The organism is Flectobacillus longus (assembly GCF_030056705.1).
Lineage (GTDB): Bacteria > Bacteroidota > Bacteroidia > Cytophagales > Spirosomataceae > Flectobacillus > Flectobacillus longus.
The window spans coordinates 1-57671 of the sequence record NZ_JASHIC010000009.1 but is presented as its reverse complement, the minus strand read 5'-3'; the positions used below and the strand labels follow the sequence as shown (position 1 = coordinate 57671).

General features: G+C 36.7%; 42 protein-coding genes (1 of these 42 running past the window's edge). 23 read left to right on the top strand and 19 right to left on the bottom strand.

Features of this window, described 5'->3' with window-relative positions; genetic code table 11:
• The 3 genes from QM491_RS07515 to QM491_RS07505 form a co-directional block, all read right to left on the bottom strand.
• Positions 1-152, bottom strand: partial view of a PepSY domain-containing protein gene (locus tag QM491_RS07515; RefSeq protein ID WP_283326824.1) — the beginning only. It extends 1396 nt beyond the left edge of the window; the window shows 152 of its 1548 coding nt (coding positions 1-152); it begins with the start codon at positions 150-152; the stop codon falls past the left edge of the window.
• 64 nt (positions 153-216) lie between these two features.
• Positions 217-2565, bottom strand: a complete 2349-nt coding sequence (locus QM491_RS07510; RefSeq protein WP_310589555.1) for a TonB-dependent receptor — start codon at positions 2563-2565, stop codon at positions 217-219.
• Between the two features lie 275 nt (positions 2566-2840).
• Entirely contained in the window at positions 2841-3239 is a 399-nt protein-coding gene (locus QM491_RS07505; RefSeq protein ID WP_283326822.1) for a hypothetical protein, read from the bottom strand.
• 159 nt (positions 3240-3398) lie between these two features.
• Here QM491_RS07505 and QM491_RS07500 point away from each other — a divergent pair, with 159 nt between their 5' ends.
• Both QM491_RS07500 and QM491_RS07495 read left to right on the top strand, forming a co-directional pair.
• Complete coding sequence (locus tag QM491_RS07500; protein WP_283326820.1) at positions 3399-3893, top strand: hypothetical protein; 495 nt, start codon at positions 3399-3401, stop codon at positions 3891-3893.
• A 136-nt stretch (positions 3894-4029) separates the two neighbouring features.
• A complete protein-coding gene (locus QM491_RS07495) occupies positions 4030-5328 on the top strand; it encodes a Fic family protein (protein WP_283326818.1) in 1299 nt (432 codons plus the stop codon).
• A 135-nt stretch (positions 5329-5463) separates the two neighbouring features.
• On the opposite strand, the gene QM491_RS07490 is transcribed toward QM491_RS07495, so the two are convergent.
• On the bottom strand, positions 5464-8754 hold the full coding sequence (locus QM491_RS07490) for a glycoside hydrolase family 2 TIM barrel-domain containing protein (protein ID WP_283326817.1): 3291 nt from the start codon (positions 8752-8754) through the stop codon (positions 5464-5466).
• 480 nt (positions 8755-9234) lie between these two features.
• On the opposite strand from QM491_RS07490, the gene QM491_RS07485 reads away from it, so the two are divergent.
• From QM491_RS07485 to QM491_RS07470, 4 genes are all read left to right on the top strand, one after another.
• Positions 9235-12567 carry a PAS domain S-box protein gene (locus QM491_RS07485; protein ID WP_283326815.1) on the top strand — a complete coding sequence of 1111 codons (3333 nt, stop codon included), beginning with the start codon at positions 9235-9237 and terminating at the stop codon, positions 12565-12567.
• Between the two features lie 15 nt (positions 12568-12582).
• On the top strand, positions 12583-13020 hold the full coding sequence (locus QM491_RS07480) for a response regulator (protein WP_283326813.1): 438 nt from the start codon (positions 12583-12585) through the stop codon (positions 13018-13020).
• Entirely contained in the window at positions 13013-14032 is a 1020-nt protein-coding gene (locus QM491_RS07475) for a PAS domain S-box protein (RefSeq protein ID WP_283326812.1), read from the top strand. The genes QM491_RS07480 and QM491_RS07475 overlap by 8 nt, the downstream gene beginning before the upstream one ends.
• Positions 14033-14325: 293 nt before the next feature.
• A complete protein-coding gene (locus tag QM491_RS07470; protein WP_283326811.1) occupies positions 14326-14970 on the top strand; it encodes a hypothetical protein in 645 nt (214 codons plus the stop codon).
• 243 nt (positions 14971-15213) lie between these two features.
• Here QM491_RS07470 and QM491_RS07465 read toward each other — a convergent pair whose 3' ends face one another.
• Entirely contained in the window at positions 15214-18300 is a 3087-nt protein-coding gene (locus QM491_RS07465) for a cytochrome c biogenesis protein CcsA (RefSeq protein ID WP_283326810.1), read from the bottom strand.
• Between the two features lie 424 nt (positions 18301-18724).
• On the opposite strand from QM491_RS07465, the gene QM491_RS07460 reads away from it, so the two are divergent.
• The 7 genes from QM491_RS07460 to QM491_RS07430 all read left to right on the top strand — a co-directional run bounded on the left by QM491_RS07460 (position 18725) and on the right by QM491_RS07430 (position 28297).
• On the top strand, positions 18725-19423 hold the full coding sequence (locus QM491_RS07460; RefSeq protein WP_283326809.1) for a response regulator transcription factor: 699 nt from the start codon (positions 18725-18727) through the stop codon (positions 19421-19423).
• Entirely contained in the window at positions 19420-20808 is a 1389-nt protein-coding gene (locus QM491_RS07455; protein WP_283326807.1) for a HAMP domain-containing sensor histidine kinase, read from the top strand. The genes QM491_RS07460 and QM491_RS07455 overlap by 4 nt, the downstream gene beginning before the upstream one ends.
• Positions 20809-21012: 204 nt before the next feature.
• Positions 21013-21462, top strand: a complete 450-nt coding sequence (locus tag QM491_RS07450; protein ID WP_283326805.1) for a hypothetical protein — start codon at positions 21013-21015, stop codon at positions 21460-21462.
• A gap of 365 nt (positions 21463-21827) precedes the next feature.
• Positions 21828-22193 (top strand): hypothetical protein, encoded by a 366-nt coding sequence (locus QM491_RS07445; protein WP_283326803.1) that lies wholly within the window; start codon positions 21828-21830, stop codon positions 22191-22193.
• A 374-nt stretch (positions 22194-22567) separates the two neighbouring features.
• Complete coding sequence (locus QM491_RS07440; protein ID WP_283326801.1) at positions 22568-25735, top strand: SusC/RagA family TonB-linked outer membrane protein; 3168 nt, start codon at positions 22568-22570, stop codon at positions 25733-25735.
• Positions 25736-25749: 14 nt separating this feature from the next.
• Positions 25750-27210: a RagB/SusD family nutrient uptake outer membrane protein gene (locus tag QM491_RS07435; RefSeq protein WP_283326799.1), complete on the top strand. Its 1461-nt coding sequence runs from the start codon at positions 25750-25752 to the stop codon at positions 27208-27210.
• Positions 27211-27409: 199 nt separating this feature from the next.
• A complete protein-coding gene (locus QM491_RS07430) occupies positions 27410-28297 on the top strand; it encodes a DUF1684 domain-containing protein (protein WP_283326798.1) in 888 nt (295 codons plus the stop codon).
• Between the two features lie 87 nt (positions 28298-28384).
• On the opposite strand, the gene QM491_RS07425 is transcribed toward QM491_RS07430, so the two are convergent.
• Positions 28385-29560: a cysteine desulfurase family protein gene (locus QM491_RS07425; protein WP_283326796.1), complete on the bottom strand. Its 1176-nt coding sequence runs from the start codon at positions 29558-29560 to the stop codon at positions 28385-28387.
• 48 nt (positions 29561-29608) lie between these two features.
• Positions 29609-31099, bottom strand: a complete 1491-nt coding sequence (locus tag QM491_RS07420) for a tetratricopeptide repeat protein (protein WP_283326795.1) — start codon at positions 31097-31099, stop codon at positions 29609-29611.
• 616 nt (positions 31100-31715) lie between these two features.
• Between QM491_RS07420 and QM491_RS07415 the strand changes: the two genes are divergently transcribed.
• Positions 31716-31892, top strand: a complete 177-nt coding sequence (locus QM491_RS07415) for a hypothetical protein (protein WP_283326793.1) — start codon at positions 31716-31718, stop codon at positions 31890-31892.
• A gap of 58 nt (positions 31893-31950) precedes the next feature.
• Positions 31951-32568 (top strand): pyridoxamine 5'-phosphate oxidase family protein, encoded by a 618-nt coding sequence (locus QM491_RS07410; protein ID WP_283326791.1) that lies wholly within the window; start codon positions 31951-31953, stop codon positions 32566-32568.
• Positions 32569-32620: 52 nt separating this feature from the next.
• On the opposite strand, the gene QM491_RS07405 is transcribed toward QM491_RS07410, so the two are convergent.
• Positions 32621-33904: an ATP-binding protein gene (locus QM491_RS07405; RefSeq protein ID WP_283326789.1), complete on the bottom strand. Its 1284-nt coding sequence runs from the start codon at positions 33902-33904 to the stop codon at positions 32621-32623.
• 330 nt (positions 33905-34234) lie between these two features.
• Between QM491_RS07405 and QM491_RS07400 the strand changes: the two genes are divergently transcribed.
• From QM491_RS07400 to QM491_RS07385, 4 genes are all read left to right on the top strand, one after another.
• Positions 34235-35545: an AAA family ATPase gene (locus QM491_RS07400; RefSeq protein ID WP_283326787.1), complete on the top strand. Its 1311-nt coding sequence runs from the start codon at positions 34235-34237 to the stop codon at positions 35543-35545.
• Positions 35546-35550: 5 nt separating this feature from the next.
• A complete protein-coding gene (locus tag QM491_RS07395) occupies positions 35551-36600 on the top strand; it encodes an RloB family protein (RefSeq protein WP_283326786.1) in 1050 nt (349 codons plus the stop codon).
• Positions 36601-36742: 142 nt separating this feature from the next.
• Positions 36743-37372 (top strand): 3-keto-disaccharide hydrolase, encoded by a 630-nt coding sequence (locus QM491_RS07390; RefSeq protein WP_283326784.1) that lies wholly within the window; start codon positions 36743-36745, stop codon positions 37370-37372.
• Between the two features lie 160 nt (positions 37373-37532).
• Complete coding sequence (locus tag QM491_RS07385; protein WP_283326782.1) at positions 37533-38333, top strand: glycoside hydrolase family 16 protein; 801 nt, start codon at positions 37533-37535, stop codon at positions 38331-38333.
• Positions 38334-38475: 142 nt separating this feature from the next.
• Here QM491_RS07385 and QM491_RS07380 read toward each other — a convergent pair whose 3' ends face one another.
• The 10 genes from QM491_RS07380 to QM491_RS07335 all read right to left on the bottom strand — a co-directional run bounded on the left by QM491_RS07380 (position 38476) and on the right by QM491_RS07335 (position 49756).
• Positions 38476-39651: a DUF3179 domain-containing (seleno)protein gene (locus tag QM491_RS07380; RefSeq protein ID WP_283326781.1), complete on the bottom strand. Its 1176-nt coding sequence runs from the start codon at positions 39649-39651 to the stop codon at positions 38476-38478.
• Positions 39652-39984: 333 nt separating this feature from the next.
• Complete coding sequence (locus tag QM491_RS07375; protein WP_283326780.1) at positions 39985-40557, bottom strand: carboxymuconolactone decarboxylase family protein; 573 nt, start codon at positions 40555-40557, stop codon at positions 39985-39987.
• 79 nt (positions 40558-40636) lie between these two features.
• Positions 40637-41860, bottom strand: a complete 1224-nt coding sequence (locus QM491_RS07370; protein WP_283326779.1) for an MFS transporter — start codon at positions 41858-41860, stop codon at positions 40637-40639.
• Positions 41861-41887: 27 nt separating this feature from the next.
• A complete protein-coding gene (locus QM491_RS07365; RefSeq protein WP_283326777.1) occupies positions 41888-43855 on the bottom strand; it encodes a TonB-dependent receptor domain-containing protein in 1968 nt (655 codons plus the stop codon).
• Positions 43839-44654 (bottom strand): TonB-dependent receptor, encoded by an 816-nt coding sequence (locus tag QM491_RS07360; RefSeq protein WP_283326775.1) that lies wholly within the window; start codon positions 44652-44654, stop codon positions 43839-43841. Before QM491_RS07360 ends, QM491_RS07365 begins: the two co-directional genes overlap by 17 nt.
• Positions 44655-44666: 12 nt before the next feature.
• The gene (locus tag QM491_RS07355) at positions 44667-45233 is read right to left on the bottom strand and encodes a carboxymuconolactone decarboxylase family protein (RefSeq protein WP_283326773.1); all 567 of its coding nucleotides are present in this window, start codon (positions 45231-45233) and stop codon (positions 44667-44669) included.
• Positions 45234-45329: 96 nt separating this feature from the next.
• Positions 45330-45872 carry a carboxymuconolactone decarboxylase family protein gene (locus tag QM491_RS07350; RefSeq protein ID WP_283326771.1) on the bottom strand — a complete coding sequence of 181 codons (543 nt, stop codon included), beginning with the start codon at positions 45870-45872 and terminating at the stop codon, positions 45330-45332.
• An 82-nt stretch (positions 45873-45954) separates the two neighbouring features.
• Positions 45955-46506, bottom strand: a complete 552-nt coding sequence (locus tag QM491_RS07345; RefSeq protein WP_283326770.1) for a hypothetical protein — start codon at positions 46504-46506, stop codon at positions 45955-45957.
• Between the two features lie 225 nt (positions 46507-46731).
• A complete protein-coding gene (locus QM491_RS07340; protein ID WP_283326768.1) occupies positions 46732-49083 on the bottom strand; it encodes an FG-GAP-like repeat-containing protein in 2352 nt (783 codons plus the stop codon).
• 169 nt (positions 49084-49252) lie between these two features.
• On the bottom strand, positions 49253-49756 hold the full coding sequence (locus tag QM491_RS07335; protein WP_283326767.1) for a hypothetical protein: 504 nt from the start codon (positions 49754-49756) through the stop codon (positions 49253-49255).
• Between the two features lie 372 nt (positions 49757-50128).
• Here QM491_RS07335 and QM491_RS07330 point away from each other — a divergent pair, with 372 nt between their 5' ends.
• From QM491_RS07330 to QM491_RS07315, 4 genes are read left to right on the top strand one after another with little or no spacing between them, the layout of a single operon-like run.
• Positions 50129-51388, top strand: coding sequence for a YdcF family protein (locus QM491_RS07330; protein WP_283326765.1), 1260 nt, complete (start codon positions 50129-50131; stop codon positions 51386-51388).
• Positions 51389-51419: 31 nt separating this feature from the next.
• A complete protein-coding gene (locus QM491_RS07325; RefSeq protein ID WP_283326763.1) occupies positions 51420-52313 on the top strand; it encodes a hypothetical protein in 894 nt (297 codons plus the stop codon).
• Positions 52314-52343: 30 nt separating this feature from the next.
• On the top strand, positions 52344-55664 hold the full coding sequence (locus QM491_RS07320; RefSeq protein ID WP_283326762.1) for a SusC/RagA family TonB-linked outer membrane protein: 3321 nt from the start codon (positions 52344-52346) through the stop codon (positions 55662-55664).
• Positions 55665-55697: 33 nt separating this feature from the next.
• The gene (locus QM491_RS07315; RefSeq protein ID WP_283326760.1) at positions 55698-57224 is read left to right on the top strand and encodes a RagB/SusD family nutrient uptake outer membrane protein; all 1527 of its coding nucleotides are present in this window, start codon (positions 55698-55700) and stop codon (positions 57222-57224) included.
• 256 nt (positions 57225-57480) lie between these two features.
• Here QM491_RS07315 and QM491_RS07310 read toward each other — a convergent pair.
• Positions 57481-57671 (bottom strand): hypothetical protein (locus QM491_RS07310; RefSeq protein WP_283326758.1); only part of this gene is annotated, 191 nt, incomplete at its 5' end.

Genomic DNA, 57671 nt, shown 5'->3' with positions numbered 1-57671 from the left:
CCTGAAGCTGTCCAAAATATGGTTGGAACAAGCGCTATGATTCCAATAATACGATGCCAACGATACATATTGCGTTGAATCCATTTTTTGAATCCAGTCTTTTGACTTTTTGAGTTTTTATCCTCAAAATCTGTAGTTATTGATTGCGACATTTTTTCTTAGATTGAGAAAATGTTTGGTTACAAGTTTATCTGCTGTAACCAAACACTTTATGAATTATTTTCCGATAAAACTGTATTGAATTCCCATCACAAAAGTGCGTGGCGCAGCAGGAGTGAAGGTGGTACGGTCGGTAGAAGCATTACCTCTTGTAGCATTGGTGGCATAAAGTGCATCAGTGGCATTCATGATGTTGGTGAATACCTCAAAGCCTTTCCAACGGTAACCAACACGGAAGTTGACTAAATCATATCCACCGTAAGTCACGGTATTGATTTGGTTTTGATACCATTGTCCAACATGTTGCCATTCTAAAGCTGTTCTTAAGCCCTTAAGCCATGTAGGATAGTAGCTAACCTCGGTATTCCACATCCAACGGGGTGCCGAAGGCATATCCATTCCGTTTACATCTTTGATGACATCTGTAGCTTTTTGGCTCAACGTAAATTCGATAAAGCGGTGCACCGAGTAAGTCCCACCACCTCTAATCGACAATTCTTTGCTAGGGCGGTAGGTGATACCCAATTCTATGCCTTTATGCTCAGTTTTGCCTGCTGCCTGATAGTCAGTTGAATTATCAGGTTGACGAATACTCAACAATTCGTTACGACCATCCATTTGGTAAATCGATGCGTCGATATATACTTTGTTTTTGAACAACGAAGCCCAACCTCCGACTTCAGTGTTGGTGAATGTTGCAGGAATAAGGTTGTAGTAAAACAAATCGCCGTTTGCAGCAGGAGTTGGTCTTTTGCGGAAAATAGCAGTCAAGCCAGAAGGAGCAAAGCCTTGCGAGTAGTTGAAATAGACACCTTTGCTGTTGCCAAGATCGTAGGTCAATCCTAATTTAGGCGTCACATTGGTATAGGTTTTGCCACCTCCGATACCCAATCCAGTAGTTTTATCAACATCCAAATTGTTCACATAGTCAAAAGACATATTGTCATAACGCAAACCTGCCGATACATGCAATTTTTGAATTGGCTCAAAATCGTATTGTAGATAAGCTGCTGTATTATAGATTTTTGCGTTATAATCAGCAATTTTGATATCTGGACGTTCTTTAGTAATTGTATATTTTTCAACTGATTTTCCATCGGTTCTCAATTTGGCCGCCAAGTCGATTTGATATGACCAGTAATCATTAGGTGAATAGTCGATACTTGCGCCTGCGATTAGTTTTGAATTAAGAAAATCAAATTTCTGAGTATGTTGCGTAATCAAGCCTAAACTTCTAAAATTGCTAGAGTTGATTTCGCCTCTTGCGGTAGTAGCTCCTGAAGTCCAGCGAATACCATAGCTTGGATTTTGACCGTGTTCATTATCTCTCCCAAAAACGGTTATGTACGTTTGAGAACCTTTTGCCCAATCTTTTTCAAAAGTCAATCTAGTGCGTAGTGAGTACGCTTTACGATAAGTAAAATCTGTCGTACTAACATATTGCCGATTATAGAATGCTACACTGTCGACACTGCCACTGGTTTGTGAGTTATATTTGGCATACGAAAGGGTATAAATCAAGCGTGAAGTAGGATTGATTTGGTACTCTAAACGAGCGTATTGTGCATTTTTGGTATAATCAGAGCTCGTCATCCAAGAGTTAGTTTGGTCTGATACCAATCCTCCTATGTACACACCCAACTTGCCAATTGTTGCACCAGCACCGTATTGTACGCGTCGGAATCCCCATTGGTCAAACTGAACGCCAGCACGTGCAGTTGGTACTGCTGTAGGTTTTTGAGAAATAAAATTTACAGCTCCACCAACAGCCTCTGGGCCATAGATAGAAGATACTGGACCTTTTACGACCTCGATAGAACTTACCGTAAATTGGTTCATTTCCAATAATGAGTTATGATTAAAGACACCCATTGGACGAATCGGAACACCATCCTCCATATACAAATAATAGGCGTTGGTGGTCATAGGTTGGCGTATCGACATAGAGTGTTGTTCGTTGCCTAAGTTTACCATTAAAACCCCAGGAGTTTTGTTCACCACTTCATAAATCGCCGTAGGTTTTGCTTCCTCTATTTGCTTTGGTGTTAATTTGCTAATGGCAATAGGGGCTTCGGTTCGTAAACTTGCCTCACGGTTTGCAGTAACTATAACTTGTTGTAAATCATGGATTTCTTGTTCTAGCGAAACTGATATAGTCTTTTGATTAGCTGTGGAAATCGTTGTTTTTTTATAACCAACAAAAGATACAGTTACACTAGCTGGACTACTTTTTAAGCTAAACTGACCTTGTTGATTAGTAACTGTGCCAGCACCATTTGCTTCAATATTAGCACCGATTAAAGGTTCATGAGTAACGCTGTCAAAAACTTTCCCTGTGATTTGGGCATTAGTGATGAATGCGATTGTGCTGAATAGCATAACCGACAGGATACGTAAAAAATACATAATAATGTTTTAACTTTAAAATTGGAAAAAAGTACTAAAGGCATACTCGTACCTATTTGCTGGTTTTTCAGCAAATGCAACGAGATGTCTTAGTATGAAAATGGAAAGTTGAATCAGGTAGGATTTTATCTTACCTGATTCTTATTTGGAAAGATCAATAGCCGACTGATATGTTTTTTGAAAACAAAAACATATATTTTGAACTAACCCAAGAGGTTAATCACAACATAGACAATTGCCATGCAGTACTACCGAAAATCCAAGAAAATGAGGAATTAAGCCACGGTCGGTGGTTTGAGAAGAAAATTGAAATAGATAGAAGTGTAATTATTGCTGTAGATAGGAAAAGGGTGTTTCTTTTTTATCTCAATAATGTCATTTGTGAGTACTAAATTATGATTAATTGTAGGTACAATACATGGAATTTCAAGGAGAATTCTGGCAAAAGCCATTCCTTTTTCTGAAGTCTCTTTTTGGTCAGCAGCTGCCACACGTTTAGCCAAATAACATTTACCATCACAGTGCAAGTCGGGTCTAAAACGATTCTCACAAAGATTTTTGATAATGTAGTCTTTACGAAGATTGTAATCAACATACACCAATGGTACTGCCATCATCCTGATAAACAGGAGAATAGCAAGAAGCAAAGCCGCTATGTTGTATTGTTTCTTCAAAATTTTGGTCTAAATTTTCTGGACAAAGATAATCCAGCTTTTTTAATCTAGCAAATAGATATACTGATATATCTGGGAAGAAACCCTGATTCTTATTAGTTATGTTCAATATTTTTCTTCGAATTTTGTACTTTATTAATATTTATAAATGCTCACATTATGCTTTATTCCTTTCTTTTGGTTTTTCATTCGTTTTGGAGGTGGGTTGTGCTAGTAACTTTAATAACTAGTGTTTTTCGTACGTATATTGGAAAAAAAGACAAACTGGTTTTTTCAAGAAAAGATGATCAACTTCGGCTATTAACTGTAATCTCAGCACATATTCAACTAACAATCGGCATAGTTTTGTATGCTATAAGCCCGATTGTTAGTTATTTCTGGAATGATTTTGGAAAGGCAGTGCATGAGCGACAGATTCGCTTTTTTGGAATGGAACACATTACAGTCATGATTTCGGCTGTAATTATACTAACGATAGGTTCGTCGAAAGTCAAAAAGCAAGAAGACGATTACAAAAAATATAGTGTTATGTTCTTTTGGTTTGGCATCGCACTTTTACTAATTATGAGCTCGATACCTTGGTCATTTTCACCGCTGACGAGCCGACCAAATTTTCGAGTTTTTTCGTGGTATGAGATAGGATTGTTAAGGTAAAACTAGCATCAGTATTATTTGATACTAAAAATTGCGAGATTATCTGATAATCTCGCAATTTTTAGTATTTTTGTTTATAGAAAAAAAGAGAAGCTGCATAAGAATGCTACAATAGTATTTTTTCTATTAATGAAAAATGATTGAATCGCCTCCTACATATCGAACCAATCCTGAAACCATTGCTTTGATGGAAGCATATTGGCAGGATGGAACTTTACGAAAAATTCAAGACGATTATCTGTATTGGGATAAAATTAAATATCGTGACAGATATCATAGTCCTCAGGCATTATGGGTAGCGGTAAAATTGCATAGAAACCTCAGAAGTACGACAGTCCAATTTGGAAAGTATCGTTTTAAGTATGTGATTACAGATTACATGCAAAGAACGCTACATCAATTTGATATGCATTTGGGAGGCAATTTGGGGAGTAATATCGGTATTGCAGAGACCGACAAAACCAAATTTGTGATTAGTTCAATCATGGAGGAAGCTATATCGAGTAGCCAAATGGAAGGTGCAAGTACAACGCGCAAGCGTGCTAAAGAGATGATTCAACAAGAAAGGCGCCCTCAGAATAAATCAGAGCAAATGATTATGAACAATTTCATTACAATGAAACATATTGTTCAGGCAAAAAATGAGGAACTTACGCCAGCCAAAATGCTTGCTATTCATCAGCTTGTGGCAAATAAAACGCTCGAAGATAGACTAGAAGAGGGGCAATTTCGTGAAAATGACGAAATTCATGTGGTAAATCATTTTGCCAGTGAAGTTGTGCATACGCCCCCGCCTCACGCCGAATTAGAAGTACTAATACAAGCTTTGTGCGATTTTTTTAATAACGATGGTGAAGATTTTATTCATCCAATTATTAAAGGTTGTATTATTCATTTTATGGTGGGTTGGATACACCCTTTTAGCGATGGCAATGGTCGAACGGCTCGTGCTTTGTTTTATTGGTATATGCTTAAAAAGGGTTATTGGCTAACAGAATACCTCTCTATTTCTAGAATTATTAAAGATTCAAAAGCGCAGTATGAAAAAGCCTATTTATATACTGAAATAGACGAAAATGATTTGAGCTATTTTATCACCTATCATTTCAAAACAATGGAAAAAGCCTATGCTGCTTTGAAAGAATATATAAACAGAAAACAAAAAGAGGTTTTCCAAGCAGCTAAGTTTATGAAAATACCTTCGGTAAACGACCGTATGGCACAAATTCTAAAATTGGTTTATGATGATGCCGACCGAATTATGACAATCAAAGAGATTGAAAGTAGATTCAGTGTTTCTGATTTTACTGCTCGTACAGATTTAAAAGCTTTAGTCGATTTGGGCTTTTTGGAGGTCATACAAGTCAATAAAAAGAAACAGCATTTTGTTCGTGCCGAAAGTTTTAAACAAATGCTTGGTCGCTACAGGATTTAAGTTGTCAGGCATTAGGCAATTAGTTTTGAAATATTCTTTAATAATCAAAGATATGCTTCTGCCGAATGCCTATAGAAATAAAGGTGTTTTTATGAAATTAAAAAGACCTTTTGCCTAATGCCTACAACAATTACCCTAAAAAACTATCTTCTTTTTTACATTCGTAATACTTTCTTTACCCAAGCTCATGGGTTTTAGATAGAATGAATAGCTATAATTTTTGGCTGGAATTTGATGCTGTTCAAGTGGAGCAGCAACCTCGCTCCACGAATCGTTACCTCCTACACCCATTTGCACAAGGTCGATATTAAGCGTAAGATAGCCTGCATCTTGCAGTTTGTAAGTATGTTTGGCGTTCTGAATATTGGTTTCGGTATAAGGCCAAGCGCTCATGCTGAGTAAGCTATCGGCTACTACCAACATACCTGTTTGTTGCTTATTGCCCAAAAACATCCATCGCACATCGGTACGATTGCCATTTTCTTGTGGCACGACATAATTTTCCATGAACTCCTGAATAGGTTGAGAATAGATACCCACATCCATCCCTTGACGTTTATCGGTATAGTTTTCCATAGGGCCACGACCAAACCAAGTAATTTGCTCAAACTCACGACGAACCCCCATCTGCATTCCAACTTTTGGTAGATTTGGTAATTTGTAACGAGGAGTAAAGTGATATGTTACTTTTATAATACCTTGAGGGTTTATGAGATATTGGATATCAACACTCACACTATCGTCTACAAGACTGTAGTTTGTAGTGACCAAAACGCCTTTATCCGACTTTTCAGTTTTTAGGTCTTTTACCTTCAATTGGACGTTATACCATTCTTTCATTTTACGCTGAGGTTTCCAACCACGACGGTCATTGTCGGTCAATGGACGAGAGAAATGGGGGAGGAGTGGGGCGAAAATTTGCTCTTCCCCATTTAACAAATATGAACTCAAAGCGCCTGATTCTTTTGAGAAACTGATTTTATAGCTTTTATCTGAAACGATTATTTGTTGGGTATTCTCTTCTATTTTGAGATTGGCTTTTGAGTTGCTCGAAGCAATATTTTTTGTAGTAGTCTTGATTTCTAGTTGATTACTAGCGACTACATAACCCTTAGTAGCCCAAGGCAAGGTTTCTGGCAACAAAAACGAAATTTGAATATGATATTCTGCCTCAGGTTTTAAGGATGGCAAATACGAAGCAATATTCATTTGAGAAGAACTACCTGCTTCTAAATTTAGTTTGGGCATAGCCACCGTTTTTACTAAATGTCCATCTTCAAAAACTTGTAATTGCATATCATAATAAGAAGCATTACGACTAGCGTGACGATTGTGAATTAAAATTTGTTTTTCCTCAACATTACGCCAAGTTACTTCAATACCTTGAAAAACTCTTTTCGCCTCAAACATGGCAGATTTAGGGCTTCCATCGGCATTTACTACACCTTTTATCGTAAAATTATCGAAATATTTTTCTCCAAAATCTCCACCATAAGCATAGTAAGGTTTACCTAAAGAATCCGTTTTTACTAATCCTTGGTCTTTAAACTCCCAAATACAGCCTCCAATTACACGAGGTGTTGTGCGGAATACATCCCAAAACTCCTGTAAATTACCTGCGCTATTTCCCATCGCATGTGCATACTCACAAAAGAAAATTGGTCGTGTATCGCCATTAGGCTGATTTGCCAAAAGCGCTGGCGTATAAATACCAGGGTACATTCGACTGACCATGTCTACATAATATTGGTCGAGTGGGTTTTGGGTACGGTGCGAGTGGTCGTTTGGCTTGAGATAACGTGTATCTTTAGGATCCATATAGCCCTCTAGTTTTGGACTACCCATGGCAGGTTCATAATGAACTGGACGAGTAATATCAAAATCATGCAACCAAGCAGCCATAGCGGCATGATTTGGACCACGACCAGCTTCGTTTCCTAAGCTCCAAAAAATAATAGAAGGGTGGTTTTTATCTCGCATAGCCATACGATTACTTCGCTCTAGATATGCGGCTGTCCAGACGGGATCGTTGCTGAGTTTACCGCCCAAACCATGAGTCTCTAGATTGGCTTCGTCAATTACAAAAATGCCGTATTCGTCACAAAGTTCATACAGATATGGGTCGCTTGGATAGTGACTAGCACGAATACAGTTGAAATTAAATTTCTTAATAGTTTGAACATCAGCTAATAGGTCTTCTCTTGATAGAGCTTTTCCTTTTGTAGGATGATGGTCTGGACGGTTTACACCATATAGATATGTCTCACGACCATTGATTAATAATTTGCTATTTTTAGAAGAAAAATCAATTGAGCGAAAACCTACTTTACAGCTTTTTGCTTCCAAAGTCGAACCTGTACTATCCTCCAAAGACATCACTAAAGTATAGAGGTAGGGATCTTCGTCACTCCATAAATGAGGTTGGTTTACTTTACTTTCCAAAATCCCAAATTTGGCATTGTCCAAACGAGGATATACCTCATTGACAATACTTTCGACGGTACAAGAAAGGGGGGCAGCCCATACAGGAGTATTCTTTTTATCATAAAGTTGAGCCTTGATGAGCGTCTTTTTCGAAATAGGCTTTCCTGTAAAGTTATCAATTCGAGGACGTAAGCTAAAAAGCGCTTCTTGGTTGTCTTTTCCAAGTTTGGTTTGATAAAAGAAATCGGCAACACGAAGGCTTGGTTCGGCGTGTAAGAATACCTCACGGTGAATCCCACTCATACGCCATTGATCTTGGTCTTCTAAAAATGAACCGTCGCTCCAACGAATCACCCAAACTGAGATAATGTTCTCACCCTCATTAAGATATGGAGTAATATTAAATTCAGAAGAAAGAAAAGAGTCTTCAGCATAGCCTACAAATTTACCATTGAGCCAAACTTTATAAGCCGAACTCACGCCTCCAAAATGTAGATTGATAGTTTGTCCTTTCCAAGAAGCTGGAACCGTAAAACTTCGCTGATAACATCCAACACCATTATAGTCTTTGGGTACATAAGGAGGATTTACAGGACGAAAAGGATATACAGCACTCTTATAGATTGGTTTATCGTAGCCCTGCATTTCCCAAGAAGAAGGTACTGGTATTTTTTTCCAACCCTGTACTTTTTGTTGGTAAAAGTCTTGAGGTTCGTCCCCAGGTTTGAGAGCAAAGGCAAAATCCCAGTCGCCATTGAGCGACATATATCGTCCGCTCTGTTCACGAGGTTTTTGTATAGCGTCGTTGACTGTAGTGTAAGAGTAAGCAGTAGCCCGAGAGGGTTCTCGATTGATACCACTTACAAGAGGGTCTTCGTAAGGTTGGGTCTGGTAGACAGTAGGTACTACAGGTACAGGAGCGGGCGTTTTATCAACTAGTTGAGCTAAAGAAACAAATGGTACAAAAGCCAATATTAGCTGAGAAAAATTAAGATATTTCATGAAAATACGATTAGATTCAGGACTAAAAATCCTCTCGATGCCTATTTCGTAAACTAATTTGATACATAGACATAGTAGAAGAATCAAAATTAGTTCTAATACTCCTTTAAAAAATTCTATATTTTTACAAGAGATTGTATGATATTATCAGAGTTGCTAAATTTTATGAAGACTCAAAAACAAAAACATAAATAAAGCATATTGATAGCTAACCAATAACAGCTAATTATGCGAAGCCAATGTTATGCTTTCAAAAATCAAAAAAAGTACTAGTTTAGTCTATATATCCTGTGTCTTTACCATGTTATTACTTTTTATAATTAAACTTTAATAAATTTTCTGTCGAAAATCATTTTTATAATAGGTAATATATTCTATTTTGCTTTAAAAGAAATATTTGCCTGAGTGTATTCAAAGAAATTATACTTGCCTTATAGAATTAAGGTAGAAGAAAATTATTTGTTCTAAAATCGACATGGTATGTTGGATATTGTAAAGCATATTTCAAAACCCTATCTGCTTTTCAAAGTTGAGCAAAATAACTTTGTGGTTACTGAGCTCAACATAGCTTATTTGAACTACACAGGAGGATTAACCGAGAAGCAAATTTATCAGCAGTCTTTTGAGAATTTACACCTTCTTTTTGCTCAGAACGAAGTGTATTTTGATGAATCATTGAGTTCACTAAAAACGGTAGCATCTACTAAAGCTACAAATACGGTATATATCAGCTTAAATAATACAGAGGTCGAAATTCAAAATAGTTATTTCGAAGAAAACCATGCTGAATACATATTGCATATCATTACTATTGCCGATAAAAGCAGTATTTATCTTCCTGAGCTTTTTGAGACGGTGGTAGCGCATACCACTGATACTATTCTTATCATGGAAACCTTCAAGGAAGGTGGACCCGACCCTAAAATTCTATTTGTTAATAAGGCGTTTTGTGACCTTTCAGGATATACTTTGAGCGAAGTTTTGGGAAATACCCCTATGGTGTTTATCGGATTAGAGACAGATTTGGAAGAAATCAATCGTTTGCGTACTTCATTAAGGAACTGTCAGCCTGTACAGCTTTCACTTTTACATTATAAAAAATCTGGGGAAAAATTTTGGCTAAATATTTCAGTATCACCTATTTATGACAAATCAGGAAGGCTACTCCAATGGTTATCGCTTGGGCGTGATATTACCATTTATAAAAATGAAGAACTAAGAAAATCTTTTAAGGAGAAGGTTCGAACGTTATTCAGGCAACCTCAAACGCTAAACTTTATTCTTTCTGAACTCAGTCTTTTGATTACCCATGAATTAGGCGTGAAAAATGTTGAGATATGGCTCAATAGTTTTACTCATGATATGATACGTTTTGGGAGTCAACAGAACTATATATTCCCCGATGCCAAAGCGGGTGCAGATTTTGCGATGAAAGCATTTACTTCAAAGGAAGAAATTTGGGAAACCTTTGAGCTACCTGATAAAAAAGTCATAGGCATTGTGATGCAAACCCCCAAAGGACTTTGGGGAGTGCTAATCCTAGGAATGCCAAAAAACCTAGTTTCAGAAGTAGAGTTAGATTGGTTCAAAAAATTAGGAGAGCTACTGATTAATGAAATAGAGCGAAAGCAGGTAGAAGAAGAATTAAAACAAATATTTGACTTTGCCCCAGATATGATTTGTGTATTGGGCTTGGATGGGTTTTTCAAGAGAGTTAATCCTGCATTTTGCGAATTGTTAGGTTATACAGAGCAAGAGCTATTGAGCAAAAAATTCCATGAATTTATCTATCAGGAAGACCAAACGCCCACGCTCAAGGCTTTCAAATCAGAAAAGGATTTCTCGAAAGTGTATTCTTTTGAAAATCGCTACCTGACCAAATCAGGAGATATTTTGAATATTGCTTGGCGCTCGACCATGCGCATGGATGGAAAACATTTACTAGCGATTGGTCGTGATATTACCGAGGAACGAAAGCTTCAACAATTATTACGAAAGACTAGTTTGATGTCGAAAATAGTAAGTTGGGAGATTAATTTACAATCTCAAAATATATTTGTATCAGATACGATTCATGATGTGTTTGGCTATTCACAAGATGACTTTAAACTCACCACACTCAACAAACTCGTTGAAGTTTATCAAGAAGGAGAACATCGAGAACGCGCCTTTTTCTATATTGACAGAGCCATACAAACTGGACAGCCATGGGATGGAGAATTTATTATAATATTACCAAATGGCACCGAGCGTTGGGCTAGAATTATTGGCGAAACCAACTTTATCAACGGTAAATGCGAGCGTCTTTATGGAAGTATTCAAGATATAAATCATTCAAAAATCAATGAATTAGCTCTTCAGGAGGTGATTATTCAGAAAAATGAAATTCTCGAAACCACAGGAGATACCTTTATCATGCTCAACCAAGAATGGGTTGTGACTTATTGGAATGCACAGGCTACCAAACTCACGGGTATTTCGAAAGAGCAAATCGTAGGAAAAGTGATATGGGAGGTATTTGCTGAAAGTATTGAAACTGAGATTTTTAGTAATCTGGAATATTCTCGCAAAAATATGACACCTGTGACCTTTGAATCTTTCTACGCACCTATTAACAGATGGGTAGAAATTCGAAGCTTCCCTACCGAAGACATTATGAGCGTATATGCCCGTGATATTACTGAACAAAAAATAGCACATCAACGCATTAAGGAAGAAAGAAATTTGTTGCGCACTTTGATAGATAATTTGCCTGAGACTGTTTATTTTAAAGATACAAAAGCTCGTAAAGTGATTAGCAATAGAGTAGACTATTTGTTTTTGGGTGCTAAGAGTGAACAAGATGTTTTGGGGAAAACAGATTTGGAATTGTTTGGTAACGAACTAGGTAAAATCGGATACGACCATGATTTGCATATTCTTCAAACAGGCGAATCATTGTTTAATTATGGTCAACTGCACCAAACAGCAGGAAAACCAGATTTGTGGCTAGAGTCAACCAAAGTACCTGTCAAAAATGAGAAAGATGAAATCATTGGTGTTTTGGGGATTGGACGTGACATTACGATTCAAAAACTGCAAGAACTAGAATTAAAAAAATTAAATCTTGAGCTAGAAGAATACATCAAACAGTTAGAAGTATCCAATACCGAATTAGAACAATTTGCCTATGTGGCTTCGCACGATTTGCAAGAGCCACTTCGAATGATTACCAATTTCCTTTCTCAAATTGAATATAAATATGAGGCAATCCTCGACGAGCGTGGAAAGCAATATATCTGGTATGCCATAGATGGCGCAAAGCGTATGCGACAGATTATTTTAGATCTATTGGATTTTTCTAGGGTTGGTCGAATCGAAGAAAAGAAGCAGTTGGTCGATGTCAATGAAGTTCTCAATCATACTTTGAGTGTACTCCATCACGAGATTATACATAATGAAGCCAAAATTTTATATGGGCCAATGCCTGTTATTTTTTCGAGTAAGTTACGCATAGAACAAGTCTTTCAGAATTTGATTAGCAATGCGCTCAAATACCGTAGGCCAGATATAAATCCTGTAATAGAAATAGGAGTAAACGAAACGCTTACTCATTGGATTTTCTCGGTGAAGGACAATGGCATTGGTATTGAAGAAGAATATTTTCAAACCATTTTTGTTATATTCCAACGCCTACATACCCGTGAAGAATACCCAGGCACAGGTATCGGGTTAGCTATAGTTAAAAAAATCATTGAAATGTTAGGCGGAAAAGTATGGGTAGAATCCTTAGAGCATCAAGGAAGCACATTTTACTTTTCGATAAAAAAATAACCCACACACAACACTATGAAAAAAGGACATATCTTATTAGTCGAGGATAATGAAGGAGACATTCTTCTTACTAAAGAAGCCTTCGAACATTCATCACTCGTCGATAAATTGAGTATTGTTCGGAATGGAAAAGATGCTATGGATTTTTTAACAAAAAAAGGAAAATATGCACATGAAGTTCTACCAGATTTTGTACTATTAGATGTAAATATTCCCAAAAAAAATGGACATGAAGTACTACAATTCATTAAAAATACCGAAAATATCAAACATATTCCCGTAGTAATGTTTACGACTTCTTCGACGCCAAAAGACATTACTATGGCTTACGAAAACCATGCTAATTGCTACATTACTAAGCCCGTAGATGTAAAGTCATTTCAGATAATAGTAAATCAAATTGAGAGTTTTTGGTTATCCCTAGTTCAATTACCGCCAAATTACCATGCATAGAGATCCCCATCCATACAAAATACTAATAATAGAAGACAATATGGGAGATTTTATCCTTATCAAGGATTATCTCCACGACATGATGCGTGAACCACAAATCTCGCATTGTCAAACTTTTAAGCACGCCCAAACACTTTTGCAAAACCCTGAAACAAAATTTGATATGGTTTTGCTAGATATGTATCTGCCTGATAAAAGTGGACAAGCTTTGCTAGATGCCGTTTTAGGAATTAGTAAAGATTCTCCTGTTATTATATTATCTGGAAATTCTGACTTGGCATTTAGTATAAAATCAATCTCATTGGGCGTCGATGACTATTTGATTAAGGATGACTTGCGTCCAACTACTTTGTATAAAAGTATTATGTATTGTATTGAGCGCCGTAAAAAACGGCAAGAATTATTAGATTCAGAACAACGATACAATGAGCTATTCGATTTTAGTCCCCAACCTATGTGGGTATTTGATTTGGAAACGCTTGATTTTATGGATGTTAATTTAGCAGCTATTAAACATTATGGGTATAATCGGTCTGAATTTTTATCCATGAAAATTTCAGATATTCGCCCTGCTGAAGAAATCTCTATGCTGTTAGAGGAAGTTAAAGAGACACGTGCAGTAAATCCTTATTTTGCTATAGGAGTGTTTCGTCATCAAAAGAAAAATGGAGAAATTATTATTGTTGAGATTCGGGCCAACCCGATTGTATATAAAGGAAGAAAAGCTCGTGTTGTTTTGGCCAACGATATTACCGAAAAAATCAAGTATATCGAGTCTATCGAGTTACAGAATAGAAATTTAAGCGAAATAGCATGGATTCAGTCTCATTTGGTAAGAGCTCCATTGGCACGAATCATGGGGATTATTCAGATGTTTGAGCACAATAAAAAAATGCCAGAAATAGAAAAAAATATGTTTTTCGAGCATATCATTACCTCTGCTCACGAGCTTGATGAGCTAATTATGGAAATAAGCCAGAAGGCATATTTAGCAAAAACAAAGTTTGATTAAGAGTGAAATTCTCATAAATGTCTAAATAAAAAGCTACGAAAGTGTTTGATTTTCGTAGCTTTTTATTTGAAATAAATTTTATAAAACCTTAAAAATGAGGCAACTTTGTAGTGTTATTATCCAAATTACTATTATATAAACTGTATGAATATTAAGAGTAAACTTTCGCAAGGGTGTATTATGCCCTTACTATTTCTTCTGTTATCACATGTATCTTTTCCGCAAGTTCAAGACAGTACGCAAGTAAAACCTCAAAGTTTTTTTCTGGCAATATTGTAGTTACTAATAATGGCATGTCGTTGATTCCTTCGTTTACTTTGGGAAAACCTGCCTTGCTATTTGAGTTGTCGATTGGGAAAAACAAATTGAGTTTTGACCCGCTTATTCGTTTTGCATTAGACGGAAAGCCTTGGAGTTTTGTATTTTGGTGGCGATACAAAGTTTTGACAGAAGGTAAATTTAGACTTCATGTTGGGGCACACCCCGCTATCAATTTTCGCACAATTCCTGTGAGTATTAACAATGAAACAAGAGATATCCAGCAAGTTTGTCGCTATTTGGCGACAGAAGTAGCGCCTTCTATCATGATTAGTAAAAACTTTTCGCTGGGCATGTATTATTTGTACTCCCGAGGTTTGGAGGAAGATGCAACCAAAACTACCCATTTTGTCACGGTAAATGGCAGTATTTCTCAAATCAAAATCACGAAAGATGTTTTTCTGAAAGTAGCACCACCACAACTATTTTATCTGATGCTTGACAATGAAGATGGCTTTTTCTCCAATGCTACTCTTACTTTAACCAAGCAAAATTGTCCATTTTCTGTTTCGTCGGTTCTCAATAAAAGTATCACTGCCAATATTTCAAGCAGTAAAAGCTTTGTCTGGAATATTTCCTTATTGTATTCTTTTAATCAGAAATATTTGAGAAGGGGCTAATTGAAGAAAATTTCATATTACAAAAATGATTTATGTCTTATACGCCAAGCTCCAGAAGTATGTCAGCATGATTTACTTCTGGAGTTTGGGCGTATTCAAACTATTACTTCCTACGTAAGAAGACGTTATTAGTATATTCGTTATTAGAAGGCACTCTTAATCAAAAAGTTACCGCCAAATTGTACCTCAGTTATTCTGTTTTAGGCATTTAGCTGTGTATAAAATTAATCTTATTTTGCCCACCTATTTACGAAATAACTTTTGATATTTTAAGTAAGAAAAAATACTTAGTAAGGTCAGCACTATTACCGTGTAATAGACTGATGGAGGGATAGGGACAGGGTCGCCAGCTGCATAAGAATGCAAACCTGACAAATAGTAGTTAACACCTAAATACGTCATAATTACTGTCCCAAAGCCAAACAATGCCGCAAAATTGAAGGCATATAAACCTTGCAGTTTTGGAATAAAGCGCATGTGTAAAATAAATGAGTACACCAGAATGGTTACGAGTGCCCAAGTTTCTTTGGCATCCCAACCCCAATAGCGTCCCCACGATTCGTTGGCCCATACACCTCCCAAATAAGTTCCTATGCTAATCATGGCTAATCCACTCAGTAAGATGATTTCGCTGATAATGGTCAATTCTTTGATGGTTTTGAGAATATTTTCTTTGTTATCTGAGTTAGCAAAAATCATTAATACTAAGTTGAGCATGCCTATAACAGCACCCAATAACAAGAATCCATAACTTCCTGCTTCGAGCGACACGTGGATGGTCAACCAATAGGATTTGAGTACAGGTACCAATGGCGTAATTTCGGGGTCGAGCCAGCTCATGCTTGCTACTAGCAAGATAGTTGCAGCTAGAGTCGTTGTGGCAGCCAATCCTCCTAATGATTTTCTTGAAAATAAAATTCCCGCTAGTGTAGTAGTCCAGCCAATATAAATCATGGATTCGTAACCGTTACTCCATGGCGCTCGCCCTGAGATATACCAACGTAATCCAAGTCCCAATGTATGAAAAAATAACCCAGTGAATACAATCCAAAAAGAAGCAGTCGTGATTTTAGACTGTATTTTGACTTTTTTTACCGTAACAAATAAAAAAGTAACTGTTAATAATAAGCTTAGTATGCCATAAAAATTTCTAAGTCTATTAAACACATCTAACTTATTCAAAAATAATTCAGATTCGAGCTTGGTTTCAGAAGGTATCAAATCGCCGCCATTGACTTTTTGAAACTCCTTTATTTTTAATACAATTCCTGTAGCCTGTCCAAAGTCATTACGATTGATACCTTCATTGAGCGCTTGAAAATAGGCAGTCAATAGTCGTTGAGCTTCAGTAACTTTATTGGGTGAATTTTGTCCGATATGCATAATATCAGGGAGTGATAACCATGTATTAGTGCTATCGTGTTTTTGTGGAAAAATACGAATCAATGTGCCAGAAAAAATCATGTTCATGATATTTACTCGCTCATCAAGTTTGATGATTCCTTTCTCAAAAGTACCTTGGTCTTTTGGCCTCATTGCTTGTGCGCTTCGCACGGCTTCTTCCAAAAGGTATTTTCCATCACTCGAAAAACATGACACATAACTGATGGTACTAGCATCTGTTTTCAAAATTTTCTTGATTTCTGGATGGTCTGGTACTTGAATGAGCGCTTCTTTTTCCCATTGTGCAGGAAAAAGAAGCATCGATAACAGTACTTGATCAGAGCTCAAATCGCCGATAGTAGTTTTTTTAGCAACTTTTCTTAAGATTTCTCCACTATGTGTATTCATTGGTTTGATACGCCCGTTGAAATCTTGGACAAATAATTTTCCAAATTCTGCAGCATGATTTGCAGGAATTGGCGAAGTGACATCCGCATAAATCGCCCCGACTGAACCCAGAGAAATCAGTAAAAATATCGCTATCGATTTTTGGTACTCTTGAAGTTTTTTTATCAGCTGTGTAAAACGGCTATTCTTGGCAAAGAAGGTTATTATCATTCCAATTGTCAATAAAAAATATCCCAAATAAGAGAATATAGTACCCCAATAATCGTGATTGACGCTCAAATAGGTTCCAAGTTCGTCATTATCATACGAAGATTGGAAAAAACGATAACCGTCATAATCCAAAATATGATTCATATAAATACGAACATCTTGAGTTACATGATTGGCTTGGTCGATAAGCTTTACTTCACTAGCATACGAAGAAGGGTTTTCGGTGCCAGGGTATTTTTCTAGCTCAAAATCTTTACACAATAAAGAAAATGGAAGTACTTCCTGCTTTGAGCCGTAACTAATTGACACATTGGTGTTTCCAAATGTCAAAATCTGTGGCTCACCAGCTTCTCCTTTACGACCAGTAACCATCACTCTTTGGGCCTGTCCGTTGACTTTGACGGTCATATTTAGCCCAACCATGCTTTCGTTTTTGATTTTTTTCGAAGAAGATTCAATAGAAACAATACCTTTTGAGACAAAATCTCCAATCACAAAATTGCTTCCGCCCACACTATACAAGGAGCGCAAACGCAAAGGATATTTCCCGCCAGCTTGTAGGGTATCTTGCTTTTGGGTTGCCATAACAGTTTGACTTACTGTTTGATTAACAGAAAAAGATAATGTATCTGCTTCTAAGAAAACATTAAAGGCATTTGGTAAAACCTGATTGGTGAAATTGAAATCAACGCCATTGATTTGCATTTGCTCACCTTGTTTCACAAAGTATTCTTCACGACCACCTGCGCCAGCCACAACTACTTTTATCATAGCTTTACCATTGGGGCTATCTATGGCCTTTTGAACAGGATTCGGAATAAATTTATCAAGATTCACTTCTACCAAATTATTCCCGATTTGGTAGGAATTATCGAATGAGTTATCTCCTAAAGAAGAGAAGAAAACAGGCTCGTCAAAAGAATATGATTTGTCATTTTGTTGAATCTTTAAAACCAAGAAAGTTTCGGCAGACAAATAAGTATTCGATGTTTGTCCTTCACGAATATGCATCATGCCTTCTGTACCGAAATAACGAGTAATACCTGCACCAATCAAAATCACAATAATGGCCAAATGAAAAGTAAGTGATCCCCATTTTTTGAGTTGAATTAGCCTGTAGCGTTGGATATTGGCAAGAATAGAAGCCGAAAATAAGAATAGTAAAATTTCAAACCATAGACTTCTATAGATAAGTTCTTGGGCAGAACTTGTTCCGAAATCATTTTCAATAAAAGTACCTACACCAATGGCAATAGCAAAAAGTAATAGATACGCACCAGCAGCTCTCGTTGATGTAAGTATATTAAATATATTTCTAATAGTGTTCATTGTATTCAGGACGAACCAAATGTTTGACGGTTATTGTATCATAATTATTTTGTAAAAGTACTTAGCGACATTGGTTTTATCTACAAATACCTATGAATTCTAATTTCTTGCGGTACAACAAACTTGCTAATGGTGCGAGTTACAGACCTGTACTTTATACCTCGCTGGAATAGCTTATAAAAAGGGTGGGGAATTTTTCAAAAAAATACTAGTCAGTGACAAAGTCTTGAACTAGTAATTAGCTCTTACAGTTTAGATCATCAAAAACAAGCATAGCTGAAGACTATTTGCTTTGCATTGGCATAAACTTATCTTTGTGCTTTGGAGATTTTATGATGCTATCTTGGCGAGCCATCGGTGAATGTTTTACCTCATTAAAGCTAGAATCATGTAAAACCAAAAACCACATACAAAAACAAAAATTATGAAACGTATTTTGCTGATTGAAGACGAAATCAGCGTTGTTACATTTATTAAAAAAGGGCTTACAGAAGAAGGATATGAGGTTTCGGTTTCGCTTACAGGTGAAGTGGGACTTCAGATGGCATCATCGTTTCAGTACGATTTGATTATTCTGGATATTATGTTGCCTGACAAAAATGGCTTAGAAGTATGTAAAGCGATTCGTCAAAATAATGTAAAAACGCCAATTCTATTCCTAACGGCTTTGGGAACAACCGAAAATGTTGTGATAGGGCTCAATTCGGGAGCAGATGATTATTTGGTAAAACCCTTTAAGTTTATAGAACTTCATGCGCGTATCAATGCCCTGATTCGTCGCAACGAACAAAGCGGTTCGGATGATTCGCAAGTATCTCAACATATTTATCAAATCGATGATTTGATCATTAACGACGACTCAAAAGTGGTTACCCGTAACAATGAAAATATTACGCTAACCGCCACAGAATATCGTTTGTTGTTGGCTTTGATTCGAAACCGAGGAAAAGTGCTTTCTCGATTAGATTTATTAGAAAGTGCATGGGATATTAATTTCGATTTGGGTACAAATCTAGTTGATGTTTATATTAATTACCTAAGAAAGAAAATTGATGCTCAGTCAACAAACAAGCTGATTCATACAGTCGTAGGAATGGGGTATGTTCTAAAAATCAAGCCATGAAAACACGTACCAAAATGGCGAGCATCTTTTTTACTAGTTGCTTGCTTACCATATTGTTATTGGGAACGGCGGTATATTATTCTTTTAACAAATATTCGCATGTAGATTTTGATAAGCGAGTACAAACTCGTGCCATTATTGCTAGCAAATACTATTTAGAAAAAGATACCAATAAGTCGGAGGCCTATAAAATGATTCGAGAGCAGTTTTTTGAGAAACTCCATAAAGAAAAGGAAATGGTGATTCAGATTACCTCTACCCAAGCTCTCGACTATTATAGTACAAAATATCATTTGCCCGAAAATTTTTTGAAGCAAATCATTATGAGTGGAAAAGCTACACATCGTGATGGTGACTTGGTGTATTCGGGATTACGATATTCACAAGGGACAAAAACTTCTGTTGTAGTGGTTTCGGCCGAAAACTATTTTACGGCACACCATTTGGCATATTTGCGAAATGTTTTATTGATTGCGATTGGTTTGGGAACATTATTGACGCTCTATGTTTCGATTTATTTTTCGACACATATATTTGATCCTGTAAAAGAAATCACCGATAAGGTACGCCAAATAAGTACAGATAATATCCATTTGAGACTAGACGAACCTACCAATAACCATGAGATAGGAGAGTTGGCAAGTACTTTTAACCAGTTACTCGACCGATTGGAAACGGCTTTTGAAATACAGAAAAACTTTATTAGCAACGCTTCGCATGAACTAGGAACTCCCCTAACGGTTATTATTGGAGAGGCTGATTTGGCTCTACGAAAAGAACGCACCAGTGAAGTCTATCAAGAAGCTATTCATAATATTTTGACACAGGCCGAACGATTAGATCATATAACCAAATCGTTGTTGTTTTTGGCACAAAGTGGTTATCAGGGCGATAAACCCAATCGTGAAATCGTTCGTACTGATCAATTACTTTGGGACGTAAAAGAAACTTTCGATAGACTGTCTCCCAAAAATTATATCATTGTCGATTTAAGCGAAGTACCCGAAGATCCTAAAAGGTTGAAAATCATGGGTAATAGACAATTATTATTGGTGGCATTTTCCAATATTATCGGAAATGCCTGCAAATATTCTCACAATAAGCCCGTGACTATTTTTATTAAAGCCACAGATTTGGAGGTGATTTTGGTAATAAAAGACCAAGGCATTGGGATTCCTGATGAAGAAATTTCGCAGATTTTTAATCCATTCTTTCGAGCCTCTAATACCCAACTTTTTGAGGGGTACGGTATAGGCTTACCACTTTCAAGAAATGTTATCAAAATGCACAATGGATACTTAGAGGTTACTTCTCAAGTTGGGGTTGGTACTACTTTTACCGTTCGTTTTCCACATATTTTAGCTAATAAGGCGATAGGTGTTTGATTATGTAAGCATTCAGCTCTGGGCATTCAGCGGTTAGCAAAAAAATGTGTCTTTTGCCGAATGCCCAAAGCTGACCTCCGAATGCCTACTAATCAAAAATCTGAAATCCACATTCACGTCGGTTTCTTTAATCTGTTTCTAATATAACTCTTAGCTAGCACTAATACAGTTTGATGAAGTTTGTATAAACAATCTTGAAAAATTATGCAAAATAACATCAAGCTTCTTATTCCTGTCGATTTTACAGGAGCTACTCTACAAACGATTGAGTGGGCACTATCGGTTTTTGATGAAAATCCAGTAGAAATAGTTTTGCTGTTGGCACGTGAGATGGAGTATTCTATGACAGAAATGATTTTGTATAAGCCTAAGCCCTTCCTCGACGAAGTATTTACTAATGATTTCAAAGCTGCTATTTATAAACTTAGACAGACCAATGCGACTACATTGGCTAAAATTCACGTAGAAATATTTCATGGAAATACCGTACAAGCCATGAAGAATTTTCTGGAAATTTATACAATTAATTGTGTTTGTTTGCCTCCAATGGGCTTTTATAAACCCGTGAAAGATAGTTTTGACCCAAGAAAACTGCTACAAAAGTCTAAGGTTTCTATCATCGAAATGCCTGTATATGCACCTTCAGAGGTTTGAAATATTAGTATTACAGCCTTTGTTGGAGCTATCTCCACCAAACCTGCGACAGCTACAAGTCAGCTAACTTATGCCCTTAATACTCGGTTTATGGCTAACTCCAACGATGGCCGAAAAATACATTATTGATACTTTCTGAGAAAAAGATAATCTAGATATTTATTGACTATTTGGTTGTTCAACAATACTTTTACTCTTAGCTACATTGCTTCATAATATTAACTATGCACCATTTGAAAGAGAAATTATAGAAAACAAAAAATGAACTTCTTTTTAGAGAAGGCAAAGTTTCTAAATGTTTCTTTATCAACAATAATTGAGGAAAATTTGAAGGTTCACCTATTAAATCATAACCAAACATAGCTATGAAAATTAGAAGATTATTAGTGTTCACTCTATTGATATTGATATCATTTGCTTGTTCAAAGCAAGATATTGTCAACGATACTGTGTGCGGGGTTATAAACCCTGTAACAAACCTTCCTTGGTTAAAGGAGTTTACTGAGAAAATGCAAAAAGGTGATTATGGAGATTGTAGTAGGTGTGTGATGTATTTGGAAAAATATAAATCTCGTGATATTCTCGTTGTAGAGAATTTTCCTGACAATTGTGTTTTGTGTGAAGTTAGGGAATGTGATGGCAGTTATGTGAAATTTAAGGACTTTGAGGAAAGTCAAAATTTTATAAATAGTTTAAGAAAAAATATAATTATTTGGAAATATAAGATATGAAAAACATCGTTCAGCCTTTGTTGGAGATATCTCCAACAAAGGCTGAACGATGACAATAACTCACATTCACAATTCACCAACCACAATTCTGCATTAACACTCTAGTTGTAATATTTGAATTTATTTTTGAATAATACCTTCAATATTCAGGAATTCTTAAACATTTTTAAGAAAAGATTTGGGTGTGAATAATTCATATATCATATTTGCATATAAAATCTATAGTTTTTATAGATTAATTAATTTCTCCAAAGAACAAAATCATTAATTATATCAAATAAATATGCTTACAGACTGGTGCGCAAAGACTGTAAACAGGATAACTATGCTCTAATTTTTTGAATTACATTGTTTACAAATCAACAAAGACCATTATGCGAAATAAACTTTTATTATTGTTATTCTTTTTAAGTATTACATGGCAAGTCTGGGCGCAGACTGAGCCAATTAGCGGTATTGTAAAAGAGCGCTCGTCTGGACAGGCTTTGCCAGGTGTTTCGGTAAGTATCAAAGGCACTACCATAGGTGCTGTAACAGATGCTAATGGGCGTTTTAAAATCAATGCCAAAAAAGACCAAACCTTGGTTTTCTCTTTTATTGGGTTCGGTATTATAGAAAAAAAAATAACCAATAACTCTACTTTATCTATAGAATTAACAGAAGAAAATAAAGAACTTACCGAAGTACGAGTAATTGGTTATGGAACACAAACCAAAGCAGAGTTTACGGGTTCTGCGGTACGTGTCGGTGGCGAAGTCATTAAAGAGCAACCCGTACAAAGCTTTGATCAAGCGTTGCAAGGTCGTGCTGCTGGGGTAAATATCGCTCAGCCCAATGGCGTTTTGAATAACCCTCCAGTCATTCGTATTCGTGGAGTCAACTCTATTTCTTTGAGTTCGTATCCCTTGGTAGTAGTCGATGGAATACCGATCAATACGGGCAATGTCTCTACTTCAACCGCCGTGCCAAATAACCCACTTGGTGATATTAATCCTGCTGATATTGAGTCGATTGACGTATTGAAAGATGCAGCCTCTACCTCTATTTATGGCTCTAGAGCTGCCGCAGGGGTATTGTTGATTACTACCAAAAGAGGCAAATCTGGCAAAGCCAAAATCAACTATGAGGTGTGGACAGGCTTTTCTGACGTAGTACGTTTACCCGAAGTATTAAATGCTGAGCAATATATCGCCATCAAAAATGAAGCAGTATTAAATGCAAAAATATTGGGAGGAAATCAGAACAATAGCTCTGTAGCATCGGCTTTATTCTTCCCAAATTATGATGCCAACAATCGTGCGATTGACACTCGTTGGTATGACTATATCTATCAAAGAGGTACTTCTCAAAGCCATAATTTGAGTGTGTCGGGTGGAAATAATGGTACTACTTACTATTTCTCTGCCAATTTTACAGACCAAAAAGGCTTTTTGGTAACCAACGAATTTAAGCGTAAGGCGCTTCGTTTTAATATAGACCAAGAAGTAAATTCTTGGTTAAAGCTCAAGGGTGGTATTTCTTATAATACTAGTTTCAACCAATCGCCTTATGCTGGATCGTTGGCAAACTCTAGCTTTTTCTTGGTAGGGGCTGCTCGTTTGGCAGTTGCTTTACCTCCAAACGTTCCTGCCTTCAATGCCGACGGCTCATACAATATCAACCCTTCTAGTCCTAATACCATTGGAATGGGCAACAACCAAGTGGTAAGTAACTGGGGAAATCCAGTAGCCTTGTTGAATGAGAATAATTATACATCTACCAACGACCGTGTGATTGCTAATATTTCAGCAGTGGCGAAGTTATACAAGAACTTAGATTTCACAACAACGTATGCAGTAGACCGTTTACGTACAGATACTTATAGCTATGATAGCCCAATCCAAGGAAATGGGTATTCGAGCAAAGGAAATGCTGCCAATGTGACAGCTATTCGAGATAATTGGAACTGGACAAATACCCTTAATTATTCAACGATTTTGTTTGATAAGCATAGCTTGTCGGCTTTGGCTGGTTACGATATTCAAAAATTAACCTATAATTCTTGGGGAGCGTCACGTACGCAAAGTGCGGATCCTTATTTTGAAAATTACCAAGGAAACTGGGGTGCTATTTCGGCTACAGGAAATGATATTAGTGAAAAAACATTCTTGTCATTCTTCTCTCGTTTGAGTTATGATTATAACAAAAAGTATTTCCTGACTTTCAATTTCCGTCGTGATGGAAACTCTGCCTTGGGTGCAGGTAAAAAATATGGAAACTTTGGCGGTGTGTCTGGTGGATGGGCTTTGTCTGAAGAAGATTTTTACAAAAATACAAGTCTCGCTTCTGTACTATCAAATATCAAGATTCGTGCAAGCTGGGGACGTGTAGGTAATGGTAACTTGAGTGACGCTTTTAGTTCGTTGGAGTTGTATAGTGGTTCATTATATGGAAGTGTGCCAACTTGGTCGCTGTCACAAGCAGGTAATCCGAATTTAGGTTGGGAAACTAGTAACCAAACCAATATTGGTGCAGACTTCGGTTTGTGGAACAACCGTATTCAAGTAGAGCTAACGTATTTCAATAATGACGTTAATGGCTTGATTTTGAGCGCACCACAGGCAGTTTCGAAAGGTATCCCTGGTAATGCTATTTTAGGAAACGTTGGTTCGATGTACAACCGTGGTGTGGAATTGGGAATCAATGCGACTGTTTTGCAAAAAGGTAATTTTTCATGGAATACTTCTTTAAACTTGACAACTATCCAAAACAAAGTAACGGCTTTGGCAGAAGGTAATACCGATATTGTTGGCACTACGCACGTATCTTACGAAACCACCAACGTAACCAGAGTGGGCTATTCGGTGGGTAGTTTATATGGTGCAAAAACTGCGGGAGTAAATCCTGCCAATGGTCGAAGAATATTTATTAATGCTAAAGGAGAACAAGTGCAATACAGTCAGGTGGTTACCGCAGATGAAAGTCAATGGACGTATTTGAATGGTGAAAAAGCGCCAGCTATTACAGGTGCCGACTATTATTTGCTCGGAAATACCTTACCGACATGGTATGGTGGCTGGTCTAATAATTTCAAATACGGAAACTTTGACCTAGGCTTCAATCTTTCGTTTTCAGGGGGTAATTATATTCAGAATGGTACACGCGCCACCTTGCTAGACCAACGTGCGTACAACAACTCTACAGAAATCTTGACTCGCTGGCAAAAACCTGGGGATATTACCGATGTGCCACGATTGGTGTACAATGACCAAACGTCGAGCGGTTCTTCTTTCCCAATTTCTGGAAATGTTCAAAAAGCAGATTTTTTACGTCTACAAAACCTCTCATTAGGTTATCGTGTACCAAGTACATGGTTTGGCAAAACAGGGATTGCTTCGGTACGATTGTTTGCACAAGGCTCAAACCTTTTCCTTATCACAGGCTATAAAGGAACAGACCCAGAATCATCAGTAAATGGCAACTCAAACACGACACCTGGGGTAGAGAAAAACTCTGTAGGTCAGGCACGTACATTTACTTTCGGTATCAATGTTGGATTTTAAGAAATAGAGAAAAGATGAAAATTTTGAAAAATAATCATATATCAAAATGGGGACTTGCCCTTGGTTTAGGAACCCTATTAGTAAGCACCAGCGCCTGCGACGACCAAAAATATTTGAATCCAACTCCTGCAACAGCTATCAGTGGAGCAAATGCTTTTGATACACCCGATAGAGTTCTAGGACTTGTAAATGGTATTTATAAAGCGATTAAGAGTGTCAACTTTTATGGCGGAAACTATTATATCTATACCGAAGCTCGTGGCGAGGAGTTTATCAATCGTACGAGCAATACCTTTACCGCTTATGAAGCTTGGAATCAGACACTTAATGCAGGGTCTAACTTCGTTGCGGGTTTTTGGGCGGCAGGTTATACGGCTATCAATAATGCTAATATTGTCATTCAAGGGTTAGCCGATCATCCAAACGTCGTAAATTCTACCTTAACTAAACAATATATTGCCGAGGCGAAGTTCTTGAGAGCTTTGAGTTATTATTCATTGGTTACTTTGTATGCTCGTCCATACAACGAAAATCAAGGTGCTTCGCCTGGTTTGCCATTGCGTTTGAAGGCTGAAACTAATACTGCTAATAATGACCTCAAACGTAGCTCTGTAGCAGAAGTCTATGCTCAGATTATCAAGGATTTAGATGAAGCTGAGGCAGATTTACCTCTAAACTATTCAACTAGTTTGTTGAATACCACACGTGCACATCGCAATACAGCGATTGCCCTCAAAACTCGTGTGTATCTCAACGCTGGCAACTATGCTAAGGTGATTGAGGAAGCCAAGAAAATTGTTTCAACTAATGCACCTTATTCGGCAAGTACAGGTGTGGCGCACAAATTGCAAAACATTGTCGAAATCTTCACAACGAATTACACTTCAACTGAATCTATACTGTCGGTACCAATGACAGAACTGGACAACGTGACTGGTCAATCATCGTTTCCTTATGTCTTCAATGCCAATGCTGAGTACAACTTAAATCCCAACGGCATTTGGGGTAATACCGACTGGCGCTCTAGCGATTTGCGTAGAACTTTTGCTCGTACTTCTTCTGGTTTATCTTTTATCACCAAGTACAGTAAACCTTCTCCATTTCTGGACTACTTGCCTATTATTCGTTATGCCGAAGTATTGTTAAACTATGCCGAAGCTGAGGCTCGTGTAGGAGATATTACCAAAGCTACCGAATTGTTGAAAGCAGTACGCAATCGCTCAGACGCTACTTATGCTTTTGCCGAAGGTACCGTATCAAGTCGCACTGCTTTGCTAAGTACAATTTTGAAAGAGCGTCGCATCGAGCTTATTGGAGAAGGATTCCGTTCAAATGATATACTTCGTAATTTGTTGCCATTGCCAGCCAAAGCTAGTAGCGTTTTGACAGCCCCAGAGGTGTTACCTTCTCAAAGTAATTATATTTTTCCATTACCAAACGTAGAAATTATCACAAATAAATTATTACTTCAATAAATTTATAATGAGATTTAGTGGGCTGTGAATGAATGATTTATGGCTATTGCAGATTTGGAATTTCTGATTTCATAAATAAAGTAAAAATCAGGATGTATTTCTGAAATTAGGAATCCTCAATAGCCAGAAAACATTTGTAAGGGACTAACTTGATAGGCAAGAATCACAGCCCACTTTATCTCCATTAAAAAATCTATTTATGAAAAAAATACTTTTAGCCGCAAGTACCCTATTGAGCTTAGGGTTTTTGAGTTCATTTGTTGAAACAAATGACAATAATTATGAAGCCGAGGTAAAGCAATGGCAACAAAAGCGTATAGAAAATCTTAAGAGAGAAGATGGCTGGCTAAATTTAGCTGGTCTTTTTTGGTTGAAAGAAGGGGAGAATACCATTGGAGGAAGTGATAAAAATGCTATTAACTTCCCCAAAGAACATAGTGCAGATTTTGTAGGAAAGGTGGTCTTGAAAGAAGGAAAAATTTCTTTTGTGGCCGCCAAAGGAGTAAAGGTTACCCTTGATAATCAGGAGGTAAACAATGCAGAGGTATTTCCTTATCAAGGTAAACCTATCGTGTTGGCTCATCAGTCACTTCGTTGGTTTATAATACAAAGAGGTGATAAATATGCCATTCGCTTGAGAGATTTGGAAAGTCCTTTTCTGAAAAGCTTTACAGGAATACCTACGTTTCCTATTGATGCTGCTTGGAGAGTAAAGGCCAAATTTGTACCGACGGAAGGACGCAAACTCAAAATTATTGATATTACAGGACGAGCGTATGAGCAGGATTCTCCTGGAAAATTAGTTTTTTCTGTAAACGGTAAAGAATATACGCTTGAGCCAACTGGAGATACTAAACACCTAAGTTTGGTATTTGGAGATTTGAGTAATAAGCATGACACTTACGGTGCAGGAAGATTCTTAGAAGTAGATGGCCCCGATGCCGAAGGATATACTTACATTGATTTTAATAAATCCTATAACCCTCCTTGCGCCTTCACGCCATTTGCTACTTGTCCACTACCTACTAAAGAAAATAAATTAGAGGTAGCTATTTTAGCTGGTGAAAAGAGAGTTGGGGAGCATTGATTTTTTGGGTGAGGGGTAGGGTAAAGGCAAAGAGGCAATAGTTTTTTATTTACTATTGCCTCTTTGCCTTTACCCTGATGCCTTATTTCAGGCTACACCCAACAATTTTGTCTTAGCTACGCCTTCATCTTCTTCATAAATGTTATGAATCACCTTTACAACTTCACGAATTTCTTTGGGTGTGTTATGTTTGCTAAATGAAAATCTGACGTTATCTCTGTCTAAATGCACTTTTAAGTTTTTCAATACATGTGAGCCAGACTGTGTAAGGTTAGAGCAGGCACTTCCACCTGATACGTAAATTTCGAGTTGGGTTAATTTGTCTAACAACGAGCCACTTCTTTTTAAATGAGGAAATGCCACATTTACGATAGAATAGATACTCTTGCTATCTGAGGCACTTTCACCATTGAATCTAATATTTTTGATGGGACCATTGGTCAAAAGTTCAATAAAATAGGATTTGAGATAGGAGATATGATTGTGATTTTTCTCCAAATCACGATACGAAATTTCTAGTGCCTTTGCCAAACCTACAATCCCTGCGACATTTTCGGTTCCCCCACGAGTGCCACGCTCTTGTGCGCCACCATAAATCAAGGGGCGTACCTTTTTATATTTGTTGATATAAATAAAACCTACACCTTTAGGACCATGAAATTTATGCGATGAACCTACTAAATAATCTATGTCAAGTTCTTGTAAATCAATACGATATTTGCCAATGCTCTGAGTAGTATCGCTATGGAAAATACCGTCATAATACTTTACTAATGCACTTAGCGCTTTTAAGTCTGTCAAATTTCCAATCTCATTATTGACGTGCATCAAGCTGACAATGGACTGTGCATTAAACTTGAGTAAATTCTCAATATAATCAAAATCAATATTGCCTTTGCTGTCGGTATTGACAAAGCTTACATCCAATTCGCCTTCTTGGCTAAATTGTCCAAGTGTTTGCAAAACAGCCTTATGTTCGAGCCGAGATGTAATCGTATGTGTAATATCGTAGGTACGGATAGCCCCCGAGAGCGCAATATTATTGGCTTCGGTAGCGCCAGAAGTAAAAAAAATATCACTTGGAGAAGCATTTAACAAGCTTGCTACCGTATGGCGAGACTCCTCAACAGCTTCTCTTGCTTTTTGCCCCAAGGCATGGCTTGAAGAAGGATTACCATACTGATTAGTAAGATAAGGAATCATAGCGTTAAGAACTTCAGGGTCTAGAGCGGTGGTGGCGGCGTTATCACAATAAATTTCCATGTTGTGTATATATTTTAAGGTTTTAAGTGTTGTTGATAATCACTGGTACTAGTTATTAATATCGGTAATTGCTGCTTGAGCTTTATTATCTATAGAGTTTTTGTATTCATGTTTTTTGTAAGAAAGTGCTTTTTCGAACCATAAGATGGCTTTTTTAGTATCTTTTTTCTTTTGATATATATATCCCAATTGCAAAGAAGAGCTTGCGCCAAAGTGAGTATCAAGATTTTGTGCCAAAGTAACACTGCGTTCGAAAGAGGAAATGGCTTGGTCTGTATCTCCTATATTTTGGTAAATTTTTCCTTTTCGAAAGTTAAAATCAGCTTTGTCCAAATTGCTACTAAGAGCATTTTCGTTAATTTCTTTGGTATTTTCCAGTGCTTCTTTATAATATCCTCCATCAATCGCCAAACGGGCTTGAAGCAAGTCTTTATTGGGTAATTGCTTCGTTTTATGATAATTATCATAAAACTTTTGAGCCGCTTTGTCAGACTCCGACAACTTTTTACCGTATTGGTTGATGTTTTGAAGAAAAGCTATTGCTTGTTGATTTTCATCATTCAAATAATTGGAAATGAATAACTTATAAAAACTGTCTTTAATAAAACTATGTCCTTTAAATTTCCTTAAATAAGCTTGGTAATAGCTTTCAGCTTTGTCATAATTCCCTTTTTGAAGATAAATTTCGGCCATATAAAAGTCAAAAATTGGTAGAGGGAAATACCCTGAACCATTTGGTACTTTTTGTAAAATCTTCCAAGCTTGGTCACTTTTGTTATCCTTTTCAGAAATGGCTACGCCCAAAAATAAAGCCAGCTCACTATCAGTATTTTTTTGCACAAAATCATTGACTTCTGTGCGTACTTTATCATTAATAGGAAGAATATAACTTTGAATAAAAAGTTTGAAAAACTTAGCTTCAAAACCTATAAGTTTATCCTGAGATGCTATTTCTAACTCATGAATCCCCTGATCGATATTACCTTTCAAGCCCAACATTTTGGTAATCCAGCGATAATTTTCTGGTACCGAGCCAATAAGCACATGAATGACCCCAAGTATCTTGTTATTGGCGCTATAATTTGGGAATAGCTTTTTATTTTCCTCTAACAATTTATAAGCACTCATAACAGTCATACCAGCTTTTGTTTCGTGACCTAATTTCATTTGAACCAAAGCCAAGTAAAATTTGATTTCGGCTCGTAGTTGACGTTGTTGAGGAGCCTTGGTATCGAGGTCTTCAATTACATCGAGTGCATCGTCTACTTTGTCGACCAACTTTTCGTACTCAGTTTCGCTTTCATTAGCATACACATTGACGGCATCCGCTAGGCAGTCAACCCAAACTTTATATCCATTATTCGGAGACTCTTTGCTACTTAACTGCCTGGCATGAGTTAATCGTAACTTCGTAATTTCGGCATACGCATTTTGAAGATTAGCATTAAAGTCAAAATCTTGCGCCAAAATTTGCATCGACTGCAATACACTGAAAAGTACTGTTAGGGTAAAACCCTGATACAACTTGTTTTTAGACATAAACTATAAATTCGTAGCGAACAGCTATGCTATTTAATTTTTGATAAATATGCTTTGTGACTATTTATGATACTCTGTTGCTTTTTCTTGTGAAGATTAGGATTACTAACTAAAGTCACTAAAGCAATAACCAATGGCGGAAGTAAACCAATGAACCTAGTAGCCAATGAAAAGATAAGAGCTCTCATAATGTTTTAATTATTTTTTAACAAATATATATAATCTATAGATATTATAGATTATATATTGATGATTTTTCCCAAATTATTTTAACTAGTAACTACAAGTGCAGCAGAATAAGCCATTTTGTACCTTAAACAAGTAAAATTAAAATAATTGGTATTTTGAAAAAGATATAACAAATTGGTACAATAAAACTCTTTTAAAGAATCTTAAAATCTTTGTAAAAATCTTGTACCAGAAAACGGACGATTATGGCGCAATTAATATTTGATAGTTTTGAAAATTTGAGCTGTGGTAAACATGAAAAATAAATTTCAAAAATAGACAGACAAGTCTGTATAATTTGTGAAATTTATTACTATCTTTGTTTTGTAGATTTTCAAGAGAAAAAAATAGAATGAATTTCATTTATTTCATAAACCAGAATACGACAATGGAAACTAAGAAATCAGTACCCGTAAAATTGGATTTGGCAACCTTATTGGCAACACAACCCAAACAAGTGCAACTTAACGATGAGCAAGAGGTAGTAATTCCAGATGAATGTGGCGATACACAATGGGATAAAGTTTTGGCACAGTATGAAACGGAAGCTCCTGATAAAAACTAGAAAATGAATATGCTAAGAATTAAGGTGAAATATTCTTAGGGATAATATTATAGAAATCATGGCGAAAAATTTTGCAGAAATAGGCTTTAGCTCAGCAGCTAAAAAACTACAAGAACAACATGGTAGTCGTGCGATGTATTCCAGAATGGAAAAGCAGACTACTTATACAGGTTTGGGTAAGTATGAGCAAAGTTTTATTGCTCAAAGAGATAGTTTCTATATGGCAACTACAGGAGAAAATGGGTTTCCATATATTCAGCATCGTGGTGGACCTAAGGGGTTTTTGAAAGTGTTGGACGAAAATCGATTAGGGTTTATAGATTTTAAAGGTAACATGCAATATATTTCTGTAGGTAATCTGTTGACTAATAACAAGGTGTCGCTATTTATGGTTGATTACCCCAATAAAAAACGCTTGAAGTTGTACGCCAAAGCTGAAATTGTTGAGCTGAATGATAATCCTGAACTATTACAAAAGCTTGATTTGGAAGACTATAAGTTCAAACCAGAAAGAATGATGGTGTTCAATATAGAAGCTTTCGATTGGAATTGCCCACAACATATTACCCCTCGATTTACGGTTGAAGAAATAGAGGAAGTTTTGAAACCACAATATGAACATATCAAAAACTTAGAAGCTGAAATTGCCGAATTGAAGGCAAAATTGGGTTTGTAAGATAAATCCAACAAAGGTAAATATTTTTGCCTAATGCTTGATAGACAATTACTTACAAATTATTCACCGAATACAAAGGCATATTCGTCATCCAGTCTTGCACTCGATGATTGTTCATTGAAAACCGAAGATTCTGCTGTGTTTGGAATTTGTCGACAAACACTTTCAGACTTTTCGATTTCAGGTTTTCTTCGGCTTTTACTTCTATCGGAATAATTGTTTGTTCTTTTTGAATCATAAAATCTATTTCGGCAGTGGCATTTGGAGCAGACCAGTAATAGATTTCATGTTTGATTTTTAATTGCTGTGCCACAAACTGCTCGGTTAGGGCACCTTTAAATTCTGTCAGAATACTGTTTTTCTCTAACAATATTTTGGGCGAAATGCCTGCCATGGCATTGAGCAAACCCACGTCCAAACAAAACAACTTGAAAATATCAATGTCTGCATAAGCACTTAGCGGGATATTGGGTTTTTCAACAATATTAACTTTTAACACTAAGCCTGCATCGGTAAGCCATCTGATTGCCGTTTCAAAGTCTTTTGCTCTTGAACCCTTCTTGATTTGCCCGTAAATAAATTTCCGATTCTCTTTTGCCAATTGACTAATCAAATGACTCCAAACCAATCGAATTCTTGGCACTGTTTCGATGGGAGCGTACTTGGCAAAGTCATTTTCATAACCCAACAGAATTTTATTTTGAATCTCTCGTACTTGATATAAATCTTGAAATTGGATATAATTAACAACTGCTTCGGGCATACCACCTATGAAATAATAACGTCGTAGTAAATCGACTAATTTATCATGAAAAGTATCTATTACTGCCCAATTTTCGGCTTCAAGTTGGGCTAAAAGTAGTTGCTGACCAGTATTTTCTAAAAACTCTGCAAAGCTCATCGGATACATTTGCAAAAAATCTACTTTCCCAACAGGAAAAGAGGTACTTTTTTGTAAAGAAACGCCCAAAAGCGAACCAGCAGCAATGATATAATATTCTGGAGCTTGCTCATAGAAGTACTTCAAGGCCGTAAGACCTTTTTCAGCTTCTTGAATTTCATCGAAAATGAGTAAACATTTGTCTGCCTGAATTTTGTAGCCTACTTCAATTTCAATCGTGGTAATAATGCGTTGTATGTCAAAATCGACTAAAAATAAGTTCTTTAGCCTTTCGCTACTCTCAAAGTTTAGATAAACCGTATGTTCAAACTCCTGTTTTCCAAAGTCCTTCATCAACCAAGTTTTTCCTACTTGTCTTGCTCCTTGCAAAATAAGCGGTTTACGATTGGGTGAATTTTTCCAATGAACTAAATCTTTATAAAGGCTTCTTAACATTTTTTCAATTGATTTTTTGTGTAAAAATACATTTTTTCAGATGAATAAATAAAAGTTATTACATTTTTTAAAAGGAAAAAAAGTCTAATGTCGATTCCTCAGTAAGAATAAAAACTTAATGCTGATTTTTTGTGGTTGAATACTAGGTTCCGATTTCACTACCAAAAGATTTTGTTTGTAGAAAAATAGAATCTTCTAGTAGTGGAATCATTAGGTTATCCTAGAACTAAATTTATAATAATAATTGTAAAAATTAGATTTAGATGAAATATAAAAGAGGGAATAATATTTATATTTGTAAAAAAAACACAAAATTAAAGATAATTTAATATGGTTTTAGAATTCAAAATAGAAAACTTTAGATCATTTAAAACTCAACAAGTTTTCTCATTTGTAGCAGAAACTACAAAAAGTAAACCCAATAATGTGGTTGAAGTGTTATTACCCAAAAACTCATCTGTACGTCTCTTAAAATCAGGTGTTATTTTTGGTGCAAATGCCTCTGGGAAAAGTAATTTTTTAAAAGCATTTCATGCTTTTAAATTTTTAGTTACAAGCTCAGACACTTTCAAATTAGATAGAACCATTGATTGTTATGAACCTTTCCTTTTAGATAACAACTCAAGAAACAAACCAACAAAATTTGATATTACCTTTTTGTTAAAGGGAGATGTTCACTACATAAAATATCATTACTCAATTGAATATAATGATACAGAAATCATAGCAGAAAGCCTTGATTATTATCCTAATAGTCAACCTGCCAATTTATTTAAAAGAAAGCGATTAGAGGGAGATTATCATGAAATAAAAAGAGGTGATGATTTAAAGAAAAAAGGTATTCCAGACAAGTTTTTGAAAAATCAGTTAATTCTCTCAAAATTTGGCTCAGAACCTCATGAATTACTTAATCCTGTGTATCGTTTTTTTAGTAATTTAAGTATGGGAAATGTATTAGATGAAAATCAAGTTTATCGTTTAGTGGATATAATAGGTAAAGAAATAACAAAATCAGAAAATGAAGCATTTACGGAAAAATTAGTTTCTCTAATAAAAGTAGGAGATACGCAAATTGAAAATATTTTTGCTGGCGAGATGTCTATTAAGGAGATCGACTCAATCAAAAAGCTCCCTTTGCCTGATACAATAAAAGATAAAATTATTGAGGACAACCGTTTACGAATTATGGGGGAGCATAAAGTATATGAAAACGGGGAAGTTATTGGTCATGAAAATTTTGACTTTCGAAATAATATCTCACTTGGTACAAATGCTATTTTTGCTATAGGGGGTCTAATTTTGAAAAAGTTTGAAAAAGGGGGATTAATCGTTTTTGATGAATTAGATAATAGCTTACACCCTAAAATTTCTCGTTTTTTCATACAATTATTTCATAATACAAATATAAATAAAGGAAATGCTCAAATTATTTTTTCTACACATGAGCCACTTTTGATGGATAAAGATATGTTTCGTTCAGACCAGATTTGGTTTACACAAAAGAATAAATTTGGTGAGTCAGAACTATATTCTGCCCAAGATTTTGAAGGAGTAAGAGAAGATATTCCCTTTGATAAATGGTATATGGCTGGAAAATTTGGAGCTTTGCCTAATATTCAAGAATCGTTATTATCTCTATAATTGATATGACACGAATAGCTAAACCCCGTTCTTTTCACCAAACGTTGGTTATTGTGTGCGAAGATTCACACACTGCACCAAATTATTTATTCCATTTAAAAAAGCAAGCTATTGATACAGGGTGCTGGGATTATATCGAAATATCTCCTAAACCTCCGATTGAAACTATTATACCAACCCAGCAAGAAAACACACACAAAACCAAACGTCCTAAACGAAAATTCTTGGATATAGTAGAAAACGACGGAATAGATGTCATTTTAGAGAATGAAAACAATGAGCAACCTGTAAGGTATGTTCGCACAGTACAAAAAGCTCTTCAAGAAGGCTATTCAGAGGGCTGGGCTGTCTACGATTTAGATGGTCATTCAGGACACCAACGAGCTGCAGAAATGGCTAGAGAAACTCCAAATTTACATATAGCTTTTTCAAGTCGTTCTATTGAAATATGGTTTTTATTGCATTTTGAGCAAATTAGTGATGTATTCTCTAAAGTACATTGTAAAACAGAAAAAGGAAAAGTACTGAATTGTAATACCAATAACCAGTGTATAGACGAGGAGTGTTTAGTAGGATATATCAGAAGAAATACACCCTTAGCCAATTATGCTAAAAATACTGATTTATTCTCTGAAATTAATCCATACGTTAGAAATGCAATTACAAATAGCGAATGGATAAGAACTCAATACTCTGTCGAATCACCTTTTTACACTCGAAACCCATATAGTACTATGGATAAATTAGTCAAAAGGTTACTTAAATGGGTTAGCGTAGGAGATAATTTTCAATTAAATGGCTTTCAAATAGAGGTGATTTCAACATCGCCAACGATTGAATTACAAATGCAAAATATCAGTAAAGGAAGACAGGTTATTCAAAAAGAACATTTTGCTTTTGAAGATAATACCGCATTTGAAATAGAAATGAATGGAAATGGAATAATCGAAATGGATGAGAGTCGTCGTATTAATATTAGTGTAGGAATAAAAGAGGAGACAAAATTAAAGTACCCAGCAAATAACGAGCAAAACTATATCTGGATTTTATGTTAGGTTAATTATCACATTTGATTGAAAGTAACGAATACTAAATGTTTCCCCACACGACAATTTTTGGTGGAGATACCCAAATAGTATTTGTACTTTAGCGTTGTAAAAAACAACTTATCCCAAAAGGACTATAAAAACTATACACATGAAAAAACTATCATTTATTATTTGCTTGTTGATGTCCGTGCAAGTGGCTTTTGCACAGAAAAAAGAAAAAGGTTGGGTATCACTTTTTGATGGAAAATCTTTTGCTGGCTGGCGTGTCAATGAAGAAAATCCTAAAACTTTCTCTATCGAGGATGGTACAATAAAAGTGGCTGGTGAACGTACACACCTGTTTTACGAGGGACTTGTTGGCAATCATGATTTTAAAAACTTTGAGTTAAAAATTAAAGCAAAAACTTTACCTGGTTCTAATTCAGGGATTTTTATCCATACAGGTTATCAGGCTTCTGGATGGCCTGAAAAGGGCTATGAAGTACAGGTAAATCAAACACATACCGACTGGCGCAAAACGGGTAGTTTGTATGGAGTAAATGATGTAAAAGAAAACTTGGCTAAAGATGAAGAGTGGTATGAATACCATATTATTGTGAAGGATAAAAGAGTAATTATCAAAATCAATGATAAACTTGCTGTAGATTATACAGAGCCAGAAACTCTACCCGAAGATCGTGGAAAGAAAAGACTTAGCTCAGGCACTATCGCACTACAAGGACATGACCCTAAAAGCGTGGCATATTTTAAGGACATTAGAATCAAATTGTTGAAATAAAACTATTTCCTTTTAATTATTTAAACATGAGTCCTCACGAATTTAGTGATGACTCATGTTGATGTGTGTCAGTTGTATATTCACGAGAGTCAAACTTTCTTTTTTGATACATTTTATATAGCTTACCGTTTTTAAACCCTTCAATTTTACTATGTATTCTATGAAAAAGTACTTATTATTTACTTTCGTTGGACTGGCATCGTTTTCTTCTTTTAGCCAAACCAAATATTCAAAAAAAGACCTTATTTGGTCAGATGAGTTTAATTACAAAGGTTTACCAGATACGACCAAATGGAATTTTGACACCCATGGCAATGCCAATGGCTGGGGAAACAACGAAAGTCAGTTTTATACCAATAAAGAAATAAACAATGCTGTTGTAAAAGATGGCTATTTGCATATTATTGCCAAAAAGGAGAATCATGAAAATAAGAACTACACTTCTGCACGACTGACAACTTCTAATAAGTTTAATTTTACTTACGGTCGTGTAGATGTCAGAGCTAAATTACCAGCAGGTAAAGGAACGTGGCCTGCCATTTGGATGCTAGGCGAAAAGATTCAAAATACCAAATGGCCTGATTGTGGTGAAATTGATATTATGGAGCATGTAGGCTATGACCCAGGCAAATTGCATGGTACTGTACATACAAAGGCATATAATCATGTGATTGGCACACAACGTGGTAAGGCTATTGATTTACCAAATCCATTCAGTGAATTTCATGTATATTCGATTGAATGGACTAAGGATAGAATCGATTTTTTATTAGATAATAAAGTGTATCATTCATTTGCAAATGAGCATAAAACGGAGGCTGAATGGCCTTTTGATTCGCCTGAATATATTATTCTAAATCTTGCCATTGGCGGAAACTGGGGAGGTAAAATGGGTATCGACGATGCTATTTTCCCTGTGTCGATGTTGGTTGATTACGTGAGAGTGTATCAAAAGAAATAGGAAAATATAAGTCATTCCAAATTTCGTGAATTAGTAGTTGGGGGATTATTTTTTATTTACGGGTAAAATAAAAATGAAACATAATCACCATTCACGAAATTTGGAATGACTCAGTTTATAGATTACAAAAGAACTCTGATGTCTACTCCATAATCAGCGTATTGGGCTGGAATGTTTGCCATGAATGCCAAAATTCTTGATAGGCCTCAATTTTAGGTAGTGAAGAACCTTGGTATTTACCCGCAATACATTTTCCATCCATATCCCAAACAGCATCTGATTGACTGTCTACCAATTGATTCTTTTTCAAAACTAACTGTAGTGTACCAAAAGGACTTTCACTTCTGAATGAATGGAAGCTTTTTTTATCATTTTCCAAAACCACTATAATATTTGATTTTTCTACAGTATCATAGATTATTTGTTGTTTTACTAATTGATTCCAATCATAAGCCTTGGCTGTTTTTCCCAAAAGAATACCAATTACCCAAGATTTTGGCTTCCACGAGAGAGAGTCTCTAGTGGTTAGATTACTTTTTCCCTTGCCAGTATCATAATTTTGCAAACCTGCATATTCCTCCTTAAACTCTGGGTCAGGTTGCATAATTAGGGAGTTTGGATGTAGTTGTAACCATGCCGAAAGGCTCATTTGTTCTGAGCGAACGCTTGGTAGAGTAAGTCCTTTAAGTTTTCCCGTAATTGCTTCTCCTGTAGCTTGTTGCCACCACGAACCCGTTGTTTGGTCTTCGAACATAGCATTAAAATGATCCATTCCCACCAATCTAAACTGTTCGTATTTCCCATTGACAAAGGGTAAATACACCCTACCTGTGCGACATACTGTACAATAAGTAATCATCATAGGCGTACCCCCAACTGTATCAATAACTTGGTGATGATAGCCAATGAGTTGGATAGGATAGGCCTTTGCGTGTCCATTATGCACAACTCCTATCACCAATTTATCCTTAGCAATTTTACTATCTTTTCCATTAGTAAAGGTCTTATTTTTAGGCTGGTAAAACATGTGATCTGCTGTGAGCTGAAAATTAAACATATATATTACTCCTAGCCAAAGTAAGGTAAAGCTACCCAAAATGAACTTTGTTAGTTTTGAACCATTACTAAAGCTTTTCCATAAAGGATAAATCAAAATGAGTAATCCAATAGTGCGAAAATATCCTATGTATTGATGAATAAAATAGGTAAGGTCAATGGTATCAGCCTGTTGACTCCCCGGGAATGGCATGATAAAGTAAACCTTTAGTATTTCGCTGAGAAATAAAATGAGGAATCCAATGATAAGTGATAGTCTCATAATGGTCTGAAATATATATGGTGAAGTAGGGTTTTCGGTAAAAAATAATGATGTAAGTAATCGTGCAGAATAAGATTTAAGTTATGTGTTTAGGCACTAGGCAACAGGCACAAGGCAAAGAGTGTTAAAATGTTTTTTAATAACCACAGCCATACTTTTTCCAAAGCCCACCGCCGAAAGCCGTTACCTGAAAGCCCAAAGCCCAATCTTAAACTTTATTTTGCCTACTAACTTACTTAGTGTTTTTAATTTACTAACTATCAATCTCAATAGATAAAAACGCCTTAATCAATTTGAAGTCAGCTATCTAGAAGTTGAATCAATGGTTATCTCTTAACTTTTTTGAATATAAGACATAGGATCAAAGTTGGCGTATCCTTCATCTCGAATTCTTGGTCCTCTGTCAAGATAGGCGCTTGCCTCTTGTGGAGCCCATGTTCCTAAACCGTCCACATATCGATTAAATAGGCAGAAGGCTGCTGCAATGAGTACGGTATCATGAATTTCTTTATCAGTTGCCCCTAATGCTTTGGCTGAGTTTATGTGTTCTTTCGTTACGTTTTTTCCACCTTTTTGAATAGCTCCAGCAATCGTCAAAAGAGATTTCATTTTATCGGAAATAGAAGCATTAAGCATATCTTTTTTTACCTGATTAATCAAACTGCCATCGTCTTCAAGGTAGCATTGTGCCGCTGAGCCATGTACCATTTGACAAAATGTACAGTTATTTAGGTAGGAAACGTAAGTTGCAATTAGCTCTCGCTCACCTTGAGAAAGCGTATTATTGGGATTTCTGAGTAAAATTTCTGCTAAAGCATTGAGAGGCTTAGCTGTTTCTGGACTAAATGCCATGAGACCTCTTATGCCCGGTAATTGCTCTTCAGAAGGTATGTTGATATATGCCATGTTTTTTGAGTTAAATGATTTTGAAAAGAAGCGAGTCTATAACGGATGATAGACTCGCTCTAGGTTCACATCCAGTCCATTACAATATTTTCGAATCACGTACCAAGTTTTTGGTACGCAAAAGCATGATAAATGCCAATACAAATGCTAGGGAAAATGTCATGAGAGATTGCCCTAAGCCTCCTAAAACCGACACCAAACTTCCTACAAAAAACACGGCCGTAGCGGTAAAAAACCTTCCAATATTAAAGCATAACCCTGTTGCAAATCCTCTGACTTGCGAAGGGAAAAGCGCAGGGATAAAACTCGAAAGCGCTCCTTGACTGATACCAAAAAAGAGAGATAATAGAGCCGTTTCGACATAGACTAGGATACTGAAAGTATGATTCGTCAAAAACAATAACATACACACGCTACTACATCCTAAGAAAGTAGCGAGTAGCGTTCTCTTAAATCCAAATGACTTTATCAGAAAACCAGAAAGTGTACCACCGATAATTCCGCCAATTCCCAGAAGCATCATGACAATACCTCTTTCTTGTTGACCTTTTTGACCATTGCTCAATAAACCTTGTACCCATGTAGGTAACCAAGAGAAAATCCCCCAAAGTCCAATAAGTACAGCACCGAAAATAAGTATCCCAGTCCAAAGGTTTTTATGGTAATCGATGGATTCTATTGGAGTTGCATTCTTGGCTTTTCCTTGCGACTTTTGCCATTCTGGTGATTCTGGCAAAAAAACAAACATCAAAATAGCGATACCAATCGGGATAAGACCAATCCAAAAAGCCTGATGCCAATAAGGAAATAGAAGGGTGATTCCGCCTGAGAGTACGATTCCCAAAGGAAACGAAACTGCCAAAATGCCCAAAATAATAGGTCGGTTCTTTTCTGGCCAGATTTCAGAGATATAGACCGTAGTCAATAATAAAATACCCCCAACACCAACACCTGAGATAAAACGTAAGGCAAGAAGAACGTACCAATCTTTAACAAAAACAATAAATACGGTTCCCAAACCACAAAGTGCTGTTACAATACTCAAGCTAGGAATTCGACCGATTTTATCGCTGGCAAAACCCATGCTTAAGCCACCGCACATCCAACCGTATAGAAATATTGCATTGATATAAGCGCCATATTCTGAGAGCTTTTGCTCGTTGAGTAATCTATTAAGTAAATCTGGCAACGCAACAGGCAAATAGGACGACATCATGGTAGAAATACAGCCTCCTAATAAATAACTCAGCATACAAAGTGTAAATGCCAACTTAACCTTGGTTGTGTGAATAGTTGATTGCATAAAATTGTAAGGTTGTTTTAGCACTTATTATCTTAAAAACTCATCAAAATTGAGGCTTATATAATACATTCCTCCAACTGCTGGCGAGCCATACGCTTGAACTACATATTGATTCGTCAAGTTGGCAGCACCCAGTTTGATTTTAGTTTTAAGTGAAGGAACAGTATAGCTTACCTGTGCATCTAATAAATTGTAAGCGCCTATTCTTCCAGGTCTCAATTCTGTAAATGTTCCGTACCAATCGAATGCAGTTTGCCAGTGCCATGCCACACTAAAACCTAATTTGTCAGTAAGTTTTGGATTAGAAAAAGTTACATTGCTCTTCCAAGTTGGCGTATTGAAAGCAGGAATATTGTTTGGATTAGCATCCATTATATTAAAATCTATCCATGTTGTATTGCCATGCAATTGGTAGTTTTTAGGTAAAGCCCATGTCAAGCCTGCTGTAACTCCTTGAATAGATACTTTATCTGCGGCGTTAGTGTATAATTGAAACGCTTTGATATTTCCATTCAAAATATCTGCGGCAGCTGCTGGATTTACACTTCCGTCTGGTAATGTTACTGGGCTATTTGGTCTAATTACTACAGAGTTGATGATGAAATCTTTATATTGACTGTAATAGTAGTTAATGTCAAAAAGTAATTTTGAAGTCAATAATCCTTTATAGCCTACTTCAATACTTTGAACACGTTCTGGTTTGATATATGGCACATTTGATTTTACCAGTTTGTCCTTATTGTTGGCTAAAGCTGTAGGGAAAGGAACGCCTTTTTGCATATCAGCACCAAATCCACTACCAAACGCTCCTACAGAAGCGGCTGTGTAAGAATTTTCGTAAACATTCATTCCTTGCGAGTTGATAGGAGCACCTCCCAAAATCAAAATTGGACCTACGTCAAGCTTAATATATTGGTCGCTAATAGTTGGGTTTCTGAAACCAGTTTGATACGAAGCTCTAAAATTATGTCTTTCAGTTGGGGAAAATACCGCTGATGCTCTTGGCGTAAATTGACCATCAAAGTTTTGGTTTTTGTCATATCTTCCTGATAATGTTACTTTTAACTTATCTTGGAAAAGACTTTTTGAAGCTTGTGTAAATAAACCAAATTCATCGTTTGTGAGATTTTTGCCTTTGTCATCAAATAAAGTACCTTCTGTGTCGAGATAGTATTTTCTGTAATTTCCTCCAACTTGCAAATTGAAAACTTTTACCACGGAGCTAAAATCATAAAGTCCTTCTATGTGTTTTAAGCTACAGTTACTTTTGATTCCTGCGCCAGATAATCCAACAGTATGAATTAAACGATCTCTAACTTCGTCGAAAGCCGTTGTGCCAGGTACTAATCTACCTTGGTCGGCAAAAGCTCTTGCCTGCGTTTGATTTTGAGCTGTTACACCACTAATTGTACCATTGAATGCAGCCGCATAACGCTGAAACCAAGTGGCATCTGCTTTGTCGGGCGTCACAATATTGCCATTCAAGTCGCGCACCCAAGTACGGTTGATTTGCTGACCAAGCGAACGTGTATTGTAGGAGTTATTCGAAATTTCTTGGTTGGAATACGCTCTTATGTAAAACTGACTTCCTTTTAGTTCGATACGATGCTGGATGAACTGGAAATCATTGATAACGAATCGGTTACTGCCTGTGTACTGAGCCGTTCCTTGATTAAAATTCATTTGGTAAATGGCCTCCAGGTTATCATTAATGCGATAATGCAAAGCACCATTCAGTTTAAGGCTATACACACCATAAGTAGCCAAATCTTTTTCTTCATAACCTGTTCTTGAAACTCTACCAATATTTGGTAAGGTTTGGGCAACTTCATCACCATAAATATTCAAAGCATTACGCCCTGGGTTGTTTGCTCCACGGCTTGCTGCTGGCGTATTTGGGTCTATATCCGTATAATCATTGGCATACCAATCGGTACCTCTGAGATAAGAAGCATTGATTTTGAAGGCAAATTTGTTATTAAAAAACTTTTGCATATCTCAAAGCCAAATCGCTCATGGGTTTTGCGCCTAATCCTGTTCCATCACCCACGTGATTGAGTCCAAATTTCGTTTGAATGCTGAGTCCTTGGAAATCAAAAGGGTTCTTGGTACGTGTATTCAACAAGCCATTAAAAGCAATTGGACCATATAGAGCGGATGCCGCACCAGCAATTAATTCAGCACTTTCTACGTCCAAATCATGTGGGCCAAATAGATTTCCCATCGCAAAACCTAACCCTGCTGGTTGGTTGTCGATACCGTCGACTAATTGCAAAAATCTTCCATTTCCTGTACTATTAAACCCTCTTGTATTGATTTGTTTGTAGGTAAGACTACTCGTAACCATATCCAAGGATTTGATATTTTGTAGACCATCGTAGTAATTGGCTGAGGGTGTTTGCTGAACTTGTCGAATATCCATTTTTTCAATACTGACAGGCGAACGCAAAATGCGTTCTTCAACACGTGAAGCTGTTACTACAACGGGATCTAACTCTGAATTAGCTGGAGAAAGTGAAATGTCAATAGCCTGATTATTAGCAATATCAATGGCTTTAGCTTCGTAACCAATCATCGTAACCACAATAGAGGCAGGAGTTTTTAGCGATATACTAAAGCTACCATTAGCGTTGGTTTGCGTACCTGCAAGTTTTCCTTTAACTCTGATAGTAACTCCTTGAATAGGTTTTTGCGTTTGGGCGTCTGTGATTTTTCCCGTTACTGTAGCTACTTGTGCTATGGTTTGAGCTAGGGTACTGATAAAAATAAATATAGTTAATATATGTTTTTTCATGTCTAGAGAAATTTAGGATTTTTTCAAATGGTCATAACCTTGAGGTAAACGTTGGTAGCCATGATTGACAATTCGTTCGCCTAATTGCTGATAAAAACCACTTTGTGGGTCGGGAGTAAAAGTTGCCATACCGTCTACATATCGATTGTAGAGACAGAATAATGCTGCAATCAACACGGTATCATGAATTTCAGCATCGGTAGCGCCGAACGATTTTGCTAGTTCAACTGACTCTGGGGTAACAGCTTTTCCATTGATTTGTACAAGAGAAGCAATTTTTAATAAAGCCTTCAGTTTGTCACTCACAGGCATTTGGTCAATATCTTGTTTCATGATTTCACAGGTTTCTGTTTCGCCAAGTAATAAATCTGTAGCTGCGGTATGGGCATTAGTACAAAATACACAACCATTTCGGTATGAAACGATGGTAGCAATAAGCTCTCTTTCGCCTTGCGATAAAGTATTGTCGCCTCGAAGTAACAGTTGCGTTAAATCACGAATAGGTTGCGCCGTTTCTTGGCTATATTCTAATAAGCCAGTAATGCCTGGCAAATGTTCTGGTAAAGATATATGGGGCATAATCGTAATTTCTGTTGGGGATAGACAAAAGAATATCTAGTTGATTAAATGAAAATTCAACCAACTGATTTAAGTATGACGACAGAGTGCGTAGACTTATATTGCTCTGTTATAGCCTGAAAAGGCCATTTTTTGACCCATTTCCAGATAGTCTTCGTTTTGCTGTGGCGCCCATGTTGCTAATCCATCTACATAACGGTTAAACATGCAAAATGCCGCAGCAATCAATACCGTATCATGAAGTTCACGGTCGCTTGCACCTGCTTCACGAGCAATGGCGATATCCTCTGGTAAAACGTGCTTACCACCTTTTTGCACTTTTCCTGCAATGTCTAATAATGCTCTTAGTTTTGGAGAAATGGGCGTTTCAACAAAGTTTTTCTTGATGTCGTCCATCACACTAATGTCACAACCTAAGTGCGCAACTGCCGCTGCTGCGTGTGAAGTATGGCAAAAATGACAGTTGTTGAGATAAGATACATGTGCCGCAATAAGCTCCCTTTCGCCACTTGTAAGAGTCGACTCACTTCTTAGTAATACCTCTGCAAGATTGAGTAAAGGTTGTGCGGTTGTTTTATTATAATCCAGAAGCCCCGAAATACCTGGCAAGGATGGATTGGGTAAATTGATATATGACATGGTTTTTACTTCAGTTAAAAAATGATTGGGCAATACAATTCTAGCCTAACGTAAATGACAATACGTAAGGAAGATCATTACATTAAACTGAAGCTAACTCGGGAGGCATAAAAACCCCAGAAGAATAAAGATGAGTATATAAATAAGAGTAGTAGAACAGACTTGGCTTTTTGCTTTCGATGAAATGAAGGTATTTGTTTTCTAGACTTACTTGTTGAGGTAAGTAGTTAGATGATAAATGTTTGCACAAATCTAAAGCCTTTTTCAAAGGCGAACTTTTCTCTGAGTGATTATCAGAAAATTGTTGGCTAAGTTCTTCAGAAATAGATTGATATTTTTGTTTAGCTTTATGATTGGTCTTGATTTTGGTATAAAGCGTATCGTTTGAATAGCGTTGTTCGATAATATTGTAAAACTCACCCTGATATTCAATTAAACCTTCATGAGAGGTAATATTAGTAAAATCGCTACTGTAGGGCAGAGCAATAGGCATTTTGATTTCTAGCCATTCATCATTTTGAGTAACTGGAGTAGCTTTTTGAATTGACTTGTCAAAACAAAGCAAAACAATGCCAGTGCTAAACATATTGTATAGCAATAGACACAGAAATGAAATGCTGACAATTTTTTTCAAGGGATAAAGGTTGAGGGTTTTTTCTTACAATAACAAAAATAAATATTTATTTCATACAATATACCAATAGCCTATCGAAACTTTAGGAATTTTGATTAACGGACAAATTAATTTATCCGTTAATCAAAATAAAGCATTTTAGAGTCATCATTAGTGTATGAATACTTTACAGAAAGTTGTCTACTCTCGATTCAATTTACATCATGAAGATCGTTTTCCTAAATCCTATAAACTCATATTGGTTGTACACACAGGAATTTCGGAAGATTGATTTTGAAAAGAAGTAGTTTTAATATTTGCTTTAGAAATATGGCTATCTCCTTCTTTGATTTTGATAAACTGATTAGGCTTTAGATTTTTGAAAACTTGCTTTTTGCCTGTTTGAGCCCATGTAATTTCAAGTTCATCAATTAAATCACTTTGTCCAATACCTATTTCTCTTCTCAAAGCAGATGCACCAAAACTTCCTCCTGAATTTACATCACGATAGACAACCCTTTTTACTCCTTTTTCCCTGAAGGTAACTTTTACATGAGAACCAATAGCCGAACGATTGGTTTCTGTACCTTCCAACTGAATATTAATCCAACGGTTATTATTCTGCCCAGGATTCAAATACAGCGAATTGTTGTAAGAATCGCCAACATAGGCGCCACCCACTTCAATGAAAATATCGCTATCGCCATCATTGTCAAGGTCATTGATTGCTACACCATGTCCTTTTTGCAAATTACCCACTCTGCCCGAAACGGTGACATCGGCAAATTTTCCATTACCCATATTTCTAAAAAGTCGATTGGGCACTAGAGATTTATAATCAGGGTTGCCTGTGCCCAAATACATATCCAAATAACCATCGTTGTCAATATCGCCAAAGTTAGAACCCATCGTAAAAACGGATTTATTGAGACCAGCCTCTTTGGTTACGTTTGTGAAAGTTCCATCATGGTTATTGTGATATAAATTCATAGTACTGGCTTGATTAGGAATTCCCAAAGCTTCAGTTGCCGCAGTGTACGGAATCGAGGTGTCGAACTGATAACCACATACAAAAATATCTTGCCAGCCATCATTGTCATAATCCCAGAACCAAATCGGAAAGGTATTAATCTGAATATCATTTAGCCCTGATTTTTCAGTGACATCTTCAAACTGTGGAATATTATTTTTAGCGCCTGTATTTTTGAGTAAAGTTCTGCGTCCTCCAATGCCCGAAATAACAATATCTTGAAGCCCGTCATGGTCATAATCTGCTGCACTAACACCTTTGACAAAATCAATAATTTGACATTTGGCAATAGCCGCAACTTCAGTAAAAGTGCCGTTTTTATTACTGATAAATAGCTCACAAGGATTGTATTCATTAAGACCGCCCGTTTCGTTACCAATAAATAAATCTAACCAACCGTCATTATTAAAATCACGCCATACGCCTGCCTGAGTGGGATGTTCTGAGAAAAGTCCACTTTCTACGGTTACATCTGTAAAGGTATTATCGCCGTTATTTCTGAGTAAAGAATTGGCTTGTCGACCATAATTCCCCATCCATGCGCCTCTGAGCACAAAAATATCCAAAAATCCATCGTTGTTATAATCAGCCTGAATCATGTTTAGTCCACCTTTGAAACGACCTAAATCTGATATGACCGAGCAATCCATAAAACCGCCTTTGGTATCATTACGAAAATAATGCATAGCACCTTGCAGCCCCCAATCAGAAGTAACAATATCCAGATAACCATCATTATTAAAATCATCAATGAGGGTTCCACCAGCCATATTCCGTTTGTTGAGTCCTAAATTTGGGGCAATATCTGTGAATGGCTTTACGGAATAGCCCGAATTATCTTTATCCAAATTGGGTATCAACCATTGTTGAGGCACTTTTGCAGGATATTCGCCAAGCGTCATGTAAGCAATGTTTAATAGCCACATAGATTCAAAATCTCTAGGATTTTGCTGAAGTAGTTTCGCATAAATTTCGACTGCCTTTTGTGAGCCCGTTTTGTTTTGATGTACACCAGCATTTTTAATGGGTAAAATACATGATTCGGCCGAATGATTACTGATACAGTTTTGACGCTCGCCCATTCGTAAATAGGCCACTGCATAGCTTTTCAGTATTTCAGAATAATGTCGATGGTCTTCAGCTACAGCATACAAAATTTTCTCTAAGGCATCAACTGCTTCTTTTTCCTGACCCATTTTCAGAAAACCATTTGCTTTAAAAAAGCTTGCTTGTAGCCTCATAGCTGGGTCTGGATGCTTGGTCGAAAGCGAATCAAAAAAGATAAATTCCGCTTCTGGACAAAAGGAATTTTCTTTGACAAAATTTCTATCATAAGCATCTGATAAGTACTGCACCATTTTGTCATTTGAGCTTGAGGCTAAGTAGCATGATTCACTAATGAACAAAGTAAAACATACATATAGGTAATATTTGAATTTCATGTTGATTGGGATTTGAAAGGTAACCTTCAACCCACTTGTATCATGAAAATAGTTATTTTGTTTAATAGAAGGCAATAACCCTCCAGTCGACTGTCGGAAGACGACACTCAAAATTGACATTTCCATTGTATGAGTTTACAAATACTATTTTTTATTCAATGAGCTACAAGTTTTATGGTTGAAAGTTTGAATAGATAAAATAAAAATCTCCAAAATCATCATTTTCGTTACTTTCTGAAAAGTAAAGACACGATAATTTAGCCTAATATAAAACTACATTAGAAGAGTAATTACCTTAAACAGAAGCTATTTCGGGAGGATTGAAAATACTTGAAGTGTAATTGTTTTTGTAGATGTAGGAATCATAAAATTGATGTCTAATTCTCAGGTGCAGATCATCATGGATGGTTGTAAATACAGGTGTAATGCTTTGTAAATAGCTTGTAGATAAAGACTTACATAGTTCTAGTGCCTTTTTGAGTGGCGTACTTTTGCCAGAATGATTATCTGAAAACTGTAAACTGAAGTCATCGGAGAGGGACTGATACTTTTGTTTGGCTGTGCTATTGGTTTTGATTTTTGTGTAAAGCGTATCGTTTGAATAGTGTTGCTCAATGATGTTATAAAACTCACCTTGATACTCGATTAAGCCTTCATGTTTTGTCAAGTTGGCGAAGTCTCCACTGTAAGGAAGAGCAAGGTGCATCTTAATTTCAATCCACCCGTCATTTTTGGATATAGGACTTGCCTGTTGAATGGTCTTTTTGAAACAAAGCAAAACCAGTCCTGTGCTAAACATATTGTATAGCAACAAACACAGAAATGTTATGCTGATGGCTCTTTTCAATAGACAAGTTTTAGAGGGTTTCTTTCTATAACAAAAGTAAATGTTTATTTCATACAATTTTTGAGATGATGAAAATTAAATTAAGCTGTCGGGGGAAGATTTATGGCTTTCAAAAGTCAGTTTGGTTCAAAATTGAATTTATTTTATATTTTCTCCATATAATAATATTCATAATTTCTTAATCTAAACTTGTTTTTCACTTGACAGACTTGGACTGAACCTGCTATTACTTTTGCCCTCGAATTACACTTGATGCATTTGAGCAAAGAGGTTATCCGTTTTCTATAAATGCTACCGACAATTTGAGGTGCTCGGTTCAAAATCATGAAAAAAACTATATTCACAATCCTTTGTCTGTGTGGATTGCTTTCAGCAACTTTTGCACAACAAACGATAAATTCTGTAAGTAGCCAAACGAAAGAAACCAATTGGGTTCAGCGCAAAAACTACTTATTCTTGACTTTGTTGGAGGAATCCAAATCGCTACGTTTACAGTTGGAGACAGATGAAGTTTTGCAAAAACTGACTACTCAAAAAAGCTCACAACTTTCGGAAGCACTCAAAAGTTGTGCTTCAAAGCCCGCTTGTTTAGTCGAATCGCTTCGATTTTCAGAAGACGAAATCAAAACTGTATCGCTTCGTTTGTCGCAATTATGTACCAAAGGTAGTTTGTTAGAAAATTTGGTAAAACAATCTTTAGCACCATCATTAGCTTATGGGAAGCTTGACAATCAAGATGTTAATGCTTTATTGCAAAAAGCGTGGACGCAAGATGCTCGTGGTGTAAACTGGACAATCGGGGTATATTTGGGTGGTCAAAAACCGAATTATCCGTTGATAGATTCTATTGCTTTTGATATTACTAAGAAAGGTTATTATCAATTGCTAGGCGACTTAACTCGTGCAGTTCAGGCAACGGTGAGCGGCTCAAAACTGTTCTTTTTGCCATCACTTTCTTCAGCTTTGTTTGCCCTAGAAATCAATGAAAGAGAGCAAATCACAGACTACGAACCTATGGCGAGTGGTGTCAACAAACCTGTAGTCGACCGACTAAAAACGATTGCTTGGAACAAATATCCTTATTCACTGATTTTGGTGCCAGGTGCTGGTCCTGACGTAAAAGATATGCCCATGAGTGCCGAAGGAATGATGCGTTGTCGTGTGGCGGCTGTTAGATATTTCGAAGGAAAAGCTCCTCTAATTGTTGTTTCTGGTGGCAAAGTTCATCCTTACAAAACGCCTTATAATGAGGCTATTGAAATGAAAAAGTATATGGTCGAAAAGCTTCATGTACCTGCCAATGCCATTTTGGTAGAACCACATGCTCGTCATACCACGACCAATATGCGCAATACCGCTCGATTGATTTTCCAGTACGGAATACCTGCTGATAAACCTTGTATTACTTCAACCTCGGTTTCTCAAAGTCAATATATCCATGAGTTGAATTTAGATAAACGTTGTGAAAAAGAATTGGGATATGTGCCATATCGTAAAGGAAAGCGTATTTCTGAAACCGAAGCTGAGTTTTATCCATTAATTGAATCCATGATGTTGAATTCATTGGAGCCAATGGACCCGTAATAGGTCGTAACACTTCATTCATCTCTATTTTATGCAAGTTTCTTTATTAATCAAATATCCATTGATGATGGGATTGTTGGCTATGTCTTTTTTGTGGGGAGCAAGCCAATTACCTGAGATTAATCTTCAGGCAGAAAAAACATTTAACCTTGATTCTTTGGGCGCAGGACAAGGAATCAGTCGTATTGGGAATCAATATTTTGCTTATGGCGACCGTGAAATTGGGGTAATTCGTGAATATAAGCGTGTTGGCGATTCGTTGGCGTATCAGCACAAAGAAATAGCCTTGAGTATTGATGGACAAGATGTAATTGGGCATCCGACAGGAATAGCTTATCATAAAGGACTGCCTACTTTTATTGGCAATAGCGTGCGCCTAAATCCTGAAGGAACACAATGGAAAGCAGTTATTTACCAAGTTGATTGGAAAGGTTTACAGACTACTAAAAAGCTTGATAACAACCTTATTTCGACTATCGACGACGATGCTTGTATCCAAGGTACTCGCCCCGAATATGTACAATACAAAAAGCAGTGGTATGTAGCTACCGCTGATTATGGTAATCGTAAAAACGAAGTACGTTTATACAATCCGTTAGCTTTGGCGAAAGCGCAAAAGACCTCCGAAAAAGGCGTTTTGTACAAAAAGTTTTCGTGTGGAGCTTTTGTACAAAATCTTTTATGGATACCCGAAAAGAAAATACTGGTTTTGATTCAAAATCAAATTGAAGGACGACGCTGGCGCTTTAGTTTTTTGGATTTTGAAAAATCCATCGAAACAGGCGAACAAGTCGTGCTCAAAACAATAGATATTGACAAAGCTGATGAATTAGAAGGTTTTACCCTTTCAGATAACCCTCTTGAAGGCTTTGCAGTGACCTCTTCACGCCGTATGAATACTACATTTATCCGCTTACAATGGTAATGTATTACAACAAAATTTAATCTCATTTTTATGCAAAACATTTTACAAAAACAGCTTGTCCTTAAGGCATTATTATGTTTGTGTCTTTCGGGTTCAATGGCTGTTATGCCTAACCAAACCGTGATGTCGGCATCGTTGGGCAAAATGTCAAATCCTGTCACAGGAACCGTAACTACGCCCAAAGGTGAGCCTTTGGCTGGCGTAAACGTGTATGACAAAACCTCAAAAAAAGGAACTGTTACCGATGCCAAAGGTAGATTTACCATCCAAGCTAACGAAGGTTCAGTATTAGTTTTTTCTTTTGTAGGATTTGATAGTCAATTAGTTACTGTTGGAAAAGCATCTAACTTGACGATTCAGTTAGTAGAAAACTCACAAGAGTTACAAGAAGTAGTTGCGATTGGTTACTCTACTGTGCGAAAGAGTGATGTAACGGGTGCTATTTCGAGTGTGAAAGCCAAAGAATTAAATCTTACTACACCAACAGTTGGTCAGGCTTTGGTAGGTAAAGTAGCGGGTGTACAAATTTCACAAGTGAGTGGTGCACCTTATGTTAGTACAAAAATTCGTGTGCGTGGTGTTGGTTCTATCAATGCCAGTTCGGACCCATTGTATGTTGTAGATGGTTATCCAGTAGGAAATGACCTTTTTATCAATCCAAATGATATCGAAAGTATTGATATTTTGAAGGATGCTGCTTCGGCAGCCATTTATGGTTCAAGAGCTGCGGGTGGGGTAGTATTGATTACAACCAAACGTGGAAAAGAGGGTAAAGGGCAATTTCAATATGATGTGCAATATGGGCTTAATCAATTAAGCAATAAAGTAAAGGTGCTCAATGCCGAGCAGTTTACTCAGTTATTGATTGATGGGCACAATAATACTTACAAAGATTTAATCTTAAATTCTGGAAAAACATGGACAGATGCCATGTATTCTGATGACAATGCAACACGTGTCGCAAAAGTTGGGAATGCTTCTTCAGTAAGTTTACCACCAGATTTGTATGATTTCGCTAATCAGAAAATGATTACGCCAAAGTATAACACCGATTGGCAAGATGAGCTTTACCAAACTTCTATGGTACAGCGTCATAATTTGTCATTTACAGGTGGTAACGGCCCTACTCGCTATGCCATTAGCGGTGGATATTTGAGTCAGCCCGGTATTATCAAAAGTACCAAGCAAGATCGTATCAACTTCCGTGCAAATGTAGATGGACAAGTAAGTTCGAAGTTACGTGTGTCTGCCAACTTGGCTATTACAACAAACGAAAACCGTGAAGTGCAAGAAGGTCGTTTCAACCAAGGCCCAATCATGGGAGCGTTGGTATATATGCCAATTTTCCGTGCGTATAATGATGATGGTTCATTAAGAAAAAATGAAGCAGCGGGTCTTTCTGCTAACTATGCTTACCAGTCGATAGAAAACCCTGTGGCCTTGGCAACAGAGACAAAGATTTCGAGAAAAGGCGTAAGAGGGACATTTAGTAGTAATGCTTCGTATCAGATTTTATCAAGTTTGTTGGCTAAAATTAACGTAGGTTTACAGACTTATAATGAAAAATATGAATTTTATCAACCAACCACTTTAAGTAATGGTGCTAACCCTCCAGGCTCTGCACAAGCGATTGCAGCAGCCAATGCAGTGGCACAAACTCGTTCAGAAATGGATAAGTTGGTAGAATATACCTTGAATTTTAATAAGCAATTTGACGGACACTCGATTGGTGCATTGGCAGGTTATTCGGCACAACAACTAGATGTTGATGTGATTAGTGTAACGGCGAAAGGTTTCCAAGATGACCGTATTCCAGAAATTACAGGTAAAGGGGCTGATGCTACCAATTTTACCTTGAATGGTGCTACTGGTAAGTCAACCACTACTTTACTTTCTTATTTAGCTCGTTTGTCTTATAACTATAAAGAGAAATATTTCTTAACAGCTTCTTATCGTCGTGATGCTTCTTCTCGTTTTGGCCCACTAAATCGTTGGGGTAATTTCCCTTCAGTGTCTGCAAGCTGGGCGCTTTCTAGCGAACCATTTTTTGCAGAAAAATTTGGTCCCGAAACAAGTCTAAAACTTCGTGCTAGCTGGGGATTAAGTGGTAACAACAATATTGGTAATTATGGTTTTGCTCAAACGATGTCAAGTCCAACAGGAGTTGTTTTTGGGAATGGAACAGTAGCGTCGGCGGTATATCCGAATGCCTTGCGTGACCAAAGTTTGGGTTGGGAATCTACTTCACAATACAATATCGGGGCAGACTTGGGCTTATTCAACAACCGTATTTTCTTGATGGCTAACTATTATTTGAGTCAGTCAACAGATTTATTGTTTAACCAACCAGTGTCAGCCGTATCAGGAACATCAACGATTTTAACAAACTTACGTAATTCTAAAGTTCAAAATCAAGGTATTGATTTACAGTTAGATGCAAGAGTAGTTCAAACGTCAGATTTCCGTTTAAATCTTTCAGGAAACTTCTCGCTTAACCGTAATAAAGTACTAGACCTAGGTGGCGCTAATACCATTTTGACTAACGGGGCAGAACGTTCATACTTGACACATATTACTCAGGAAGGTCAACCAATCGGGATGTTCTACGGATTCAAAGTAAAAGGTATGGTTCGTGAGGCTGATATGGCCAATATTGCAGAAGATAACGCCAATTATAACGCTGCAACTCAGACTTATACTGCTGGTTATAAAATCAAAGGACCAGCTCGTTCAACAGCTTCGAGTAACTCTTTAAAACCTGGAGATTTGTATTTTGAAGATACCAATGGCGATGGTGTTGTGAATGATTTGGATAAAACAGTCATTGGTTCTCCTTACGCGAAGTTTACTTACGGTTTTGCGATTACTGCTTCTTACAAAAACTTCGACTTTACTTCATCTTTCAACGGGGTTTATGGAAATCAAGTACTTGATGGTCAGTATTATTATACTTTCAACATGGAAGGTTCGGGTAACCAATATGCAGATGCTGTGAATCGTTACCGCTCAGAAGCTGAACCTGGTAATGGTATGATTTATCGTGCTTCTCGTGGTGGTACACAAAGTAACAGTACTCGTTTGTCGACCTTCTATTTACAAGATGGTTCATTTTTGAGATGTACCAACATGACCTTAGGATTTACGATTCCAGACAATTGGTTGAAAGGACAAAAAGGCTTGAGTGGTGCACGTATTTATCTAGCAGTAGATAACGCCTTTACGTTGACTAATTACAGAGGTTATAACCCAGAAGTAGACTACAACGATGGTGCAAATCTTAGACCAGGGGTAGATTATGGAAAGTATCCGCTTGTAAGAGCTTATACTTTAGGAGCTAAGTTGACTTTCTAGTCTTTTGTAGAAAACTATTTTAAAAAGAGAAAAATGATTAAGAAAATATCACTTTTGGCACTTGTAGCGCTCAGCTTAAGTGCTTGTTCGGACGATTTTGTGATGCAAAACGACCCGAATGCCGTAAATGCTACAGACTTTTTTAAAACCGAAAACGACGTTTTACAAGCGGTCAACGGCGTATATCAGTCTTTGAGAAGTTCAAATAACATTGGTGAAAATAGTGGTTTATATACCGACGAACGCTCAGACGATGCTGGTCGTAATGATAACCAATCAAATGCAGGAGAGCCATTTCAGTTTAATGACTTTTCAATTTTACCAAGTAATACTTACTTGAAAAGTCACTGGTTAGCACTTTATCAGACTGTTTCTCGTGCCAATCAGGTGATTTCTAATATTGACAAGGTAACATACACTACAGCAGCTAATAGAGATATCTACAATGCTGAGGCGAAGTTTCTTCGTGCTTTAATCTATTTTCATTTGGTTCGCAAATGGGGTGATGTACCTTTGGTTACTCAGCAATTAAACACGACAACTGACGTCAAAAACAGCACTTTCCGTGAAAAGAAAGAAAAAGTATATGATCAAATCGTAGCTGATTTGAAAGAAGCTGTCAATTCTAACTTACCTAACCACCAGCCTGCATCTGACAAAGGTCGTGTGTCAAAAGCTGCTGCTAATGCCCTGCTTGGTCAGGTGTATTTGACTATGGCAACGACCTTAGATCAGGCGAACCGTGGGGCAAATTTAGGAAATGCCAAAACCTATTTGTTGGCAGCCTACAATATGAAGGCATTTACTTCATTGAAGGATATTCCTTATGCAGATGTGTTTGATGTAGCCAAGAAAACTACAAACCCTGAAATCATTTTCCAGATTGTTAGCAAACAAGGTGACCCAACGTATTCATCTTCAATTGCAGCCAATAACCAAGCAAAAGGCGAAACAACTAACTCGCTTAAACCAAGTAGTGGTGTTGGAGGAAATGTAAAAACAGATTTAGTAAAAGAATTTGAAGCAACGGATTTGCGTAAGGATTTCTCTATTAAATATGCCAACGATGCCACGGTAAAAGATTGGTATATCACCAAATTTAGAGACGTAAGTTCGACCGCAGGCGCAAATGGCTATGGTGGAAACGACTGGCCTTTAATTCGTTACGCAGATGTGATTTTGATGTTGTCAGAAGTAAGTTTGTATTTGGGCGAAGAAGCTAATGCAATTATGTATCTCAACCAAGTACGTGAGCGTGCTAAATTACCTACCTACGAGGTTTCGAAATTAGACCCAACATACAGTCAGAAATATCCAACTTTGAAATTGGCTATCTTGCACGAGCGTCGTGTAGAATTAGCTTTTGAACATCATCGTTGGTTTGACTTACTAAGATTTTTTACAGCTACAGAATTGGTTGACTATATTAAAACCAAAGCGCAATCAGATTATGGAACAGCCAAAGTTTCTAACTTTGGTACAAAGGACTATTACTTCCCAATTCCATTTGATGAATATAAATTAGATCCTGTAAAAATGTATCAAAATGCAGGATACTAGATAATAATGAAGAATTGTGAGTGGTGAATTGTCCTTGCCTAAACATGAGTCATCCTAAATTTAGTGATTGAGCGCATGAGTGATTATTTTTAATCTAGATTTTACTAGTAGAGACACAATACTTTGCGTCTAAAGAGATGTCATGTTTAAATATAGTATGAAAAAAGGCGGTCGAAAAAATCATTTCGACCGCCTTTTTTCATAAACAGTATAATCGTTCACCTTGTGAATCTCAATATGGATAAACAAGAGGTCTCTATTTTAAATTATTCCAAAATTCAGGATGAATCATGTAGCTACAGTTTTTAAACTGATTGAAAAAATAATCACTCAATTGTAGATTTACGCTTACAAAATAATATTTGGTAATGAGGGAGTTAAACCGATCACTCAATGGTAGATAGATACTGAAGTGATGTTTGGTTACTCCTTCATGACAAATGCTCA

Coding starts and splice junctions, on each gene's coding strand:
- QM491_RS07375 (WP_283326780.1), bottom strand. CDS start 40,557: ATGGCATATATCAACATACCTTCTGAAGAGCAATTACCGGGCATAAGA.
- QM491_RS07470 (WP_283326811.1), top strand. CDS start 14,326: ATGTCGTTGATTCCTTCGTTTACTTTGGGAAAACCTGCCTTGCTATTT.
- QM491_RS07415 (WP_283326793.1), top strand. CDS start 31,716: ATGGAAACTAAGAAATCAGTACCCGTAAAATTGGATTTGGCAACCTTA.
- QM491_RS07425 (WP_283326796.1), bottom strand. CDS start 29,560: ATGGAAATTTATTGTGATAACGCCGCCACCACCGCTCTAGACCCTGAA.
- QM491_RS07495 (WP_283326818.1), top strand. CDS start 4,030: ATGATTGAATCGCCTCCTACATATCGAACCAATCCTGAAACCATTGCT.
- QM491_RS07380 (WP_283326781.1), bottom strand. CDS start 39,651: ATGAGACTATCACTTATCATTGGATTCCTCATTTTATTTCTCAGCGAA.
- QM491_RS07455 (WP_283326807.1), top strand. CDS start 19,420: ATGAAAACACGTACCAAAATGGCGAGCATCTTTTTTACTAGTTGCTTG.
- QM491_RS07330 (WP_283326765.1), top strand. CDS start 50,129: ATGAAAAAAACTATATTCACAATCCTTTGTCTGTGTGGATTGCTTTCA.
- QM491_RS07475 (WP_283326812.1), top strand. CDS start 13,013: ATGCATAGAGATCCCCATCCATACAAAATACTAATAATAGAAGACAAT.
- QM491_RS07350 (WP_283326771.1), bottom strand. CDS start 45,872: ATGTCATATATCAATTTACCCAATCCATCCTTGCCAGGTATTTCGGGG.
- QM491_RS07440 (WP_283326801.1), top strand. CDS start 22,568: ATGCGAAATAAACTTTTATTATTGTTATTCTTTTTAAGTATTACATGG.
- QM491_RS07510 (WP_310589555.1), bottom strand. CDS start 2,565: ATGTATTTTTTACGTATCCTGTCGGTTATGCTATTCAGCACAATCGCA.
- QM491_RS07320 (WP_283326762.1), top strand. CDS start 52,344: ATGCAAAACATTTTACAAAAACAGCTTGTCCTTAAGGCATTATTATGT.
- QM491_RS07390 (WP_283326784.1), top strand. CDS start 36,743: ATGAAAAAACTATCATTTATTATTTGCTTGTTGATGTCCGTGCAAGTG.
- QM491_RS07490 (WP_283326817.1), bottom strand. CDS start 8,754: ATGAAATATCTTAATTTTTCTCAGCTAATATTGGCTTTTGTACCATTT.
- QM491_RS07465 (WP_283326810.1), bottom strand. CDS start 18,300: ATGAACACTATTAGAAATATATTTAATATACTTACATCAACGAGAGCT.
- QM491_RS07355 (WP_283326773.1), bottom strand. CDS start 45,233: ATGCCCCATATATCTTTACCAGAACATTTGCCAGGCATTACTGGCTTA.
- QM491_RS07410 (WP_283326791.1), top strand. CDS start 31,951: ATGGCGAAAAATTTTGCAGAAATAGGCTTTAGCTCAGCAGCTAAAAAA.
- QM491_RS07460 (WP_283326809.1), top strand. CDS start 18,725: ATGAAACGTATTTTGCTGATTGAAGACGAAATCAGCGTTGTTACATTT.
- QM491_RS07335 (WP_283326767.1), bottom strand. CDS start 49,756: ATGTTTAGCACAGGACTGGTTTTGCTTTGTTTCAAAAAGACCATTCAA.
- QM491_RS07445 (WP_283326803.1), top strand. CDS start 21,828: ATGAAAATTAGAAGATTATTAGTGTTCACTCTATTGATATTGATATCA.
- QM491_RS07365 (WP_283326777.1), bottom strand. CDS start 43,855: ATGCAAAAGTTTTTTAATAACAAATTTGCCTTCAAAATCAATGCTTCT.
- QM491_RS07370 (WP_283326779.1), bottom strand. CDS start 41,860: ATGCAATCAACTATTCACACAACCAAGGTTAAGTTGGCATTTACACTT.
- QM491_RS07420 (WP_283326795.1), bottom strand. CDS start 31,099: ATGTCTAAAAACAAGTTGTATCAGGGTTTTACCCTAACAGTACTTTTC.
- QM491_RS07500 (WP_283326820.1), top strand. CDS start 3,399: ATGCTTTATTCCTTTCTTTTGGTTTTTCATTCGTTTTGGAGGTGGGTT.
- QM491_RS07480 (WP_283326813.1), top strand. CDS start 12,583: ATGAAAAAAGGACATATCTTATTAGTCGAGGATAATGAAGGAGACATT.
- QM491_RS07435 (WP_283326799.1), top strand. CDS start 25,750: ATGAAAATTTTGAAAAATAATCATATATCAAAATGGGGACTTGCCCTT.
- QM491_RS07400 (WP_283326787.1), top strand. CDS start 34,235: ATGGTTTTAGAATTCAAAATAGAAAACTTTAGATCATTTAAAACTCAA.
- QM491_RS07485 (WP_283326815.1), top strand. CDS start 9,235: ATGTTGGATATTGTAAAGCATATTTCAAAACCCTATCTGCTTTTCAAA.
- QM491_RS07360 (WP_283326775.1), bottom strand. CDS start 44,654: ATGAAAAAACATATATTAACTATATTTATTTTTATCAGTACCCTAGCT.
- QM491_RS07405 (WP_283326789.1), bottom strand. CDS start 33,904: ATGTTAAGAAGCCTTTATAAAGATTTAGTTCATTGGAAAAATTCACCC.
- QM491_RS07340 (WP_283326768.1), bottom strand. CDS start 49,083: ATGGAAATGTCAATTTTGAGTGTCGTCTTCCGACAGTCGACTGGAGGG.
- QM491_RS07450 (WP_283326805.1), top strand. CDS start 21,013: ATGCAAAATAACATCAAGCTTCTTATTCCTGTCGATTTTACAGGAGCT.
- QM491_RS07430 (WP_283326798.1), top strand. CDS start 27,410: ATGAAAAAAATACTTTTAGCCGCAAGTACCCTATTGAGCTTAGGGTTT.
- QM491_RS07385 (WP_283326782.1), top strand. CDS start 37,533: ATGAAAAAGTACTTATTATTTACTTTCGTTGGACTGGCATCGTTTTCT.
- QM491_RS07395 (WP_283326786.1), top strand. CDS start 35,551: ATGACACGAATAGCTAAACCCCGTTCTTTTCACCAAACGTTGGTTATT.
- QM491_RS07325 (WP_283326763.1), top strand. CDS start 51,420: ATGCAAGTTTCTTTATTAATCAAATATCCATTGATGATGGGATTGTTG.
- QM491_RS07315 (WP_283326760.1), top strand. CDS start 55,698: ATGATTAAGAAAATATCACTTTTGGCACTTGTAGCGCTCAGCTTAAGT.